This is a genomic window from Bradyrhizobium canariense (genome assembly GCF_019402665.1).
Lineage (GTDB): Bacteria > Pseudomonadota > Alphaproteobacteria > Rhizobiales > Xanthobacteraceae > Bradyrhizobium > Bradyrhizobium canariense.
Genome location: NZ_VSST01000044.1, coordinates 1 through 55,418 on the forward strand (window position 1 = coordinate 1; position 55,418 = coordinate 55,418).

At 65.2% G+C, this 55,418-nt stretch carries 54 protein-coding genes, 1 other RNA gene and 1 pseudogene (1 of these 56 running past the window's edge); 32 read left to right on the forward strand and 24 right to left on the reverse strand.

Translation table 11 applies throughout. The annotated features are described in order from the left end of the window. From FXB41_RS23530 to FXB41_RS23540, 3 genes are all read left to right on the forward strand, one after another. A partial coding sequence (locus FXB41_RS23530; RefSeq protein ID WP_219683393.1) for a glucosamine kinase nucleotide-binding domain-containing protein occupies positions 1-864 on the forward strand: 864 nt, incomplete at its 5' end. 19 nt (positions 865-883) lie between these two features. Continuing rightward, complete coding sequence (locus tag FXB41_RS23535; protein WP_219683394.1) at positions 884-1,837, forward strand: N-acetylmuramic acid 6-phosphate etherase; 954 nt, start codon at positions 884-886, stop codon at positions 1,835-1,837. After that, a complete protein-coding gene (locus FXB41_RS23540) occupies positions 1,834-2,847 on the forward strand; it encodes an SIS domain-containing protein (RefSeq protein WP_246649099.1) in 1,014 nt (337 codons plus the stop codon). The genes FXB41_RS23535 and FXB41_RS23540 overlap by 4 nt, the downstream gene beginning before the upstream one ends. A gap of 95 nt (positions 2,848-2,942) precedes the next feature. Here FXB41_RS23540 and FXB41_RS23545 read toward each other — a convergent pair. Continuing rightward, positions 2,943-3,481 (reverse strand): annotated as a pseudogene (locus FXB41_RS23545) (DJ-1/PfpI family protein); the annotation flags it as partial. Between the two features lie 194 nt (positions 3,482-3,675). Between FXB41_RS23545 and FXB41_RS23550 the strand changes: the two are divergent. Continuing rightward, positions 3,676-3,969 carry a flagellin family protein gene (locus tag FXB41_RS23550; RefSeq protein ID WP_219683396.1) on the forward strand — a complete coding sequence of 98 codons (294 nt, stop codon included), beginning with the start codon at positions 3,676-3,678 and terminating at the stop codon, positions 3,967-3,969. A gap of 11 nt (positions 3,970-3,980) precedes the next feature. On the opposite strand, the gene FXB41_RS23555 is transcribed toward FXB41_RS23550, so the two are convergent. Together FXB41_RS23555 and FXB41_RS23560 are read right to left on the reverse strand one after the other, a co-directional pair. Beyond that, positions 3,981-5,318 carry an ATP-binding protein gene (locus FXB41_RS23555; protein WP_219683397.1) on the reverse strand — a complete coding sequence of 446 codons (1,338 nt, stop codon included), beginning with the start codon at positions 5,316-5,318 and terminating at the stop codon, positions 3,981-3,983. A gap of 13 nt (positions 5,319-5,331) precedes the next feature. Next, positions 5,332-6,102 (reverse strand): response regulator, encoded by a 771-nt coding sequence (locus FXB41_RS23560; protein ID WP_219683398.1) that lies wholly within the window; start codon positions 6,100-6,102, stop codon positions 5,332-5,334. A gap of 180 nt (positions 6,103-6,282) precedes the next feature. Between FXB41_RS23560 and FXB41_RS23565 the strand changes: the two genes are divergently transcribed. Together FXB41_RS23565 and FXB41_RS23570 are read left to right on the forward strand one after the other, a co-directional pair. Continuing rightward, entirely contained in the window at positions 6,283-6,861 is a 579-nt protein-coding gene (locus tag FXB41_RS23565) for a hypothetical protein (protein WP_219683399.1), read from the forward strand. 229 nt (positions 6,862-7,090) lie between these two features. Further along, complete coding sequence (locus FXB41_RS23570; protein ID WP_219683400.1) at positions 7,091-7,630, forward strand: PRC-barrel domain-containing protein; 540 nt, start codon at positions 7,091-7,093, stop codon at positions 7,628-7,630. 170 nt (positions 7,631-7,800) lie between these two features. Here the strand turns inward: FXB41_RS23570 and FXB41_RS23575 are convergent, their stop codons facing one another. The 8 genes from FXB41_RS23575 to FXB41_RS23610 all read right to left on the reverse strand — a co-directional run bounded on the left by FXB41_RS23575 (position 7,801) and on the right by FXB41_RS23610 (position 17,699). Further along, entirely contained in the window at positions 7,801-9,015 is a 1,215-nt protein-coding gene (locus FXB41_RS23575; protein ID WP_007600785.1) for an ABC transporter substrate-binding protein, read from the reverse strand. Between the two features lie 293 nt (positions 9,016-9,308). Continuing rightward, positions 9,309-10,136: an ABC transporter permease gene (locus FXB41_RS23580; protein WP_007600787.1), complete on the reverse strand. Its 828-nt coding sequence runs from the start codon at positions 10,134-10,136 to the stop codon at positions 9,309-9,311. Then, a complete protein-coding gene (locus FXB41_RS23585) occupies positions 10,133-11,395 on the reverse strand; it encodes an ABC transporter permease (protein WP_035995528.1) in 1,263 nt (420 codons plus the stop codon). The genes FXB41_RS23580 and FXB41_RS23585 overlap by 4 nt, the downstream gene beginning before the upstream one ends. Positions 11,396-11,681: 286 nt before the next feature. Beyond that, positions 11,682-12,731, reverse strand: coding sequence for an ABC transporter substrate-binding protein (locus tag FXB41_RS23590; protein ID WP_007600792.1), 1,050 nt, complete (start codon positions 12,729-12,731; stop codon positions 11,682-11,684). Between the two features lie 87 nt (positions 12,732-12,818). Further along, complete coding sequence (locus FXB41_RS23595) at positions 12,819-13,958, reverse strand: ABC transporter ATP-binding protein (protein WP_007600793.1); 1,140 nt, start codon at positions 13,956-13,958, stop codon at positions 12,819-12,821. Between the two features lie 132 nt (positions 13,959-14,090). Beyond that, positions 14,091-15,659 carry a DUF4403 family protein gene (locus FXB41_RS23600; RefSeq protein ID WP_007600794.1) on the reverse strand — a complete coding sequence of 523 codons (1,569 nt, stop codon included), beginning with the start codon at positions 15,657-15,659 and terminating at the stop codon, positions 14,091-14,093. A gap of 138 nt (positions 15,660-15,797) precedes the next feature. After that, positions 15,798-16,436, reverse strand: coding sequence for a Vgb family protein (locus FXB41_RS23605; protein WP_007600795.1), 639 nt, complete (start codon positions 16,434-16,436; stop codon positions 15,798-15,800). A gap of 30 nt (positions 16,437-16,466) precedes the next feature. After that, a complete protein-coding gene (locus tag FXB41_RS23610) occupies positions 16,467-17,699 on the reverse strand; it encodes a hypothetical protein (RefSeq protein ID WP_007600796.1) in 1,233 nt (410 codons plus the stop codon). A gap of 147 nt (positions 17,700-17,846) precedes the next feature. On the opposite strand from FXB41_RS23610, the gene FXB41_RS23615 reads away from it, so the two are divergent. After that, positions 17,847-18,641, forward strand: coding sequence for a DUF899 domain-containing protein (locus FXB41_RS23615; RefSeq protein WP_219683401.1), 795 nt, complete (start codon positions 17,847-17,849; stop codon positions 18,639-18,641). Further along, positions 18,634-18,909, forward strand: coding sequence for a hypothetical protein (locus tag FXB41_RS23620; RefSeq protein WP_007600798.1), 276 nt, complete (start codon positions 18,634-18,636; stop codon positions 18,907-18,909). The genes FXB41_RS23615 and FXB41_RS23620 overlap by 8 nt, the downstream gene beginning before the upstream one ends. Here the strand turns inward: FXB41_RS23620 and FXB41_RS23625 are convergent. Both FXB41_RS23625 and FXB41_RS23630 read right to left on the reverse strand, forming a co-directional pair. After that, on the reverse strand, positions 18,906-19,427 hold the full coding sequence (locus tag FXB41_RS23625; RefSeq protein ID WP_219683402.1) for a GNAT family N-acetyltransferase: 522 nt from the start codon (positions 19,425-19,427) through the stop codon (positions 18,906-18,908). The genes FXB41_RS23620 and FXB41_RS23625 overlap by 4 nt on opposite strands. A gap of 2 nt (positions 19,428-19,429) precedes the next feature. Further along, positions 19,430-19,909 (reverse strand): Lrp/AsnC family transcriptional regulator, encoded by a 480-nt coding sequence (locus tag FXB41_RS23630; protein WP_007600800.1) that lies wholly within the window; start codon positions 19,907-19,909, stop codon positions 19,430-19,432. Positions 19,910-20,041: 132 nt separating this feature from the next. Between FXB41_RS23630 and FXB41_RS23635 the strand changes: the two genes are divergently transcribed. Then, positions 20,042-20,437 (forward strand): nuclear transport factor 2 family protein, encoded by a 396-nt coding sequence (locus tag FXB41_RS23635; protein ID WP_007600801.1) that lies wholly within the window; start codon positions 20,042-20,044, stop codon positions 20,435-20,437. A gap of 13 nt (positions 20,438-20,450) precedes the next feature. On the opposite strand, the gene FXB41_RS23640 is transcribed toward FXB41_RS23635, so the two are convergent. Both FXB41_RS23640 and FXB41_RS23645 read right to left on the reverse strand, forming a co-directional pair. Then, on the reverse strand, positions 20,451-20,870 hold the full coding sequence (locus tag FXB41_RS23640) for a c-type cytochrome (RefSeq protein ID WP_246649102.1): 420 nt from the start codon (positions 20,868-20,870) through the stop codon (positions 20,451-20,453). Between the two features lie 113 nt (positions 20,871-20,983). Next, complete coding sequence (locus FXB41_RS23645; RefSeq protein WP_219683404.1) at positions 20,984-21,685, reverse strand: L,D-transpeptidase; 702 nt, start codon at positions 21,683-21,685, stop codon at positions 20,984-20,986. Between the two features lie 273 nt (positions 21,686-21,958). Between FXB41_RS23645 and FXB41_RS23650 the strand changes: the two genes are divergently transcribed. The 3 genes from FXB41_RS23650 to FXB41_RS23660 all read left to right on the forward strand — a co-directional run bounded on the left by FXB41_RS23650 (position 21,959) and on the right by FXB41_RS23660 (position 24,521). Further along, positions 21,959-23,011: a glycosyltransferase family 4 protein gene (locus tag FXB41_RS23650; protein ID WP_007600810.1), complete on the forward strand. Its 1,053-nt coding sequence runs from the start codon at positions 21,959-21,961 to the stop codon at positions 23,009-23,011. Positions 23,012-23,047: 36 nt separating this feature from the next. Next, the gene (locus FXB41_RS23655; RefSeq protein ID WP_007600811.1) at positions 23,048-23,737 is read left to right on the forward strand and encodes a class I SAM-dependent methyltransferase; all 690 of its coding nucleotides are present in this window, start codon (positions 23,048-23,050) and stop codon (positions 23,735-23,737) included. A gap of 124 nt (positions 23,738-23,861) precedes the next feature. Continuing rightward, complete coding sequence (locus FXB41_RS23660; protein ID WP_219683405.1) at positions 23,862-24,521, forward strand: hypothetical protein; 660 nt, start codon at positions 23,862-23,864, stop codon at positions 24,519-24,521. Positions 24,522-24,796: 275 nt separating this feature from the next. On the opposite strand, the gene FXB41_RS23665 is transcribed toward FXB41_RS23660, so the two are convergent. After that, complete coding sequence (locus FXB41_RS23665; RefSeq protein ID WP_219683406.1) at positions 24,797-26,461, reverse strand: aminotransferase class III-fold pyridoxal phosphate-dependent enzyme; 1,665 nt, start codon at positions 26,459-26,461, stop codon at positions 24,797-24,799. A 35-nt stretch (positions 26,462-26,496) separates the two neighbouring features. On the opposite strand from FXB41_RS23665, the gene asd reads away from it, so the two are divergent. Both asd and FXB41_RS23675 read left to right on the forward strand, forming a co-directional pair. Further along, entirely contained in the window at positions 26,497-27,360 is an 864-nt protein-coding gene (gene asd / locus FXB41_RS23670; RefSeq protein ID WP_007600814.1) for an archaetidylserine decarboxylase, read from the forward strand. Positions 27,361-27,425: 65 nt separating this feature from the next. Continuing rightward, entirely contained in the window at positions 27,426-27,989 is a 564-nt protein-coding gene (locus FXB41_RS23675) for an NUDIX hydrolase (RefSeq protein ID WP_219683407.1), read from the forward strand. Between the two features lie 181 nt (positions 27,990-28,170). On the opposite strand, the gene FXB41_RS23680 is transcribed toward FXB41_RS23675, so the two are convergent. Both FXB41_RS23680 and FXB41_RS23685 read right to left on the reverse strand, forming a co-directional pair. Then, the gene (locus FXB41_RS23680) at positions 28,171-29,643 is read right to left on the reverse strand and encodes a FecR domain-containing protein (protein WP_219683510.1); all 1,473 of its coding nucleotides are present in this window, start codon (positions 29,641-29,643) and stop codon (positions 28,171-28,173) included. Between the two features lie 320 nt (positions 29,644-29,963). Then, on the reverse strand, positions 29,964-30,737 hold the full coding sequence (locus tag FXB41_RS23685; RefSeq protein ID WP_219683408.1) for a DUF2147 domain-containing protein: 774 nt from the start codon (positions 30,735-30,737) through the stop codon (positions 29,964-29,966). Between the two features lie 576 nt (positions 30,738-31,313). Between FXB41_RS23685 and FXB41_RS40950 the strand changes: the two genes are divergently transcribed. From FXB41_RS40950 to FXB41_RS40955, 3 genes are all read left to right on the forward strand, one after another. Further along, complete coding sequence (locus FXB41_RS40950; protein WP_246649104.1) at positions 31,314-31,781, forward strand: DUF2147 domain-containing protein; 468 nt, start codon at positions 31,314-31,316, stop codon at positions 31,779-31,781. A 307-nt stretch (positions 31,782-32,088) separates the two neighbouring features. After that, positions 32,089-33,294 (forward strand): extensin-like domain-containing protein, encoded by a 1,206-nt coding sequence (locus tag FXB41_RS23695; RefSeq protein ID WP_219683410.1) that lies wholly within the window; start codon positions 32,089-32,091, stop codon positions 33,292-33,294. Between the two features lie 79 nt (positions 33,295-33,373). After that, entirely contained in the window at positions 33,374-33,484 is a 111-nt protein-coding gene (locus tag FXB41_RS40955) for a hypothetical protein (protein ID WP_245285996.1), read from the forward strand. 41 nt (positions 33,485-33,525) lie between these two features. Here FXB41_RS40955 and FXB41_RS23705 read toward each other — a convergent pair whose 3' ends face one another. Then, positions 33,526-33,861 carry a DUF6665 family protein gene (locus tag FXB41_RS23705; protein ID WP_007600823.1) on the reverse strand — a complete coding sequence of 112 codons (336 nt, stop codon included), beginning with the start codon at positions 33,859-33,861 and terminating at the stop codon, positions 33,526-33,528. A 44-nt stretch (positions 33,862-33,905) separates the two neighbouring features. Next, positions 33,906-34,541: a TetR/AcrR family transcriptional regulator gene (locus tag FXB41_RS23710; RefSeq protein WP_219683411.1), complete on the reverse strand. Its 636-nt coding sequence runs from the start codon at positions 34,539-34,541 to the stop codon at positions 33,906-33,908. A gap of 197 nt (positions 34,542-34,738) precedes the next feature. Between FXB41_RS23710 and FXB41_RS23715 the strand changes: the two genes are divergently transcribed. The 4 genes from FXB41_RS23715 to FXB41_RS23730 all read left to right on the forward strand — a co-directional run bounded on the left by FXB41_RS23715 (position 34,739) and on the right by FXB41_RS23730 (position 41,259). Continuing rightward, complete coding sequence (locus tag FXB41_RS23715) at positions 34,739-36,055, forward strand: HlyD family secretion protein (protein WP_219683412.1); 1,317 nt, start codon at positions 34,739-34,741, stop codon at positions 36,053-36,055. Positions 36,056-36,080: 25 nt separating this feature from the next. After that, positions 36,081-37,667 (forward strand): DHA2 family efflux MFS transporter permease subunit, encoded by a 1,587-nt coding sequence (locus FXB41_RS23720; RefSeq protein ID WP_219683413.1) that lies wholly within the window; start codon positions 36,081-36,083, stop codon positions 37,665-37,667. A gap of 327 nt (positions 37,668-37,994) precedes the next feature. After that, positions 37,995-39,794 (forward strand): ABC transporter ATP-binding protein, encoded by a 1,800-nt coding sequence (locus FXB41_RS23725; RefSeq protein WP_219683414.1) that lies wholly within the window; start codon positions 37,995-37,997, stop codon positions 39,792-39,794. A gap of 58 nt (positions 39,795-39,852) precedes the next feature. Further along, positions 39,853-41,259 (forward strand): MATE family efflux transporter, encoded by a 1,407-nt coding sequence (locus FXB41_RS23730; RefSeq protein ID WP_219683415.1) that lies wholly within the window; start codon positions 39,853-39,855, stop codon positions 41,257-41,259. Between the two features lie 71 nt (positions 41,260-41,330). Here the strand turns inward: FXB41_RS23730 and FXB41_RS23735 are convergent, their stop codons facing one another. Further along, positions 41,331-42,074, reverse strand: a complete 744-nt coding sequence (locus FXB41_RS23735) for a sulfite exporter TauE/SafE family protein (RefSeq protein ID WP_219683416.1) — start codon at positions 42,072-42,074, stop codon at positions 41,331-41,333. A gap of 231 nt (positions 42,075-42,305) precedes the next feature. On the opposite strand from FXB41_RS23735, the gene FXB41_RS23740 reads away from it, so the two are divergent. Continuing rightward, entirely contained in the window at positions 42,306-42,566 is a 261-nt protein-coding gene (locus tag FXB41_RS23740) for a hypothetical protein (RefSeq protein WP_007600831.1), read from the forward strand. 6 nt (positions 42,567-42,572) lie between these two features. On the opposite strand, the gene FXB41_RS23745 is transcribed toward FXB41_RS23740, so the two are convergent. Beyond that, entirely contained in the window at positions 42,573-43,943 is a 1,371-nt protein-coding gene (locus tag FXB41_RS23745; protein ID WP_007600832.1) for an aminotransferase-like domain-containing protein, read from the reverse strand. A gap of 79 nt (positions 43,944-44,022) precedes the next feature. On the opposite strand from FXB41_RS23745, the gene FXB41_RS23750 reads away from it, so the two are divergent. Beyond that, positions 44,023-44,460, forward strand: a complete 438-nt coding sequence (locus tag FXB41_RS23750; protein WP_219683417.1) for a DUF983 domain-containing protein — start codon at positions 44,023-44,025, stop codon at positions 44,458-44,460. 72 nt (positions 44,461-44,532) lie between these two features. Next, positions 44,533-45,246, forward strand: coding sequence for an alpha/beta fold hydrolase (locus FXB41_RS23755; protein ID WP_219683418.1), 714 nt, complete (start codon positions 44,533-44,535; stop codon positions 45,244-45,246). A 56-nt stretch (positions 45,247-45,302) separates the two neighbouring features. On the opposite strand, the gene rnpB is transcribed toward FXB41_RS23755, so the two are convergent. Continuing rightward, positions 45,303-45,733: RNase P RNA component class A (gene rnpB / locus FXB41_RS23760), an RNA gene on the reverse strand. A 149-nt stretch (positions 45,734-45,882) separates the two neighbouring features. Here rnpB and FXB41_RS23765 point away from each other — a divergent pair. Both FXB41_RS23765 and FXB41_RS23770 read left to right on the forward strand, forming a co-directional pair. Beyond that, the gene (locus tag FXB41_RS23765) at positions 45,883-46,236 is read left to right on the forward strand and encodes a YciI family protein (RefSeq protein WP_219683419.1); all 354 of its coding nucleotides are present in this window, start codon (positions 45,883-45,885) and stop codon (positions 46,234-46,236) included. Beyond that, the gene (locus FXB41_RS23770; protein WP_219683511.1) at positions 46,236-47,468 is read left to right on the forward strand and encodes an RNA polymerase sigma factor; all 1,233 of its coding nucleotides are present in this window, start codon (positions 46,236-46,238) and stop codon (positions 47,466-47,468) included. The genes FXB41_RS23765 and FXB41_RS23770 overlap by 1 nt, the downstream gene beginning before the upstream one ends. Positions 47,469-47,587: 119 nt before the next feature. On the opposite strand, the gene FXB41_RS23775 is transcribed toward FXB41_RS23770, so the two are convergent. Further along, positions 47,588-48,370 (reverse strand): N-acetylmuramoyl-L-alanine amidase, encoded by a 783-nt coding sequence (locus FXB41_RS23775; protein WP_007600840.1) that lies wholly within the window; start codon positions 48,368-48,370, stop codon positions 47,588-47,590. A gap of 523 nt (positions 48,371-48,893) precedes the next feature. On the opposite strand from FXB41_RS23775, the gene rsmH reads away from it, so the two are divergent. The 6 genes from rsmH to mraY form a co-directional block, all read left to right on the forward strand. Next, entirely contained in the window at positions 48,894-49,883 is a 990-nt protein-coding gene (gene rsmH / locus FXB41_RS23780; protein WP_219683420.1) for a 16S rRNA (cytosine(1402)-N(4))-methyltransferase RsmH, read from the forward strand. Between the two features lie 3 nt (positions 49,884-49,886). Continuing rightward, a complete protein-coding gene (gene ftsL, locus FXB41_RS23785; RefSeq protein ID WP_007600843.1) occupies positions 49,887-50,279 on the forward strand; it encodes a cell division protein FtsL in 393 nt (130 codons plus the stop codon). Beyond that, positions 50,276-52,030 carry a peptidoglycan D,D-transpeptidase FtsI family protein gene (locus FXB41_RS23790; protein ID WP_219683421.1) on the forward strand — a complete coding sequence of 585 codons (1,755 nt, stop codon included), beginning with the start codon at positions 50,276-50,278 and terminating at the stop codon, positions 52,028-52,030. The genes ftsL and FXB41_RS23790 overlap by 4 nt, the downstream gene beginning before the upstream one ends. Before the next feature lie 84 nt (positions 52,031-52,114). Then, positions 52,115-53,572 (forward strand): UDP-N-acetylmuramoyl-L-alanyl-D-glutamate--2,6-diaminopimelate ligase, encoded by a 1,458-nt coding sequence (locus FXB41_RS23795; RefSeq protein ID WP_219683422.1) that lies wholly within the window; start codon positions 52,115-52,117, stop codon positions 53,570-53,572. Next, a complete protein-coding gene (locus tag FXB41_RS23800; protein WP_219683423.1) occupies positions 53,569-54,948 on the forward strand; it encodes a UDP-N-acetylmuramoyl-tripeptide--D-alanyl-D-alanine ligase in 1,380 nt (459 codons plus the stop codon). Before FXB41_RS23795 ends, FXB41_RS23800 begins: the two co-directional genes overlap by 4 nt. Before the next feature lie 165 nt (positions 54,949-55,113). Beyond that, on the forward strand, positions 55,114-55,418 hold the start of the coding sequence (mraY, locus tag FXB41_RS23805; RefSeq protein ID WP_007600847.1) for a phospho-N-acetylmuramoyl-pentapeptide-transferase. The gene runs 799 nt beyond the window's last position; 305 of the gene's 1,104 nt are visible here — the first part of the coding sequence; it begins with the start codon at positions 55,114-55,116; its stop codon lies beyond the right edge, outside the window.

The following is a 55,418-nucleotide window of genomic DNA, read 5'->3' on the forward strand; positions in this document are numbered from 1 at the left end:
AATGGCACGCTGCTCGGTGCAGCGAGCTCGGGGCCAGCCACGACGCGGATTGGCTTTGACAATGCTTGGCGGTCCATCATGGAAGCCACTGAAGCGGCCGCCGCACAGGCCGGACTGACGCGCGAGGATTTCGCGCGGATGCACGCCGGAATCGCCCTTGCCGGTCTTGGCCGCCGGGGCGCGGAAGCAGCGTTCAACAAGATCGCGCATCCCTTTGCGTCCGTGATCTTCGTCAGCGACGGCCTGGCGGCCTGCCTTGGGGCCCACAGCGGCGCGGACGGGGCCATCGTGGTAGCCGGCACAGGCTCGGTGGGTGTCGGCCTGATCGACGGCCGCGAAGTCCGTCTCGCCGGTTACGGCTTCCCCGTGTCGGATGAAGGCAGCGGTGCCGACATCGGCCTGCAGGTTGTCCGACTGGCGCTGCGGGCCGCGGATCGCCGCAGCGAGCTGACCCCGTTGCTTTCAGAGGTGCTGGGCGCATTCGATTACGATCCTTATCAGGCTGTGGCCTGGTCTGAAGACGCCAGGAGTGCAGACTACGCGGCGTTCGCGCCGATTGTGATGCGGCATGCCAATCTGGGCGATCCGGTCGGCCGCCGCATTGTCGAACGCGCGGCCGATGCCATTGGCGATCTCCTTGATCTTTTCCTGGCGAGAGGAATTGAACGGCTCTCGCTGGTAGGCGGGCTCGCGGATGCCATTACGCCGTGGCTGACGCCGGACCTGCGCGCGCGCCTGAGGTGTCCTGATGCCGACGCGGCGGCCGGCGCATTACTGGTGGCGCGAGGACGGCTTGAGTTGCCCAATAAAGACCTGCCCAAGAGAGAAGCTGACCATGAGCAGGCTTCAAAGTTCCGCGTTTGATGGAGCATGGATCAATTATATGGCCACCGAAGAAGTCGATCCCCGCTTTGCCGATCTCGATGCATGGCAGCTCGCGTCAGCGATGGCAGCGATGTGGGAGGGCCAGCTTGCGGCAGTCGCGGCAATCGGCCATGCCCTTCCCGCGATTACTGCGGCGACCGAGGCGGCCAAAGTGGCGCTGGGTGATCATGGACGCATTGTGTATGTCGGCGCCGGCACCTCGGCCCGCGTGGCGGTCCAGGACGGCGCCGAGTTGATGCCGACCTTCGCCTGGCCCAGCGAGCGCGTCCACTTCATCGTTGCCGGCGGAGACAGCGCGTTCGTCACCAGCATCGAGGGTGCTGAGGATGATATCGAAGACGCGGTCACACAGATTAATGCCGCGCGGCTCACAGCGCATGACGTGGTGATCGCCGTTGCTGCCAGCGGGACAACGCCATTCACGGTCGCGGCGCTGCAGCAGGCAGGGTCTTTTGGTGCAGTGACGATCGGTGTTGCCAACAATCCCGGCACCGTACTGCTGGCGTCGGCAAAGTTTCCGGTGCTGATCGAGACCGGCCGCGAGCTGATCGCCGGCTCCACGCGGATGAAGGCGGGCACCGCGCAAAAGGTCGTGCTGAACCTGATCTCCTCAGGGATCATGCTGCGCCTTGGCCGGGTGTACCGCGGCATGATGGTGAACATGCAGCCGACCAACGCCAAGCTCAAGCGGCGCGCCCAGGCCATGGTGGCGCAAATCGCGCACTGTGATCCGTCGCACGCGGCACACTGGCTTGAGCAGGCCGAGGGAGACATCAAGACGGCTGGCCTGCTGGCGTTGGGTATCGACAGGGTCGATGCCGAGACCATCCTGAAAAAATGCGACGGCAATCTTCGGCGCGTGTTCGCCGAGCTTGCCAAGGACACTGACTCGCAATCTGACCGGCATCCCAAGGAAGCGGCGCGCAAGCAAGGCGGAGCGGTCGAGCCATGACGACATCCGCGATGGCGAGCGAACTCGGGGAAAGCGCGGATGTTGTTGCCAATATAGTCCGTAACCGCCCCGCCACACGCCACATCGCACAGCGAATTGGGATTGGCTCTGCCCCGCTGTGCGTCGTGTGCGGCCGGGGAAGCTCCGGGCATGCGGGCGTCTACTTGAGATATCTTGTCGAGACGCGGCTCCGCCTTCCCGTTTCAGCCAGCGCTCCTTCGGTGATCACGGCTTTTCGCACGCCGTTGATGCTGCGCCATGCGCTGTTCATCGTGATCTCGCAATCCGGGCGCAGCCCGGATCTTGTCGCGGCGACCAGGTCGGCGCGCGCCGCGGGCGCCCGCACCATCGCCATCCTCAATGCGACGTCGTCGCCGGTGGCTGACGAAGCGGAATTCGTCGTTCCAATCGAGGCCGGCCAGGAGCACTCCGTAGCGGCGACCAAGACCGTGATCGGCTCGATGGCCGCCGGCGCCGGACTTGTTGCTGAGCTGGCGGGAGATCAAGCGCTGCGGTCAAGCCTCGACAGACTGCCCGAGCGTCTGCACCGCGCGCTGGCACTCGACTGGTCCGGGATTGCCGATGGTCTCGCCAAGGCGTCAGCTGTGTTTGTGGCGGCTCGGGGCCTGGGCCTCGGCTCGGCGCGAGAGATCGCTCTCAAATTGTCGGAAATCCTGCGCCTGCCTTCCATTGGTCTGAGCGCCGCCGAGCTGCAGCATGGGCCGCGCGCCGCGTTATCCTCGCGCACGCCGGTCATCATGATGCGCCTGATGGATGAAACGGCGGCCATGGTGGACGCGCTGGCAGAAGAATTGCGCGGGCAAAAAATCGCGCTTCATCTGTGCGGCGGACCGCGTGGCTCGCTGCCCTGGTTGGCCGCGGATGATCCCGCCACCGACCCGATCACCATGCTGATTCCGGCTTATCGGATCATCGAGCAGACAGCGCGGGCCTGCGGATTTGACCCGGATCGTCCACCTCGCCTGAGCAAGATTACAGAGACGTTCTGACAGCTCACCGCTGAGATGCCGCAGATGTCTCAGCAGGGCAACGCGTCCTTCTGGTAAGTCCCATAGAGATGCCAGCCGTACTTGGCGGACAGCGCCTAGTGTCGCCGATATTCGAGTTGCATGGCTACCATGTTGGTCGTGCGCTCGCCGTAGCGGGCTGCGATCGCATCTAAGGTATGATCGAGCGCTTCGGCCGGAGGGAGACCGGGAAAGATTGAGACGCGCCGCACCCCGGGCCGGCTCGCATTAGTCCGGTCCGGAATGATCCGAATCTTGTCGCGGGTCTCCCCTGCCCCAGGGGTCGAAGCGGTTGTTTTCGCGGACGACCGGTACGTTCGCGACCAGGCGTCCGCCACCAGGGCCAGCGACACTTCATCCATGCCCGACTCCAGTTCGATGCTGTACTCGTCGCGCCTCCAGAAGGCGAGCACGTTGGCGAGCGCCGTCATCGCGAACGACCGGGTGAACCTGAATGCGGCGCTTGAATGCCGAGCGTCCCAGCGCGACAGGCCGAGCTCGCGAGCGACCGACTCCGCTTTAGCCTGAGCATTTCGCGCACGTAGTACCAGTGAGTCGTGGCGCGCTTGCCGTCGAGCAGTCCGGCGGCAGCCACCACCTTCGCCCCGGCACAGATTTATTGGTTGCGGGGAGGCGCAAGCACCGATACGACATTCGGTTCAAGTTGCGATCTGATCGAGCCCGCCTCCTGCGTCCCGAACGCAGTGAGCATCTTCTAAGTTATTGGTATTTCTCGATATGCCAGTCGCTTCCGTCCCGTTTTGTTCACGGTCGTTTCACCCAATTCGTTGCGATTTCGTTGCGGCGTTCTTGGTCGCTAACAAGTCGCCCTCGTCCTCGGCCATCTCGAATGCGCTCGATCTCGCCGGCACGGCCCTCGACGACACCGCGGCCGTGCAGGCGAGGCTCTCGAAACGCTGCGTCCTCGATCGAGACGGCGCGCACGTCGGACCGATTACAGAAGCTCCCCAGACGCTGTCGAACGACTTCACCGGCGTCGACGCCGCCGATTACGGCGCAGCTCTCGACCTATCAGGCGCAGCTTACCTCGTCCTAATCGGCGTTGGCCAAGATCTTGAGCGTCAAATCTCGCGAGCTATCTGAAATAGGCCAGCCTATGCTGCGGTGACGTGCTCTGTCGGCAAGCAGCACCTCGGACGATGATAGATCGGCAGCCGCATCCGCACGATCAGCCCGTGCGGCTCGCGGTCATGCAGGGACAGGTCGCCGCCATGGGCGATCGCGATGGCACGGGCGATCGACAGGCCGAGGCCGAAGCCGGTGGACTCGTCCATCGTGCGCGCATCGTCGCCGCGCACGAACGGCTCGAGCATTTCCTGCTTGCGCGCGTCCGAAATGCCGGGGCCGTCGTCCTCGACGTCGACGATGAGGATGGTGCCGGAGACGTCGAGGCGGATCGTCACTTCGGCGCCGAAACGCACCGCATTCTCTACGAGATTGGTGACGCCGCGATGCAGATCGTCGGGGCGCGCGGCGGCGGTGGCCGAGACCGGGCCCTCGTAATGCACGATGTGGCCCATGTCGCCGAACTGGTCGGCGATGAGCTGGAGCGTGCTCGCGATATCGACCAGCGTCACCGCCTCGATCTTGCGGTCGTTGCGTAAGAGCGACAGCACGCTTTCCAGCATTGAGCGCATCTGGTCGAGATCGACGAGCATGCGCTTGCGGTTGCCCTCATCCTCGATGAACTCGGCGCGCAGGCGCAGCCGCGTGATCGGCGTGCGCAGATCGTGGCTGATCGCCGCCAGCATCTTGGTGCGGTCCGACATCAGCCGCGCGATCCGCTCATGCATGCGGTTGAGCGCGCGCGCCACCGCGCGGATCTCCACCGGGCCGCGCTCGGGCAGCGGTTCCGCCTCGCCGTCTAGGCTGAAATTCTCGGCGGCCTTGGCGAAGGACGAGAGCGGCGCCGCCAGCGCACGCGCCGCCCACACGCCGAGCACTGAGATGGAGATGAAGGCGGTCATCAGCGTCACCAGCCACGGCGCGCGCCAGAACCACGGCCGCTGGCCGCTCTCGACAGGGCCGGCGACCACGGTGCCGTCAGGCAATTGCACGCCGACGCGGCGCGCGGTGCCGTCGGGCGCGAGCTGCACAACCTTATAGCCCTGCCTGAAATGACGGCGCATCCCGCGCAGTTGTCGATCGTCGACCTCCTCGATGGTGGCTATGCCCGGCGCGAGCATTTCGATGCCGAGCTGGGGGAAGGCGCGTGCGAGGTCGGTCATCAGGCGCGGCCGCTCGTCCGCGTCAGCCGAGCCGAGCAGCAGTGCCGCGTCGGTCAGTTGGTGCGCGCCGTCCGGCGGACTGTCCGGACGACTGATCAGGAAGGCGATGGTGACGACCAGATGGAGCGCGATGGTCGACCCCAGCACCAGTGCGGCGATCTGCCCGCCGATGCCCCTGATATGGAAGAAGCCGAACGGCTTCATCGTCGGCGTCCCCTCAATTGCTCAGGGGCGCCGCAACCGCTTCAGTGCTTGCCGCTTCCGCTCTCACCACTTCGGTTCTTGGCGTGAACAGATAGCCGCCGGAGCGCACCGTCTTGATCATGGTCGGATCGGCCGGATTGGGCTCGATCTTGCGGCGGATGCGGCTGACCAGCACGTCGATCGAGCGCTCGAACGAGCCTGTGCTGCGCCCCTGCGTGAGGTCGAGCAGGCTGTCGCGCGAGAGCACGCGGCCGGGACGCTCGCAGAACGTCCGCAGCAGGTCGAACTCGGCGCTGGTCACCGCGACGCGCGCGCCGTCGGGATTGCGCAGCTCGCGCAGGCGCAGATCGATGCGCCAGCCTCCGAAGGCGAGCGTGCTCGCGCCTTCGATCGAGCTTTTCGCCTGCGCGGCCGCCTGGCGGCGCAGCACCGCGTTGATGCGGGCGAGCAGCTCGCGCGGGTTGAACGGTTTCGGCAGATAGTCGTCCGCGCCCATCTCCAGGCCGACGATGCGGTCGACGTCCTCGCCGCGTGCGGTCAGCATGATGATCGGCGTCTGTCCTTCCGCGCGCAGCTTGCGGCACAGGCTGAGGCCGTCCTCGCCGGGCAGCATGACGTCGAGGATGATGAGGTCGACGCGATGATCGGCCATCGCGCGCGACATCTCGCGGCCGTCGCTCACGGCGGTGACGTTGCAGGCGTTGTTGCGGAGGTATTTCGCAATCAACGTCCGGGTTTCACGGTCGTCTTCGACGACAAGGATGTTGGGATTGGGAAGGGCCATGCGCTTTGTTTGTCCAAGATTCGGGCCAAATGGCGAAGAGATTTGTTTCAGATTGTTTCCATGGCCCATGCCGCAACAGCAGGACATCACCGGGCAGGGAAGCGGCAAGGTCTCGTTAAGCGCGCTAACCATACCGTGGCTTGGTCGGCCACGAAACCCTGCAGAACTCACGGAGCCATCATGACCTCGATTTCGGCGGCCTCCGCCGGTCACCACCAGTCGCCGTTGCAGAGGCTGCAGCAGCAATTGCAATCGGACGTGTCCGCCGGCACGCTCTCGTCGTCGGACCAGTCGGCGCTTTCGACGGCGCTGACCGACATCGACACGGCGCTTCAGCAGGGCCGGTCGAGCGATCAGTCGAGCGGCGCGCGTCCCTCCAAGGATGACATCGACTCGAAGATCGACGACCTCATCTCCAACGAGGTGTCGAACGGGACGCTGACGTCAGACCAAGCCGACGAGCTGAAGAACGTATTCCAATCCGCCTTCGCCAATGGCGCCGGCGGTCCCGGTGGTGCGGGCGGTCCCGGGGGTGCGGGCGGCCCCCCGCCAGGTCCGCCGCCGGACGACAGCTCGTCGGATTCGTCGTCAACGGACGCGACCAGCAGCACGTCAACCGCCTCCACCACGGCCGAGATCCTTCAGCAGTTTCTCCAGGCGCTGCAGCAGTCGCAATCGTCGTCGTCGTCTTACGGCGCCAACGGCAGCTCATCAGGCGGCTCGGACTTCGCCGCGCTTCTGATCGACTACAGGAGCTGATCTGCGTGACGCAGATCGGCGCGTTCCTCGCTGCGGTCTTGCTTCACCCAGGGCGCGCACGATCGTCCGCCAGGAACAGTGCGCTGCAAAATGTTCCTGAGTGACTTAGGAACAATCGCACGCGGCTCCAATCCTCGCGCAGCACGCGACGAAATTGCAGCACGCGCGGAACTGGGACTGATCCGAGCTGTTTTCTCCGCACGAGTTTTCTGCTGAAGGAGAGGACAATATGTTGATGAAATCGATCGCGGCCGGTCTCGCCGGTACCGCACTGCTCGCAACCGTTGCGTTCGCGCAAAATCCGACCGCCACCACCGACAAGGCGCCGGCTGCCGCCGCCTCGACGACGACCACGACCGCGTCGGGACAGTGGCGTACGTCCAAGATGAACGGCATCAAGGTCTATAACGACGCCAACGAGAACATCGGCTCGATCAACGATCTGCTGATGGACAAGAGCGGCAACATCAAGATCGCCGTGATCGGCGTCGGCGGCTTCCTCGGCCTGGGCGAGCATCTGGTCGCGGTGCCCTATGAGAAGCTGAAATTCGTCAACGAGGCCGTTGCCTACACCGGCGCTGCCGGGAACAACCCGAACAGCGCGGCCAACCGGCCCGCGGCGACCACCACGACGGGTGCCGCGACCGGCACCGACAACAAGCCCGCGACGACGGCCACGTCCTCGTCGAAATGGTATCCGGACCACGCCGTGTTCAATGCGAGCAAGGAGGAGCTGAAGAACATGCCCGAGTTCAAATACTCGGAGTAACGCGGTTCTGAACGGCTAAACGAAGCGCGCCCGGTTTTCGCCGGGCGCGCTGTCGTGAGTTTTTTCGTCTGCCGTCGTTGCGAGGAGCTCTTGCGACGAAGCAATCCAGGCTGTCACCGCGGATGCATTTCTGGATTGCTTCGCTTCGCGCGCAATGACGGAGAATATCCCTAATTTCCCTTCACCAGGGGGCAGCCGCCCTTGTCGAGCGGGCGGAAGGCCTCGTCGCCGGGCACGGTGGCGATCAGCTTGTAGAGGTCCCACTCGCCCTTGGATTCCTCGGGCTTCTTGACCTCGAACAGATACATGTCGTGGACCATGCGGCCGTCGATGCGGATCTTGCCGTTCTTGGCGAAGAAGTCGTTGACCGGCGTTTTGCGCATCTGCTCCATCACCTTCGGTGCCTCGTCCGACTTGATGGCGTCGATCGCCTTCAAATAATGCATGGTCGCCGAATAGAGCCCCGCCTGGATCATGGTCGGCATGTGGCCGACCTTCTCGTTGAAGCGCTTGGAGAAGGCGCGCGTCTCCTCGTTGGTGTCCCAGTAGAACGCGTCGGTGATGATCAGGCCTTGCGTCGACTTGATGCCGAGCGAATGAACGTCGGTGATCTCCATGAGCAACGCGATCATCTTCTGGCCGCCCTGCGTCAGGCCGAATTCGGCCGCCTGTTTCAGGGCGTTAGTGGTGTCGCCGCCGGCATTGGCCAACGCGACCACCTTGGCCTTGGAGGCCTGGGCCTGGAGCAGGAACGAGGAGAAGTCCGACGAGTTGAGCGGATGGCGGACTTCGCCGAGCACCTTGCCGCCGCTCTCCTTGACGACGTTGGCGGCGTCGCGTTGCAGCGCCATGCCGAAGGCGTAGTCGGCGGTGACGAAGAACCAGGTGTCCTCGCCGCGCTTGACCATCGCCTTGCCGGCGACGTTCGACAGCGCATAGGTGTCGTAGGTCCAGTGCACCGTGTTGGGCGAGCAGGCGACGCCCGTGATATCGGATGAGCCGCCGCCCGAGTTGATGTGGATCTTGTTCTTCTCGCGCGTCAGCGCCGAGATCGGCAGCGCCACCGACGACGTCGGCACGTCGAAGATCGCGTCGACCTTGTCGTTGTCGTACCAGTTGCGGGCGATGTTGACGCCGACGTCGGGCTTGTTCTGGTGATCGGCGGAGACCACTGCGACAGGCTTGCCCGCGACCTTGGCGCCGTAATCGGCGACCGCCATCTCCACGGCGGCGAGCGAGCCCTTGCCGGTCGCGTCCGCATAGAGGCTCGACATGTCCGTGAGCACGCCGATCTTGACGACGTCGTCGGAAATCTGCGCCTGCGCGGCGCCCGACGTGGCGGCGAGAGCAAGACCGGCCGCGATCGCGACGATGAGTTTTTGCATTTGTTTTTCTCCCTTGCGTTGTTGTTTGGGCGTTGTTGCGGGCACGTTCTAGCGACAAACGGACGCGGGAGCAAAGCCCGGGATGCGAGATGAGGGTTGAGAAATAAGCAGGGCGCGGCGGTGTTTTTGCCCTCTCCCCTTGTGGGAGAGGGTGGCTCGCCGCGCTAGCGGCGAGACGGGTGAGGGGTTCTCTCCGCGAGTCTCACTGTAATCGAAGGTGCGGAGAGAGACCCCTCATCCGGCGCTTCGCGCCACCTTCTCCCACAAGGGGAGAAGGAGAAGACACCGCGCGCTCACGCGCCGCCCCTCAGCCGTTCGTTGCGTCGGCGCAAGCCTTCCAGCGTGGCGAGTAGGATCACCGAGACCGTTGTCAGAATCACCGCCGCTGCCGTGATGGTCGGGCTGATGTTCTCGCGGATGCCGCTGAACATCTCGCGCGGCAGGGTGCGCTGTTCCGGACCTGCCATGAACAGCACGATCACCACCTCGTCGAAGCTGGTCGCGAAGGCGAACAGGGCTCCCGATGCCACGCCGGGCAGGATCAGAGGCAGGATCACGCGGCGGAACGCGTCAAGCGGTGAGGCACCGAGCGAGGCAGCGGCGCGGGCCAGATTGGTGTCGAAACTTTGCAGCGTCGCACCGACCGTGATCACCACAAAGGGCGTCGCCAGCGCGGTGTGGGCCAGGATCAAGCCGAGATAACTGCCGGTCAGTCCGATCGGCGCGAAGAAGAAATACAGGCCGACCGCGGTGATAACGCCGGGCACGACGACCGGCGACAGCGCGAAGGCCAGCACGAGCGGCTTGAACCGGCTCTTCCACTGCGCCAGCCCCAGCGCCGCCAGCGTGCCGAGCACCATCGACAGCAAGGTCGAGGCCACACCGATGATCATGCTGTTCTTCAGCGAATTCATCCAGCGCGGCGAATTGATGAAGTCGTCGTACCAGCGCAGGGAGAGGCCCGGCAGCGGATAGGTGAGGTACGAGCCCGAGCTGAAGGACAGCGGCATGATCGCAAGGATAGGCGCGATCAGGAAGATGAACACCAGCGTGGAGATAACGATGGTCGCGGTCCACGCGATACGCTGGCTCGGCGTGCGGATGGAGGAATTGTCGCTCAATTCTTCATCCCTCCCGTCACCTGCTGTCCCTGCACCAGCTTTCCGTAGACGAGCGCGAGCAGAATAGTGGCGAGCAGCAGCACCGCACCCAGTGCCGAAGCAAGACCCCAATTGGCCGTCTCGGTCGTGTAGAGCGCGATGAAGTAGCTGATCATTTGATCGGCGGCGCCCCCGACGAGGGCCGGGGTGATGTAATAGCCGAGCGCCAGGATGAAGACGAGCAGGCTTCCCGCGCCGATGCCGGGCAGCGTCTGAGGCAGGTAGATCCGCAGAAAGGCGGTGAGCGGCGGCGCGCCGAGCGAGGCGGCGGCACGCATGTAAGCAGGCGAGATCGCCTTCATGCTGCTGTACAGCGGCAGGATCATGAACGGCAGCAGGACGTGGGTCATGGCCACGCAGACGCCGAAGCGGTTGTAGATCAGGCGCAACGGCGCGTCGATGATGCCAAGCCAGAGCAGGCTGTCGTTCACGACGCCTTTGCTCTGCAGCAGCACGATCCAGGCGCAGGTGCGGACCAGCAGAGACGTCCAGAACGGCAGCAGGACGAAGATCATCAGCAGGTTCGACCGGCCGGGCGGCAGCGCCGCCAGCAAGTAAGCGACCGGGAAGCCGAGGATCAGGCACAGCACCGTGACACTGAGGCTGATGAGAAAGGTGCGGACGAAAACGTCGCGGTAGATGGCCTGATCCGGCGGGGCTGCGACGATCGTGCCGTCCGCGTTCCGCGTCAGATCGAGCGCCGACAAAAGATAGAAGCCGGTCATGGGACCACTGGCGTCCTTGATCGTGGTCCAGGTGGCGCGTTCGCGCCAGGCCGGGTTGATCTTGCCCAGTGTCTCCCTCGCCGTGCCGGGGTCGGGCACGGTCTTCAGATTGCGTGCGGTGCTGGTCAGGATCGTACGGAACCCGTTCAGCGCGTAATTGAGCCGCTTGGCCGCAATCGCAATGGTGCCGGAAGCGCGCGCCGCCATGATGTCGCCTGCCAGCGCCGCGTAGGCCTTTTCGTCCGGCAGATCCCTGCCGTCCCAACTAGCGAGAGCCGCGATGGTCTGAGGCAGAACCAGACGCACCTCCCGGTCATCGACGGCACGCCACAGCATGCCGGCGATGGGCCCAGCGAAGGTGAAGAGCAGGAAGATGAGAAGCGGCAGAATGAGTGCCAGCGCCTTGGTCTGGCGCGCGCGCTCCGCCTGCTTCAGCCGGCGCTTGAGCGGCACCTTGGCCAACGCGTCGGCGCCGATTGAGGAGGCTGCCGTCATCGGGAGCCCCATTGTGACTGGACATCTCTCGTCATTTTGGCTGTGGCAATCGCGTGCGGCCTTTCGGAGCGATCTGAGCAAGCGCCTCGTCCCTCGAGACGACCGCGGAGCCTGTCATCGGGCCGCGCTTTGCGCGGACCCGGTGGCGGTCTCCTCAGGATGAGGCTCTCCGAAGTCGCTGCCGCGCACGTCCTCATCCTGAGGAGCTCGCCTAAGGTGGGCGTCTCGAAGGATGGCCGCGACGAAACTGCTGTCAATGCGCGCCGCACGCCGGTTCGGCCGCGCGCTATTTCGCTGCCCATTTGTTGAAGCGCTCGGTCAGGCGGTCGATGTTCTCGAGCCAGAAGGCAACGTTGATTTCGACCGCGTTCTTGATGTTGTCAGGTGCTGTCGGCAAATCCTTCAGAACGGCAGGCGCGAGCAGAGCGGCTGCGTCCTTGTTCGAGGTGCCATAAGCAATGTTCTCCGACAGTTTCGACTGGTTCTCCGCCTTGCCGACGAAGTCCAGGAACTTGTAGGCCGCGTCCTTGTTCGGGCTGCCTTTCAGGATCACCCAGGTGTCGATGGTGAAGAGGGCTCCGTCCCACACCATGCCGAAATTCTTCTTCTCGTTCTTGTTCGCGGTGTCGATGCGGCCGTTGTAGACCGAGGTCATCGCCACCTCGCCGGAGGCGAGCAATTGCGGCGGCTGGGCGCCGGCCTTCCACCAGACGATGTCGCCCTTGATGGTGTCCAGCTTCTTGAACGCGCGCTCGACGCCTTCGTCGGTCGCCAGCACCTTGTAGACGTCCTTTGGCGCGACGCCGTCGGCCATGAGGGCGATCTCGAGCGTGGTCTTCGGGCCCTGACGCAAGGCGCGCTTGCCCGGAATCTTTTTGGTGTCGAAGAAGTCGGTCCAGCCTTTGGGAGCCTCCTTCAGCTTGTCCTTGTCGTAGCCGAGAACGAAATCGTAGAGGATGGCGCCGACGCCGCAAGCGTTGACTGACGGTGGGATATAGGCGGCCTCGCCGCCGATCTTCGAATAGTCGAGCTTTTCGAACAGGCCTTCCTCGCAGCCAACCGCCAGTTCGTCGCTCTCGACCTGCACGACGTCCCAGGTGGCGGCACCACCCTGCACCTTGGCGCGCAACACGCCGACCCCGCCGTCCCAGGACTCGTCGTTCATCGCAACACCGGTCGCTTTCTTGAACGGCTCGAAATAGACCTTCTTCTGGGCATCCTGATACGCGCCGCCCCACGACACGACGGTGAGGTCACGCGCCTGCGCGACCGTGGCCAGCGCCGCGCTGGCGGCGAATGCCGCGGCGAACCCCAGTACAATCTTGCGCTTCAGCATGGTCTTTGTTCCTTCTTCTTCACGTGACTTGCGTTGAGCTTGGTCGATGTAGGTCCGCCCGCGTTGGAGCGTTGCTGCATGGTTGGATCAGACGGGATCGAGGGCGAGGCAGTCCTCCGGGCGGAAGGTGATGAACACGTCATCGCCAGGTCTCAGGCTGCCAGCTGTAAGGCTGCCAGCTCTCAGGCTGTCATGCGTCCCCGGCTGAAGCTTGACCATAAACTCCCTGTTGTCGGCGACGTCGAGCACGGCCAGCGCGTGGTCGCCGAGATAGATGGTGTTCTGCACCTTGGCCGGCAGTCGGTTCGGTTCGTCGCTGGAGGTGCCATTCGGGATAATAGCGATCCGCTCCGGCCGCACCGACAGCGAGGTCGATGCGCCCGCGCCTGATACGTTGACCGCTCGTGCGGTCACGGCGCCGCCGCCAGCCAGCGCAACGCGGCAATAATCTTTCTCGACCGTCTCGACGGTGCCGGCCAGCACATTGTTCTCGCCGATGAAATGGGCGACGAAGCTGTTCACCGGATGCTCATACAGCCTGTCGGGCTTGTCGATCTGCTGCACGATGCCGTCGTTGAATACGGCGATGCGGTCCGACATGGTGAGCGCTTCACTTTGATCGTGGGTGACGTAGACGACGGTGATGCCCATCGTCTCGTGCAGTTGCTTGATCTCCAGTTGCATCTGCTCCCGCAGGCGCTTGTCCAGGGCGCCCAGGGGTTCGTCCATCAGCACGAGTTGCGGATTGAAAACCAGGGCGCGGGCCAGCGCCACGCGCTGCTGCTGACCGCCGGACAGCTGCCCGGGCCGGCGCTGTGCCAGGTTTTCCATCTTGATCATGCGCAATGCCGCTTTGACACGATCCTGCGCTTCGGCCTTGTTCGTGCTGCGGACGGATAGCGGGAAGGCGATATTCTCCGCAATCGTCAGGTGCGGAAACAAGGCGTAGTTCTGGAACACCATGCCGATGTCGCGCTTGTGCGGCGGCACATTCTTGATCGGCCGGTCCGCGAGGTAGATCTCGCCATGGGTCGGAACCTCGAAACCCGCCAGCATCATCAGGGTGGTCGTCTTGCCCGAGCCCGACGGACCGAGCAGGGTGACGAACTCGCCCTTCCTGATGTCGAGATCGAGGTTCTTCACCACGAGGTGCTCGCCATCGTAGGTCTTCTGAATGCCGGAAAAGCGCACCAGTGCCGGCGCAGGCGTGACCATGCCGGCTTCCATGTCGTCCTCGCGTTATCAGCCACAGTGCTGTCGGCACCTCGTCCGAGTGTGCGAGGAACAGCTTAGCATCCTCCGACCAGAATGCCAGCGGCGCAAGTAACGACGCGCACGGACCCGTCGAGGAAAGGCGCGCTACATTCCCGACAGTTTCGTCACAGACACATTCAGCGATCCGCCAGCTTCCGCGATCACGCGCAGCGTCTTGGAGTCAAAGGCGATGTCGGCCAGCGTCAGGCTGTCGATCTTCGCCTCGACCTTGACGCCGTCCTCGCTCTTCTGGAAATCGGCGATCGCGGCTGCGATCTTCTCGCGTGCATTGGCGGCAATCGGCTTCAGATCGATTGTCGCTTTCTGCACCAGCGCCTGCTGCATCTGCGGCACCACCGCGCGCGCCGCGGCACCCAGCAGGCCGAAGGCCGCCTCGGACTCCACCGCGAGCTGGATGTCGGCGAGCCGCAGCGTCTGCTGCGCCTGGTCGAGCATCGGCCGGCCCCAGATGTGCACGGTCGCTTCGGCGCCGAGACCAAGCCAGCTCTTCTTCTCCTTGGCGCGCACCAGCAGCGAGATCAGGAGGCGCTCGCCCGACGGGATCACGTTGACGCTTTTCACAGTGACGTCCACGGGACCGGAGCCATCCTCGGGATAGGTATGGCCGACCATCTGCGCCGCGATCAGCTTGTTGATCTCGGTGAAGGGCACGTCGATGGGTACGCCGATGTTCACGCCGGTGCCGGTCGGCGGCACGATCGAGATCTTGTCGGGGAACGGGCAGTCGGGCTTGGTCGGCGTGGAGGTGACGCGCGTCTCCGCTTCCAGGCCCATCAGCAACGTCACGGCCTGCGCGTCGACGCGCGGCTGCGCGGCGATGGCGCGGATCGGCTTCATCTCCAACCAGAGCGGCGGCAGTGCGGCCGAGGAGTCCGAGCCTTGCAGCGGGATCGAGCGGCAGGCCTTGGCCCATTGCAGCTTCGCGTTCTCCCGCAAGGTCGGATCGTTGCGCATCCGTTCGGAGACGGCGTTGATTTGTTCGCTGACGGTCTTGTCGATCAGCGGCTTTACCTGCGCCGGCACGTTGACCTTGGCACCGGAGATGTTGAGGTTGGTGTCGCCAAGGTTGACCTGGGCGCCGAGATTGGGCTCGAGATGCCAGTTGGCCGCGAGCTTCGGCCGCGAGGTGACGACGACGTTGCCCTTGATCTCGGCGCTGGCGTTCAGATTCTTGATGTTGACCGCGCCGATCTGTTTCGCGGCATTGCCGCCGAGCACGCTGCCGAGCGCCTCGCCGAGCGCGCCGGTGGCTTTCGACGACAGCGAGCCCGTCACGTTCAGCTTGCCCGTGAGCGGCGTCGAGATCGTCAGCACGTCCTTGTCGCCGACAGCCGACATCGGCCCGCGCACGGCGGACCAGCCGATGTCGCCGTTCTCCAGGATTTGCGAGATCGGGTTCTCGGCCTTGCCGGCGAAATTGCGCGGAGCGGCCTTCTCGGCCTGCTCGCGGATCGCCGACAGCGCGATGGCGACCGGCGCCACCACGATCGAGCTCTTCGAGACCGGCGGCAGCGGCGGCAATTGCGCGACCGGCGGCGCGGAATTCGTCGCCCGCGGCGACAGCCAGTCCATCGCCTTGAGGCTGATGAAAAACGACGCCGCGAGCACCGCGACGGCGATCAGGACAGTTTTCAAGTTCAGCGTCAGTCGCATCAATCCCCCAGGCCGCCCCAGGGCAGAAGTCTACAGGGCAGGCGAGGAGGGCGCTAGAGCCCACCGATGGGGTGGAATTGGGGCAAACATATTAACGGCTGCGAACGCGCAATTGTCGCGCATTCGTCATGGCGCACCCTAGCTGCGCTTCGGACGGCGCACCGCTCTCACATTGCCGCGATCTCCGCCACCGCAGAAGAAGCGGTCGCCGCCATCGGACTCCAATCCTGACACCATCGTCCCGGCGGGCAGGTCGAGCTGCTCCAGCACCTTGCCCGTATCAGGGTCGATCCGCCTGATGTCGCTGTCCTCGCCTTCCCAGGTGCCGTGCCAGAGCTCGCCCTCGACCCAGGTCACGCCGGTGACGAAGCGCTTGCTTTCGATGGTGCGGAGAATTTTTCCCGTCTGGGGATCGACCTGATGGATCTTGCGTTCCCGATACTGCCCGACCCAGAGCGAGCCCTCGGCCCAGGCCAGTCCGGAATCGCCGCCGCCGCCAGGTGCAGGGATGGTGGCGAGCACCTTGCCGGTCGCAGCGTCAATCTTCTGGATGCGGTCCTCGGCGATCTGGAACAGGTGGCGGCCGTCGAACGCCGTTCCCGCATGCGCAGCGACATCGATGGAGCGGGTGATCTTGCCATCGGCCGGGTCGACTGCGTTCAATTTGTCGCCGGATGCGAACCACATATGGCTGCCGTCATAGGTGACGCCGTGCACGGCTTCGACGCCAGCATAGGGCCCGTATTCCCTGACGATCTCGGCGGCTGAACGTTTCATCTGCTCGGTCCCTGTAGTGTGAATCCCACTTTACGTCTTCAGGAGCGGTCCGGGGAGTAACAAGCCTGTCGGGAAACCCGGCACGGGCGGCGTCATCCAGCGCCGCGCCCGTCCGTGTCCGAAGGACTGTACCTTGTTCGATCGCGCCAGCTCTTCGAGGGCCCGCTGCACGGTGCGCGCGCTCGTTCCCAGCGCCAACGCGAGCGCCGAGCTCGACCAGGGCTCGCCGTCGGAGAGGAAGGCGAGCACATTGGCGTGCTTCTCCTCGACGGGTCGTGCCAGCACGAGAACCTCCCGCGTCTTGCGCGGTGTCTTGCGCGGCGCCAGCACAAAACCCTGCTTCGTCGCGCTGACGTCGGCGAGAGGCTCGAGCTTGGTGCGGAGCCGTCCGATTTCGACGCGCAGCCGGGCGCGATGCGATTCGTCGACGTGCCTTGCCTGAAACGCGCCCGTGATCAACGTTTCCCGCGAGACGTCCGCGGGCCAGGCCTGCGCCAGGATGCGGGCCAGCGCGAACAGCACCGGCCGCGTTCCGAGCGGCACGAGGATGCCCTGCCTGCGAACCGCGTGATGGAACGTGTCCACCACGAGCGCCTCCGATGTCGCGAGGTCCTCGACCTCCTCGAGCAGTAACGGCCGTTCGTGCCCGCGCGTGATCAGGCGCGCTGCGGGCGTGTCGAGCACGCGGCTCGTGCTTTCGACCTCGGCTGCAAGCGCTGCAATGCCGGCCTGCCGTGCTGCGCTCGCCGCGCGGCCGAGCGCCGCGCGCGCGTCCTTCGTTCGGAGCCGCCGGATGGCGATGCCGGCAATCACGAGCTCGCGGGCGACCTGCGCGGCCGGGGGCAGCGGCGTGGTGTTGATCTCGGCCAGCGTGCGCTCGGCCTCTTCGAGGCGCCCGAGAAGGAGAAGTCGGCGCGCCTCGATGTGACCCGCATGGGCGGCGTTGGCGAGGTCACCGTGGCTTGCGAGCGTCGCTCGCGCCGCCGCGAGCGTCTTAGCCGGCCAATTCAGGTCGCGCGAGACGAGCGCGATCTCGGCTTCCGCGACCACGCACCTGGCGCGCGCGACCGCCTCTCTCGGGCCGAAGGCGCGTGCGGCGCTGCGCAGCAACGTCTTCGCCTTGGCGAGATCGCCGAGCTGCGCCATCGCGATGCCGCGCAGCGCCAGCGAAGGTGCATCATTGCGCAGCGCAACGCGGTTCAGCGCGCCGAGCGGATCGCCGGCTTGGAGCGCGCGCGCCGCGGCCGTGATCAGCGACTCCATTCAAATCCCGCCACACTTGTTACTCCCACCACGCAACCGTCCGGTGCGAGAGATCGTTGACGGCCGACAATGTGCGGCGAGGGGCGAGCGGTTCCGCATCTTGCACAGCGAGATACGGAACGGCCGCCCGGGAAAAGTTGGAGAGCCATGATGACATCAGCTGACAACGCAGGAAATAACGGACAGGCCGCCATGCAAACACCGCCGGTGGTGTCGCCGCAGGACTGGGAGGCTGCCCGTCAACAACTGCTCGTGAAGGAAAAGGCGCATACCCGTGCCCGCGACGCCCTGGCGGCCGAGCGCCGGCGCATGCCGTGGATGGAAGTGACCAAAACCTATGCGTTCGAGGGGCCCGGCGGCAAGGTCAGTCTGGTTGATCTGTTCCAGGGCCGGCGGCAGCTGATCGTCTACCTCGCCTTCTTCGAGCCGGGCGTGTTCGGCTGGCCGGATCATGCCTGCCGCGGCTGCTCCATGGTCGCCGACCAGGTCGCCCATGTCGCGCATCTCAATGCCCGCGACACCACGCTGGTGTTCGCCTCGCGCGCGCCGCAGGGCGATATCATCAGGCTGAAGCAGCGGATGGGCTGGACCATGCCATGGGTCACCGTCACCGACAGTTTCGATGCGGATTTCGGCGTCGACGAATGGCACGGGACCAACGTGTTCTTCCGCGACGGGACGCGCATCTTCCGCACCTATTTCGTCAAGAGCCGGGGCGACGAGCAGATGGGCGGCACCTGGAATTACCTCGACATCACGCCGCTGGGACGGCAGGAGGTCTGGGAGGATTCGCCGAAAGGCTATCCGCAAACGCCGACCTACAAATGGTGGAACTGGCACGACAGCTACACCGAAGGCGCGGCGCCCGACAAGAAATGGGTCGAGATCTCGACCGCCGGCGAGAAGGCGTTTCGCGAGGAGGCGGCTGAAGGACGTGACTAGCCCCGTCAGCGCAACGGCCGGCGCGAGCCGCAATGGTGTGGTGGCCGCGCGTCACCTCGCCAGATGGCTGGCGCTGGCGGCGACGCCGACCTTCGCGATCATGGCCGTGCTGACGGCCATGGTCGATGGCCCGGCGGACATGCTGTGCGGCTCCGGACATGGGGCGATGCTCGGCGGGATGGTGCCGATGTATCTGCTGATGAGCGCGTTTCATTCGGCGGCGTGGCTGAGGCTGATTGCGGAGCGGTGGAGGGCGGTTGGTCGTTAAGACGGCCGCCGCGTCACCGCGGCCGCGTCGCTTCCGTCGAAGAACATGGCCATCAGGGTCTCGTCGTAATATCGGCCATTGTATTTCAGCGCCTTCATCCCGCGGCCGTATTCGACAAATCCTGCGGCCACGTAGAGCCGCAACGCGGCCTCGTTGTCGCTGACGACGACGAGATGAAGCTGCTCGACGCGCTTTGCGGCATGCGCCGCGACCGCGTTGACGAGGAGCCTCCCTGTGCCGGACTTCCGTGCCCGCGACCGCACATACATGCCCCAGAGCACCCCCTTGTGTGCGGTCTTCGCGCCGTCCTCCCGGGGGAAGCCGGCGGTCCCCACGAGCTCGCCCGCGATGAACGCGCCGAACACGTCCGATATCGCGAGGCGCTCCTCGAACCATGCGAGTGGCTTGTCTTGTTCGCGTTCAAGCGTGCTGGTGAAAGCCTCGGGATTGCTCGCGAGCGCCTCCAGCCGGACGGGGCGGTAGAGCGCGGCGTCGGCTGGTGTCAGCAGTCTGATCATGGTTATGCGAGATGTGCCAGCGGCAGGGGTGCGCCGGCCTTGAGCGTCTGGAGTGCGATGCTGCTGCGAACCTCTCGCACGATGGACAGGTTGAGCAGCTTGTCGACGAGAAAGCGCTGGTAGTCCTCGAGCTCGGGCACGACGATTTCGAGGAGGTAGTCAGCTTCACCGGAGACGAGGTGACAGGCAACGACCTCGGGCATGGCAACGACTGTCCTTTCGAAGCTCAGCGCCTGGTCGTTGGCATGGCCGTTGATCTTGACGCCGAGGAAGGCCGAGAAGCCGAGCCCGAGGCGGCCGCGCCGGAGGGCGGCGCGGTAACCGTCGATATAGCCGTCGCGCTCCAGCCGTCGCACCCGTCGCAGGCAGGGTGACGGGGACAATCCGACCTTATCTGCCAGTTCGATGTTGCTCAGTCGCGCGTTGGTCTGGAGTTCGGTGACGATGCGCCGGTCGATCGCATCCAGCTCGCATTTTGGCATGAACCGCATCCCGTTTGATCAAGAAGGGCGCAATGTTGCGCCGGAGGCTTCGAGATTAGCCTAGTTCGCAAGGACACGCCTCGGTTTTCCGTGGGATGGATTGCTCCGACTTTGCTGCTGATGGAGCGAGCCATGACCGAGAGCCCGAACCTTGCGCCTCTGCTGGAGGCCGTCGAACGCTACTTTGTGCTGATGTACGACAATGACGTTTCGCAGTTCGACCGCGTCTTTGCGCCGACTGCGCAACTCCATGGATTTCGCGACGCCGAATTGCGGATCCTGCCCGTTCGCGACTACAGGACGATGCTGGCGTCGACTGCGTCGCCCAAATCGAAGAATGCCCCGCGCCTTCAGGAGATATTGCTGGTCGATATGGCGTCGTCAGCGCAAGCCATGGTGAAAGTTCGCATTCGGATCGATGTGCTCCAATACGTTGACTATCTGGCGTACCACTGCATCAATGGGACCTGGCTGATTACCGCGAAATCGTTCCACGTGGAGCGACGGTATGAGCCGGCGGATACGTAGCGCCACCGCGATCCTACTGGCTGCCCATCGCCTCCAGATAGGCAATCACCTTCGCCGCTTCCTCCGCCGAGACGCCGCCATAGGGCTGCATCTTGTTGCCGGATACGATTTCGTCCGGCTTGACCATGAAGCGGGTGAGTTTGTCCTTGTCCCAGACGAAGCCGGCTTCTTTCATCGACGCGGAATAGTTGTAGTTCGGCAGCGAGCCGGCCTTGCGTCCGACGATTTTATTGAGGTTGGGGCCTAGACGATTGTCGCCCTCTTTCACCGAGTGGCAGGTTCGGCAGGAATTGTTGAAGGCCTGCTGGGCTGCGTCGTCGCTCGCCGGCTGCTGTGCGCGCGAGGCGGGTGCGGTCAGCAGCAGCGTCAGTGCGCCGGCGCTGACGATCGCGTGCAGCCATGTGCCTTGCGGCGTTTGCGGACGTGGTTGCATTCGCGCCTCCATCGGGGATCGCGCCGCAGCACGCGCGCGCTTGGGGATGCCGAGGGCAAACGAAAACGGCCCCGGTGGGTTCCGGGGCCGTTTGCGTCACAATGTCCTGTCGCTTACCGCGTCGCGGCTCCGAGATCCGCGCGGCGTTCCGTCATCGGCAGCACGATGACCTTGGTGCCGACGTTGACGCGGGAGTAGAGGTCCGCGACATCGTCATTGGTCAGGCGGATGCAGCCGGAGGAGACGTGCTTGCCGATGGTGTCGGGCGCGTTGGTGCCGTGGATGCGGTAGATGGTGCCGCCAAGATACATGGCGCGGGCGCCGAGCGGATTGCCGGGGCCGCCGGCCATGTGGCGCGGCAGATAGGGCTGGCGGGCGATCATCTCCGGCGGCGGGGTCCAATCCGGCCACTCGGCCTTCTTGGTCACCGACTGGGTGCCGGACCAGGTGAAGCCGTCGCGGCCGACGCCGATGCCGTAGCGCATCGCCTGGCCGTTGCCGAGCACCAGATAGAGGTAGGTGTTGGGTGTATCGATGATGATGGTGCCGGGCGCCTCACGCGTTGCGTAGGAGACGGTCTGGCGACGGAAGCGGGCCGGCGTTTCGACGGCGTCCTGATCTTCGGACGGCGCGGCCTGATAGGGTGTGGCTTGATAAGGCTGGTATGGCGCCGCGATCGGCGGCAGCGGCTGGAAGAAGGGGAAGAGCTGCACAGGCGCGGCCTTGGCCGGGCCGGCGAACGCGATCGCGGTGACAGCCACTGCGCCAAACGCAACGGCGCGCGAATAAGTCTTCAACGTCTCCGGATTGATCATTGGTCGCCCCTGTTTGCGCGGTGTTTTTTGGTCACCCGGCACCGTTTCGGTGCTCTGTTGCGGAAATCACTAACGGAAAGAAGTTTCGGGACGTTTGCGCGGAAAACCGAAAACGGCTTCATGGCGGCAAGGATTGTTTCATGACGGTTTCGTGGCTGCGCGGACCCGTTAACGAACAAAACAGCGGGCCGACACTTCCATGACGTCACACGCCTGAAATATCCGTGGTTGATGGTCCAAAGCCGAGAATCATAAAAATCTCGGGATTTCCCCATGCGGGTATTAATCGCGACTGACGCCTGGCATCCGCAGGTCAACGGTGTGGTCCGGACGCTGACCTCGCTGGCTGGCGCGGCCAAGGCATTGGATGTCGAGATCGACTTCCTAACCCCGGACGGTTTTCGGTCGTGGCCGCTACCGACATATCCGGGGCTACGCATTGCGCTGCCGAGCGGCAAGGAGATTGCGCGGCGGATCGAGAGGGCGGCGCCGGAGGCGCTGCACATCGCGACCGAAGGGCCGATCGGCTGGGCGGCGCGGGCTTATTGCCGTCGCAACCGGCTCGCCTTCACCACCTCCTACACCACGCGCTTTCCCGAGTACGTCTCGGTGCGGACCGGCATCCCCGCGAGCGTCGGCTACGCCGTGCTGCGCCACTTCCACGATGCCGCCGCCATGACCATGGTGGCGACGCCCTCGTTGCGGCAGGAGCTCTCCGAGCGCGGCTTCAAGCGGCTCGGCTTCTGGACCCGCGGGGTCAACACCGAGCTGTTTCATCCCGACTCTCCGGCGAAGCTCGATCTGCCCGGGCCGATCTTCATGACGATGGGCCGCGTGGCGGTGGAGAAGAACCTGGAAGCGTTCCTCTCGCTCGACCTGCCCGGCACCAAGGTCGTCGTCGGCGACGGCCCGCAGAAGGTTGCGCTCGAAAAGAAATATCCGGACGTTGTGTTTCTCGGCGAGAAGAAGGGTGCTGACCTTACCGCGCATCTCGCCGCCGCCGACGTGTTCGTGTTTCCGAGCCTGACCGACACGTTCGGCGTGGTGCAGCTCGAAGCGCTCGCCTGCGGCACGCCGGTTGCGGCGTTTCCGGTGACGGGTCCGAAGGACGTCATCGCGGATCACCCGATCGGCGCGATCGACCACGATTTGCGCGCCGCGTGCCTGCGCGCGCTCACCATGTCGCGCGAGACCTGCCGCAATTTCGCGCTGGAGCGCTCCTGGGAAAACAGCGCGCGCCAGTTCGTCGGCAACCTCACTTCACTTCAGCCCAGCCGTGCCTTGCGCGCCTCGCCGATCATGGCGCGTCGGCCGGTGCGCGGTTGACCCAAAACGTTTCGAACCACAGCGAGAACCTCATCGATGGCTAAGATCATGAACCTTGACGGCACCCAGCAGCTCGACCTCACCCGCGGCACGGTTGAGCAGGCCTATGACCGCTGGGCGCCGGTCTACGACCTGGTGTTCGGAGGCGTGTTCGCCAAGGGCCGGCAGGCTGCGATCGCGGCCACCAACAAGATCGGCGGCCGGGTGCTCGAAGTCGGCGTCGGCACCGGCATCTCGTTGCCGCTCTACGCGCCGCATCTGCGCATCTTCGGCACCGACATCTCGGAGGCGATGCTCGACAAGGCGCGCCAGCGCGTCGCCGAGGGCAAGCTGAACAACGTCGAAGGCCTCGCGGTGATGGATGCCGAGAAGCTCGAATTCCCCGACAATTCCTTCGACGTCGTGATGGCGCAATACGTCGTCACGGCCGTGCCGAATCCGGAAGTCGCGCTGGACGAATTCGCCCGCGTGCTGCGCCCCGGCGGCGAGCTGATCATCCTCACCCGCGTCAGCGCCGATACCGGCATGCGCCGCTTCATCGAGCAGAAGCTGCAGCCGGTGGTGCGTCCGCTCGGCTTCCGCACCGCCGAGTTCGCCTGGTCGCGTTACGCCAAATGGCTCGCCGGCGCCAACGGCATCGAGCTTGCCGAGCGCCGCCTGATCCCGCCGCTCGGTCATTTCTCGCTGGTGCGCTTCCGCAAGGTCGACGTCGCCAAGGCGGCGTAACCCAAGCTCACGCGTCGCATGCGTCACCGCGTCGCTGCGCATCGTCACATGACAAAATGATGATGTCACACGGCCTACATCGAATCTCTGTAAATCCTGAACCCGAAAGCATTTGGGGGAGAGCATGATCAAGAACTATCTCGAGCAGCTGCGGATCCAGCGCTGGGACGACCACCGCTACTATCACCACAGCCGCATCAATCAGAGCCTGCACTTCGTCAGCGCGCTGAGCTTCTTGTTCGCCTATGTCTGGCTGTTCGTCGACCCCATGATCTCGGCGCTGGTCGGCTGGCTGGTCTCGATGACCTCGCGCCAGGCGGGTCACTTCTTCTTCGAGCCGCACGGCTACGACCAGATCAACCAGGCGACGCACGAGCACAAGGAAGAGATCAAGGTCGGCTACAACCTTCAGCGCAAGGTGGTGCTGATGTCGATCTGGGCGCTGTCGCCACTGGTGCTGTTGGTTGATCCCACGCTGTTCGGACTGTTCACGCCCTGGGCGGGCGCGACCGACTTCATGCGGCAGGTCGCCAAGATCTGGCTCGTGGTCGGCGGCGGCGGTCTGATGTTCCGCACGGTGCACCTGTTCTTCATCCGCGACGTCGAGACCGGCCTCGTCTGGATGACGAAGATCCTGACCGACCCCTTCCACGATCTGATGCTCTACCGCAACGCGCCGCTGGCGCTGATGCGCGGCGAGCTGATGGACCCCGGCCTGCACCTCAAGCCCGAGCACACGCTGGGCCTGATCGGCGAGCCCACACTCGAAGAGCAGCACGCCTGAGCGCGCCGTTCTCACCAAGGCCTCCGATGTCTGATGGTTGCGTCATGCCCGGGCTCGTCCCGGGCATCCACGTGTTGGGCCCGGCCGCTGCGTTTTCTTCGCCTCGCCCAGCGTGCGGGGAAGTGGAATTGAGCGCCGCCACAGACGCCGTCATTCCGGGATGGTCCGAAGGACCAGACCGCAGGTGCGCATTGCGCACCGGGGAATCTCGAGGTTCCGGGTTCGGCTCTTCGAGCCGCCCCGGAACGACTGTGTGTTGGAGCGGAGAATCGACCTTAGCGTCCGAAGCGCTTGGCCAGCATCTCTTTCAGGATCTGCCGCTTGATGGTCTTGTTGGTGAGGACGCCATCGTGCCACCAGAAGCCGTCGGCCTTCATCTTCTCGGCGGCGCGAACGAAACGTTCGGCGACCTCGGTGAAATCGGCATCGGTGTAGTTCAGGCTGAAGATCAGCCGGCCGGTGCCGACCCAGCTCAAGGACAGGCCTTCGGCGCGCAGATAATATTGCAGCATCCAGTTGTAGCGGGACGGCGTGGTGTATTTCACCGTCCAGATCGACGAGAAGTTCGCGAACCGCACCGGCAGGTCGGCATCGCCCATCATTTGGTTGAGCTTTTGCGCGCGGCCGTTCCAGGTCTCGTCCAATCCGTCATAGATGGCGCGGAAGTTCGGGCTGGCGAGCCGGCTCAGAAACTCGTCCATCGCCGTCATGACGTAGGGGTGCGAGTTGAAGGTGCCGCGGGCGAAGCAGACGTCGGCGGGGCGGTCGTCGCGGAACCGGCGCATCAACTCCTTCTTGCCGCAGACTACGCCGACCGGCAGGCCACCGGCGAGGCTCTTGCCGTAGGTCACCATGTCGGCCTTGACGCCGAAATACTCCTGGGCGCCGCCTGCCGCGAGACGGAAGCCGACGAAGACCTCGTCGAAGATCAGCACGATGCCGCGCTGGTCGCAGACCTCGCGCAGCGTCTTGAGCCACTCGGTGTAGGCGGTGCGGTCAAAATTGCCGCCGCGAGAGGAATCAACCAGCGAGGAGTCGCCGGGCGCGTTGCCATTCGGATGCAGCCCCTGCAGCGGGTTGACCAGCACGCAGGCGATGTCCTTGCGCGTCCGCAGCACGTGCAGCGTCTTCTCCGACATCTCGGCGAGGGTGTAGGTCTCGTGCGCGGGAATCGGATTGCCGACTCCAGGCTGCACGTCGCCCCACCAGCCATGATAGGCGCCGGCGAAACGAACGAGATGGGTGCGCCTGGTGTGATAGCGCGCGAGCCGCACCGCCTGCATCACGGCCTCGGTGCCGGACATGTGGAAGGAGACTTCGTCGAGGCCCGAGATCTGGCACAGCCGCGCCACGTTCTCGAGGATGACGGGATGGTAGGGGCCGAGCACCGGTCCGAGCGCGTGCGCGCGCTTCTCGGAGCCCTCGATGCATTCCTTGTAGAAGTCGTTGCCGAAGATGTTGACGCCGTAGGACCCCGTGAGGTCGTAGGAGGTGTTGCCGTCGACATCCGTGACGGTGACGCCGCGCGACGACTCCAAGAAGGTCGAGGTGCCCAAATGCTCGCGGACGAGGCGCGAGAACTGGAACGGCACGCGGTAGGTTTCGGTGAAGTGCAGGTCGGAGATCTTTTCCGCCGCGTCCTTCGTCATCGCGCGGCCCTTGGGGTAGCGCTCGGCGTAGAGACGCGCGAGACGGAAGAAGCCGTCCTTGCGCTGGGCTGCGACGTTCGCCGGCGCGCCGTCGCAAGCGAAGTACGCATCGCCTTCGAATTCGTAGAACGGGAGCAGCTTTGCCACCCGCCGGGACATCTTGGAGTGCCCGGCGAGCGAGCGGTGCTTGGCGCGGGACAATTCGATCCGTGCCTTGATTTTCGGGAAGGCGGCGGCAGCGGACGCTGCGGCGGCCACGGACAAAGAAAGAATCGGGAGTGTCGTTTCCATGACAACAAGCGCTAATACTGCGAGCTGACAGATTCATGACAGTCAAAGCCCTGATCGCCTCTTTCACCCAGCAGGAAGACCTCAACTTCCTGCTGACCAACCGCATCCCTCGCGCGGCGCTAACCCGCTTCATGGGCTGGTTCTCGAAGATCGAGAACCCGCTGGTGCGGGACGGCTCCATCGCGCTGTGGAAGCTGTTCTCCGACCTCGATCTGTCGGAGGCGCGGAAAACGCATTTCAAGAGCCTGCACGACTGCTTCACCCGGGAGCTCAAGCCCGGCTTGCGCCCCTTTGATCCGGACCCCTCCATTGTCGCCAGCCCGTCCGACGGCATCGTCGGCGCCCATGGCCGGATCGCGGACACCGAGCTGTTCCAGGTCAAAGGCGCGCCGTACTCGCTGCTCGATCTGCTCGGCGATTCCGCCCTTGTCGATCAGCACCGCAACGGCTCCTTCGTCACCCTGCGGCTGACCTCGAGCATGTATCACCGCTTCCACGCGCCCTTTGACGCGCATATCGAGCGTGTCACGTTGATCCATGGCGACGTCTGGAACGTCAACCCGATCGCGCTGAAACGGGTCGAGCGTCTGTTTTGCAAGAACGAGCGCGCAGTGATCCGCACGCATTTGCCGACGGGCGAAGCCGTGACGCTGGTACCGGTCGCCGCGATCCTGGTCGCGAGCATCCGTCTGCATTTCCTCGACATGGTGCTGAATGCCCAGACGAGAGGGCCGGTCAATTTTCCCTGCGACGTCAACGTGAGCAAGGGCGAGGAGCTCGGCTGGTTCGAGCATGGCTCGACCATCATCATCCTCGCGCCCGGCGATTTCACCTTCTGCGACGACATTGCCGAGGGCACGCGCATTCGCGCAGGTCAAGCGCTGCTGAGAAAAAACTAGCCTTCAATCAGCAGCGTCGGCCGCCTATATCGTCCCTGGACGTTTCTGCGACGACGGATTTGGTGATGGCACGGGCGCCGGTGATGGCGGCGGGTGGTATTGTGCTGCGGCGAGGTGCGCCGCCGCTGATCGCCGTCGTGCGCCAGCGCAAGCGCAACGAATGGGTTTTGCCCAAGGGCAAGCTCGACGACGGCGAGACGCCGAAGCAAGCCGCGCATCGCGAAGTGCTGGAAGAGACCGGTCACGAGGTCGCCATCCACGAGTTTCTGGGCACGCTCGTCTATCAGTCCGGCGGGCGCTCCAAGGTCGTGCATTTCTGGCGCATGGAGGCCGGGGACGGTCCCGTCCGCAAGCTGATGAACGACATCAAGGCGGTCGACTGGTTGACGCTGGAAGACGCGCTCGCGCGCCTGTCGCGCGAGTACGAGCGCGTGTTTCTGACCCAGGTCGGCCCGATCGCGCTCGCGGCGGCAGGGCTTGCGCCGGTGGATACCGACGTCACACCGCCGCTCGCGACCGAGGATGTCGATGCAGCCTTGCAGACGCTGACGCCAGCCGAAGCGGCTTCGGACGAGTTGCGGCATGGTCTGTTGCAGAAGGTGAAGGCTTGGCTGCGCGGCGAGGCGTGAGTTCTTCTCGGGCGCAGTGCGACGCTGCACCCTCGCCCCTTGCGGGAGAGGGTGGCTTTGCGAAGCAAAGCCGGGTGAGGGGTCTCTCTCCACGCGTCAAGCTGTCGATGAGTTTTCGCCGATAGAACCCCTCATCCGGCGCTTCGCGCCGCCTTCTCCCGCAAGGCGAGAAGGAAGAAAGTCACCGCCGCTCCTTCTCCTTCGGAACTGGTGCTGGCCTTCGCGGCGCTGCGGGGCGTTGCGCGGCGGGGAGGCGCTGCTGGAATCCGCCCGGGCGTTGCATGCCCGGCTGTCGAGCAGCGGGCGGCTGGCCGGGCTGCATGCCGGTGCGCGGAAGCTGCGGCTGCAGGCCCGGCTGCTGGTGCGTTCCGCCCGGCTGCGGCGGCGCGACTCCGCCGGGCTGCGTCGGAATCTGCCCACCGCGTTGCGGCCGGGTTTGCGGCGTGCCGTCAGGCTGCGTGCCTTGACCGGTGCGCGGTGGGCCTGCCGGACGTCCCGCGCCTTGCTTCTGGCCTTGCTGTTGCTGACCCTGACCCGCGCTCGGCGTACCGGGCTGGACGGCGCCGCCTTGGCCCGGCGCTTGACCCTGTCCTTGGCCCTGCCGCTGGGGCTGGGCGCCTTGGCGGCCTGGCGTGCCGGGCTGCTGCTGGCCTGGACGGTTGTTCTGACCGGGCTGACCGTTCGGCCGCTGCGGCTGTTGCGGCTGTTGTCCTGGCGCCGTATTCGGCCGCAATTGTTGCTGTTGCGGCGGCTGGAACGGCCGCGGAATGCGCGGGCTCGCGGTCGGATTGGCACGGCGGAAGTCGCGCTGCTCGGTGACGATCTGCCGGCCCGTGGTCTGCGCCAGATGCACCTGGCTGACGAAGCCGCGGTCGCGTGCGATCTGCTGTGGTGCGATCGTGATCGGCACCGCGGCAAAGCGCATGACGCCTGCCGCGGCCGCGCCCGGCCGGATCGCAAAACCGCTCGCGCCTTGCGTCAGCGCGCCGAGCCGCGTCCCGCTCGTGCGGTCGTCGACGTCGATGTGTCCGACCCGGCCGTCGGCGTCGGGATAGAGCTTGATGTTGACGTTGTTGGCGTTGTTCGCGGCCGGGCCTTCCGGCACCTCGACGACGCCGGTGGTGCCGCGGATGCCGAGCGTCGCCGTCGGCGTCGTGATCTTCATGTCGCCGGTCTTTGCCACCGCCGCCGCGACGAAGGCGACCGTGCCCTTGCCGATGTCGAAGATTCCTGCGTTCTGTTTGCCGCCGTCCTCATAGACGTAAGTGTCGATGGTGATCTTGGCGCTGGCCGAGAGGTTGAACGTGGTCGCGTCGTTGAAGGTGATGCCGAGCGAGGAGTTCGACGAAGTCTGCACGACGTCGTTGAGATAGATGTCGTCGCGTACCCGCAGCGGATAGGAATTTTTGTCGCGGATCACGGTCGCGATGCCCGTCACCGTCGCGACGTTGCCGATCGGCTCGATGGCGGCGGGCTGCGCCTCGGTCGCGGGAACGGGTGAAGCCGATGGCGTCGGCGAGGGGGCGGGCGACGGCTGCGCTTGTGGCTGCGCCTGCGCAAGCTCGATCCCATCGGATGCGAACGCAACGCTCGCGCCGGCCGGCGGCAACGCCAGCAGCACAAGCGCGAACATGAAGCGGCGCCAGGCCACGATAAATGTCACGAAGAGTCCCGGTGAGAAACGCGAGGCGAGATCGACCGATATCAGCCGGGTACAGCTGAACGGCGGATGAATGTCTATCGCACGGCGGCGGTGAACGTTCAAATCCAACTCTTTCCCCTCATGGTGAGGAGCGCGCCCTTGCGCGCGTCTCGAACCATGCAGGCCCGCTCGCGATCCGGGCCTTTGCCCTTCGAGACGCCTGCTTCGCAGGCTCCTCAGGGTGAGGGGATAAACTGAGACTGTCGCGCATGATCCCGGGTCGATGCTTCGCATCGCCCGGGATGACTATAGAATGGGACGATGGTGGTGCGTCAGCTCACGCGCTTCCAGGTCTGGCCGCCGCAGAACATGCCGCCGAAGGCGCAGCCCTGCACGCGCATTGCATTCGGGCCCTTCATCGCGATCGTCGAGTCGTAGTTGCGGCCGGAGTCGGGATCGTGGATGCGGCCGCTCCACTTCGCACCGTCGGGCTTCATGTTGATCAGGATACGCTCGTTGCTCTTCGCGGCGTAGCCGCAGAGATTGACGCCACACTGTTCGACGCGGACATTGCCCTTGTTCTCTTCGGTCGCCCAGACGCCGATCGGCGTGTTGGCAACCGCGACAGGCGCGGCGGGCACCGGCGCCGGAGCGGGGGCCGGAGCAACCGCGACGGGCGCGGGAGCCGCAGCGGGCGCGGTCTGCGTCGTGGCGTCGTAGCCAGCGGACGGAGCAGCGGCAACCGTCGTGCTCGGTGCCGCGATAGCGGGCGCTGCCAGCGCGGTCGCGTGCACGGGGGCCTGCTGCACGGGCTGCTGCTGCTGCACCGGAGCCGGCGCCGGCTGCGCGGTCGTGGCCGGAGCCGGCGTGGTGTCGACGTCATCATCCTTCGAGCCAAGGCCCTTGAGGTTGATGTTGTTCAGCTTGATCGGCTTGTCGGACAAGCCCGGCGCGACGATGGTCACGCAATTGAGCGAGGCGCAGTTGCGCGGCGTCTCGATGCGGATGTTCTGGCCTTCGATCTGGAACGAGATCGCATTGCCGGCATGCGCGGCGGCGGTGGACGCGAGGAAGAGAGCGGTGGCGGCGATGGTGAGCTTGTTCATGACAACCTCCGAAGAATGTGTGGGTCCCGATGGGACTGAAGTCGCGGGTGGATGAAGCGTGGTTCGACCCTACGCCGGGCCGGTCGCACCTTCTGTGATGGGCGTCACAACGGCTCCCCGGTGCTGGGTGACGCCGCGCACATTCAGCCGCGATTGCATCTGTGTAATGTCGTCGCCACAGAGAGGGAGGCGCCGATGATGCGGCTTGTGACTTCGCTTGGCACATTGATCGCGCTGATGGCGATTGCGCCCGCAGCCGAGGCCGGGTCCTTCGCGTTCTCGATCGGCGGTCATCGATTCCAGGTCGACTCGCCCAGCCATTGCCGATCGGCTTCCTGTGTTTCGGTTTCCTCCCATCGCAGCTTTCGGCCGGACGATGACACGACGCCGGCCCCTGCGCCGGTGCTTCCGCCGCCGCAGCCGCTCTATCCCGCGGCTCCGGTCAGGCCAGCGCAAGCGATTGCGGTAGCGCCTGCGACGGCGCCGGCGGCTCCTGTCCTTGCCTCGACGACGTCGCAGCCAATTGTCCTGCCGCAGGCGCCAAGCTCCAATCCCCCACGGGTGGAGCTACCGCGGATGGATCCGCCGAAGACCGTCGCGCTCGATCCGCCGCGCATGGAGGTACCTGTCGTCGCGCCAAGGCCGGAGATCAAGCAGGCCATGACGAGCCCAGAGCGCGGCGACGACGAGCCGGCCTATTTGCCGCTCGGCGAATGGGAGAGCGCAGGCGCCAAGGGCATGGTCCGCATCGAACGCTGTGGACCGGCACTGTGCGGCTTCGCGCTCACTGAAGCGTCGACCAGGGGCGAGAGCGTGCTCGTCAACATGAAGCCGAAAACACACGACGTCTGGACCGGCAACATCTATAGCCGCTCCAGCGGCAGCACCTATTATGCGACGATGACGCTGAAGAGCTCCGGCAAGCTCCACGTCGAAGCCTGCGTACTGGGCCACTTCTGGTGTTCCGGAAACGACTGGACGCGAGCCGAAGAGCGGCCGGAGAAGCTGATCACGACGTCGCGGCAGTGGAGCGCGCGGTCGTAAGGGAAGCGTTCGATACCTCCGGCTGAAGCCGCCTAGATCATGCCGAGCACGATGGCGCCGACGAAGGCCATGGCGAGGTACGCGGTGATAACGCTCAGTCTCCCGGCGAACGTCATGATGTCGCTCCCGCTGTCGCGCCGCTTTGCGCGAGAGCGTCATGGTTAACAGAAAGTCTCTTTCCGAAAAAGTCAGCTTTGCTGTCGCTCGTCACCTGCGGACAGTCCTGCTGGCGCCGGCTGACATGGTTAAAGAACACTGAAATCAACACGTTGAAGAGTCTTTAAGTAAATTCACCGAACGTGCGTGCATGACGCGCGGAGTTCGTTTGTATCTCGTCGGCTCCATCGTCCTTGTTTCGTTAGCAGGTTGCGGACGCGGCGTCTTCCAGGCCGAACGTGAACCGTGGCGGGCCGAGGCCGAAGCCGCATGCCTGAAATCAGGCGCGGTGAAAGAGGGGCCGGATCTCGTCCGCATCGACTCGATCTCCGGGCCGGGCATGTGCGGCGCAGAGTTTCCGCTCAAGGTCGCCGCCCTCGGCGAAGGCTCGAGCAGCTACGGCTTTGCCGATGAGGAACTGCGTCCGCCCGGGAGCGTGGGCAGCCAGCCGCGCTGGCCGGTGACGCAGCCGCGATCGAATTACCCGCAGAGCCAGAACACTCCGGCATCGTCCTATCCGCAACGCTCGAACTATCCCGAGAGCGCGGTGCGTCAGCCGTCCGGCTATGGCGCTTCCCCTGGTCCAATGCCTCTGAATGCGCCCGGCGTGGCGCAGCAGGAAGACGAGATCGATTTGCCGCCCGAGGGCACCGATGCCGCGGGCGCGTCGCGCTACATGAATGCGCCGAGCTATCCGGCACGGCCGGCGCCCTACTCGCAGGCGCCCGCGCAGCAACCGCTGCCGCGCCTTGGTCCGGCACAGGGCAATCCCGTCACCGCCGTTGGCCCCGTTGCGATCAAGCCGGTTGCGACGCTGGCCTGTCCGATCGTGTCCGAGCTCGATCGTTGGCTCGCCGACACCGTGCAGCCCTCGGCGATGCGGTGGTTCGGCACCCGCGTCGCGGAGATCAAGCAGATCTCCGCTTATTCCTGCCGCGGCATGAACGGCAATTCGCACGCCCATATCTCCGAGCACGCCTTCGGCAACGCGCTCGACATCGCCGCCTTCGTGCTCGCCGATGGCCGCCGCGTCACCGTGAAGGATGGCTGGCGCGGCATGCCGGAAGAGCAGGGGTTCTTGCGCGACGTGCAGTCGGGCGCGTGTGTGCATTTCACCACGGTGCTGGCGCCGGGCTCGAACGTCTATCATTACGATCACATCCACGTCGATCTGATGCGCCGCGCCAGCCGCCGCCTGATCTGCCAGCCCGCTGCCGTCTCCGGCGAAGAGGTCGCCGCGCGGGCGGGCGGGCGCAATCCCTATGCGAATGCGCGTGATCCCTCCGTGACCGGCTCGCTGGGTACGCGCAAGAGCATGGCGCGAAAACACGAAGAGGACGAGTACGCCGACGATTGAGGCTTGCGCGTGATGCGTAGCCCAGGAGGAAAGGGGCCCGATCTCGCTCGGCCGTATCACGCCAGGCCAACTCGCGCGCATGATCGGCGCGACGCGCCTGTCCATCAGCCTGATCCTCAGCCGCCTCCAGGACGACGGCATCGTCTGGACTGGCCGACCAAGACGGCCGTCAACGATCTCGCCGCGTTGAGGAAGCAGGTGACCGACTAGAGCCCGCGCCGTAGAAAAATTTCAGGTCGACTTCGACGGTGCTGGGACCAGTCCCATGCACAGCTGTACCTCGGCGGGGACATTGTAGGTCCGCATGATGTGGCGGCTGTCGCGCAGGCCGGTTGCCTCACGCTGCACCACGAACATCCAGAGCGCGTGGCCGGCTTCCATCACCAGCTTTCGCCTGGCCGGCTGCATCGCGGCCGGCACTTCCGAGCTTGCGTGAGCGGCGTCGAACTCGCGCAAGCGCGCCAGCGCCCGTTCGAGCGTGCGGCCCATCCGTCCGAGCGCGGAGGCCTGTTCCTGGACAATCTCGTAATGGAGGATATCGACCGGCGGGCGAAGATCACGGGACATGAGCCCCAATATAGGACCGACGGAACGGCCTGCAACGCGTGGCGCTACTTCGCCCGGTACGCCGCCAGGAACATCCGCGTCGCGCTGTCGACGACTTCGCTCATGCGCTCTTCCGACGGCGCGGGCGCGGCCTGGAAGACGAAGGGCAGGAACAGCGAGGCCTTGCACAGTTCCATGAATTGCGACGCCGCCAGATCACAATCGTCGATCGCGAGATCGCCGCAGGCGACATGGGTGTTGAGATAGTCGGAGAGGCGGTTGATGGACTTGTCCAGCACCCGCGCATAATAGCGGCGGCCGAGATCGGGCATGCGCTCGGCGATCGCCATCACGGTGCGGATCGCCGATCCGCCGCCGGGCCGGCACAGCAGACGGTTGTAGGCCCGGCCGAAATCCTTCAGCGTGGTTTCAACATCGCGGGCCGGATCGAAGTTGAACGCGACCTGACCGTGCTGGAGCGCCTCCTGCTCGAGGATGGCTTCGAACAGCGCGCATTTGTCCGCGAAGTAGACGTAAAGCGTGCCCTTCGAGACCTGCGCCGCGCGAGCGATCTCGCCCATGCTGGCACCGTCAAACCCGAGATCCATGAACACCTTGCGGGCCCCGTCCAGGATCTGGCGGCGTTTGGAGCTGTCCTCCTCCTGGATGACGTGCAGATGTTCGCGGTCGGCTACAACCATTGGTTCAGGGTCTCGGAAGGTTTTTGCATCGGTCCAGGATCATGAAACCGAAATAAAGGGTTCGGGCCAGTAGGCTCTGCCCGGGAATATTATCTATATTGACCGAACCGTTCGGTCAATGATATTTGGGATAAGCGAGAGGGAGCGGGCCGCACGCGGCTGTCCCTCATCGCGCTTTTTTGTTGGGGGAGGCCTCCATGGCCGTAGTGAGAGACCAGGCTGCGCGCGTCCTTCGCCCGGACGCCGTGGAGACGCCGACGCCCGCGGGTGGTGAGGCTGCCACCGAGACGTCTGTGGCTCTCGCCGAGCAGTTGCGCTCTCATGTGGCCGAGGAAACCAAGCGCCGCCCCAGCGAGGCGCCGGAGCAGCCCGTGACCGACAAGCCGGCCGCAGCCCCAGACGCGCCCGCCGCCGGCGCGCCGAAGTCCGGCAAGCGTAAATTCGTGATGATGGGAGTAGGGTTGGTGCTGGCGCTCGCTGCCGCGAGCTATGCCGGCTATTACACGCTGGTCGGCCGCTTCTACGTCGCGACCGACGATGCCTATGTCCGCGCCAACAACACCATGCTGGGCGCGCGCGTTGCCGGCCACGTCTCCTCGATCCTCGCCGGCGACAACACGACGGTGCGCGCCGGCGACATCGTCTTCCGCATCGACGACGGCGACTACAAGATCGCGGTCGACGCCGCCGCGACCAGGATCGCGACCCAGCAGGCCACCATCGATCGCATCGGCCGCCAGGTCGCGGCGCTCGACAGCCAGGTCGCGCAGGCCAAGGCGCAACTCGTCTCCGCCGAAGCCGGCCTCAAGCGCGCCGACCTCGATTATGAGCGCCAGCAGGCGTTGAGCAACAAGGGGTTTGCCTCGCGCGCCACCTTCGAGAGCTCCGAAGCCGGGCGCGACCAGGGCGCCGCCGCCGTCAAGGCTGCGCAGGCCGCCTACGACGTCGCGCTCAGCAATGTCGACGTCGCCAAGGCGCAGCAGGCCGAAGCGCAGGCGCAACTCGCCGAGCTCAAGACCACGCTGGCCAAGGCCGAGCGCGATCTCGCCTTCACCGCGGTGCGCGCGCCGGTCGACGGCACGTTCTCGAACCGCCTCGTCAGTGCCGGCGATTTCGTCGCGGTTGGCCAGCGGCTCGGCAACGTCGTGCCGCTCGACAACGTCTATATCGACGCCAATTTCAAGGAGACCCAGCTCAAGCGCATCCGCCCCGGCCAGCCGGTGACGATCAAGGTCGATGCCTACGGCATGCGCAAATTCTCCGGCGTCGTCGACAGCATCGCGGCGGGCGCGGGCTCGGTGTTCACGCTGCTGCCGCCCGACAACGCCACCGGCAACTTCACCAAGATCGTGCAGCGCGTGCCGGTCCGCATCCGCGTGCCGAAGTCGGTCGCGAAGCAAAACCTGCTCCGCGCCGGCATGTCGGTCACTGCGACCGTCGATACCAACAAGGGCGCGGCCGACGCCGACAGCGAGGTCGATCTCGACGACGCCACCATGATCCATCCGCAGTAGCGCGCCTGCGCCGCGAGGTCAGACGATGGCGAACGCCACGACCGTTTCACCTGCCATGATGGCGGACCCCGCTTCGGAGCGCATCGCGCCGAAGCGGCTGTTCGCCTTCATCATCATGGTGTTCGGGATGTTCATGTCGATCCTGGACATCCAGATCGTCTCGGCGTCCCTGAGTGAAATCCAGGCCGGCCTGTCGGCAAGCTCCAGTGAAGTCTCCTGGGTCCAGACCGCCTATCTGATCGCCGAAGTGATCGCGATTCCGCTGTCGGGGTTTCTGTCGCGCGCGTTCGGCACGCGGCTGTTGTTCGCGATCTCGGCGGCCGGCTTTACCGTATCGAGCCTGCTCTGCGGCTTCGCCACCACCATCGAGGAGATGATCGTCTGGCGCGCGCTGCAAGGTTTTCTCGGCGCCGGCATGATCCCGACGGTGTTCGCTTCCGCCTACACCGTTTTCCCGCGCACCAAATTCCACATCGTCGGTCCCATCATCGGGCTCGTCGCAACGCTGGCTCCGACCATCGGGCCGACCGTCGGCGGCTACATCACCGACCTGATGTCCTGGAACTGGCTGTTCTTCATCAACATCGTGCCCGGCATCGGTATCACAATCGGCGTGCTGGCGCTGGTCGATTTCGACGAGCCGCATTTCGAATTGCTCGATCGTTTCGACTGGTGGGGGTTGCTGTTCATGGCCAGCTTCCTGGGCACGCTGGAATACGTGCTGGAGGAAGGCCCGCAATATGAATGGATGCAGGACCCCTCGGTCGCGATCTGCGCCTGGATCTGCGGCATCTCGGCGATCGCCTTCTTCTGGCGCGTCTTCACGGCGGCCGAGCCGATCGTCAATTTGCGCACCTTTTCCAATCGCAATTTCGCGATCGGCTCCGTCCTTCAGTTCTGCATCGGCATCGGCCTCTACGGCCTGACCTACATCTACCCACGTTATCTCGCCGAAGTGCGCGGCTATAGCGCGCTGATGATCGGCGATACCCTGTTCGTCTCGGGCATCACCATGTTCCTGGTTGCGCCGGTGGTCGGCCGCCTCATGGCGAAGTACGACATGCGCTACATGATCGCGTTCGGGCTCGTCGTATTCGCGCTCGGCTCCTACCAGATGACCTGGATCACGCGCGACTACGATTTCTACGAGCTGTTGATTCCGCAGATCCTGCGCGGCGTCGGCATGATGTTCGCTATGGTGCCGACCAACAACATCGCGCTCGGCACGCTCGCGCCCGACCGGGTGAAGAACGCCTCGGGGCTCTTCAACCTGATGCGCAATCTCGGCGGCGCCGTGGGCCTCGCCGTCATCAACACCGTGCTCAACGACCGCACCGACCTGCACATCTCGCGCCTGCAGGAGCGCGTGACCTGGGGCAACGCGACCGCGACCGAAACCCTGACCATGTTCATGCAGAAGTTCCAGGGGCTCGGCGATTCCACGCTGATGGCGATGAAGCAGCTGTCGCAGCTCGTGCATCGCCAGGCCGTGGTGATGGGCTTCGGCGATGCCTTCTTCATCCTGACGGTGTTCTATCTCGGCCTCACCCTGCTCGTCACGCTGTTGAAGAAGCCGGCCTCGCCGTTCGGCGCCAGCGGCGACGCGCACTAATTTGCAACACTCGTGCGTGATCTCGCGCGAGCCCCGTTGCAAATCACCAGTGACACATCTATAAAGCGCAACTCATTCCATCGAACCGGGAGGATTTGCATGATTTCGTCGCATTCGCAGATCGCACGCCCGCGCTCGATGATGTTCTGGCTCGGTATCTGCTCGGCCTCCTAGAGGCCTCTTCCGCCAGCTTCGATTGGGCTTCCAGTCCCGATCGCTCCGCTCCCCAAGTCCAAAGCCAACTTTAAGTGACGCCGTCTCGGCCCTCGCGGCCGGCCTGCGTCCATCAATGGAGCCGGCCCGCGCCAGAAGCGGCCGGATGACGCCATGACCGCTCTGTCAAAAAGGCCCGCGGCGATACGCGTGGTGCTGCCATTCGTGTTCCGGCACTGGCTGAAGCAGCCGGGGCGTACCCTCGTCGTGGCCGGCGGCTTGTTGGGCGCAACCGTCGCCGACCTGTTCATGCCGGTCTTCTCCGGACATCTGGTCGACGCCTTGACGCGCGGCCCATCCGATCCCGCCGCGCGTCACGCGGCGCTGATGGCATTGGGCGGTATCGTGGCGCTCGGCGCTGCCTCCATGGTGCTGCGGCTGACCGGCCTGCAGGCCATCGTGCCGTTCTCGCTGAAGATCATGTCCGAAGTCGCGCAGGAAGCCTTCATGTGCGTGCAACGGTTCTCGACCGACTGGCACGCCAACTCCTTCGCGGGTTCCACGGTGCGCAAGGTCACCCGCGGCATGTGGGCGCTCGACCTGTTGAACGACACCATTCTCATGGCGCTGGCGCCGTCGCTGCTGGTGCTGATCGGGTCGATGATCCTGCTCGGCATGCACTGGGCTTCTCTTGGCGCGGTGATCGCGCTCGGTGCGCTGGCCTATGTCACGATGACGGTGCTGTTCTCGACGCGCTACATCGCGCCAGCCGCGCGCATCTCCAATGCCTGGGATACCAAGGTCGGCGGCACGTTGGCGGACGCGCTGACCTGCAACGCGGTGGTGAAATCCTTCGGCGCGGAAGCGCGCGAGGATGTGCGGCTTGCCCGTGTCGTCAACCGCTGGCGCGTGCGCGTCCGGCGGACCTGGCTGCGCTACAACTACACCAATCTGGCGCAGCTCTCGGTGCTGCTGGCCCTGCGCGCCTCCGTGATCGGCGGCGCCGTGCTGCTGTGGATGTCGGGGCGGGCCTCGCCCGGCGACGTCACCTATGTGCTGACGAGCTACTACGTCATCCATGCCTATTTGCGCGACGTCGGAATGCACATCAATAACCTGCAGCGCTCGGTCAACGACATGGAGGAGCTGGTGGCGATCCACGACGAGCCGATCGGGATTGCGGATGCGCCGGACGCGCGGCCGATCGCGATCGAGCGCGGAGAGCTCCTCTTTGACGACGTCACGTTTCACTATAGCGGTCATCACGCGCCGCTCTATGACGGGTTGTCGGTCACGATCCGTGCCGGCGAGCGCGTCGGTCTCGTCGGCCGCTCCGGCTCCGGCAAGACAACTTTCGTCAAGCTGGTGCAGCGGCTCTACGACGTCACCGGCGGCCGCGTTCTGGTCGATGCGCAAGACATCGCCAAGGCCACCCAGCACTCGCTGCGCAGCCAGATCGCGATCGTGCAGCAGGACCCAATCCTGTTCCACCGCTCGCTCGCCGAGAACATCGCCTATGGCCGGCCCGGCGCCAGCCTGGAGGCGATCGAGCAGGCGGCACGGCTGGCCAACGCGCACGACTTCATCCTGCGCCTGCCAAAGGGCTACGGCACGCTGGTCGGCGAGCGCGGCGTCAAGCTCTCCGGCGGCGAGCGGCAGCGCGTGGCGCTGGCGCGCGCCTTCCTGGCCGATGCGTCGGTGCTGATTCTGGACGAAGCGACCTCGAGCCTCGATTCGGAATCCGAGGCGCTGATCCAGCAGGCGATGGAGCGGCTGATGCGAGGCCGTACCTCGATTGTGATCGCGCACCGGCTGTCGACGGTGAAGAGCCTCGATCGCATCCTGGTGTTCGACCGCGGCGAGATCGTCGAGCAAGGCACGCATGCCAGGCTCGCGGCCAAGCCCGGCGGCATCTATCGCGGCCTGTTCGAGCGCCAGGTGGTGGAGCTCGGACATATCGCAGCAGCGGAGTGAGTGGCGCGCGGCTGGCGGGACGAAAGTCCCGCCGTCGCGCCGCCAGAGGATGAATGACATGAAAGACCTGACACGCGGCTCCATCGTGGGCCACATCCTGAGCATGGCGCCACCGATCGTGGTCGGCATGATCACGATCATGATCTGCCAGCTCGTCGACCTGTATTTCGTGTCGGGACTGGGCGATGCGGCAATCGCGGGTGTCGCCGCGGCCGGCAATGCCGGCTTTCTCGTCAATGCGCTGATGCAGGTGCTTGGCGTCGGCACCGTGGCGCTGATGGCGCACGCGGTGGGGCGCAAGGATCGCGGCGACGCCAACCTCGTCTTCAACCAGTCGGTCCTCCTGTCGGTGCTGTTCGGGCTCCTGACCTTGGGCGCGGGCTTCGCATTGTCGCGTCCATATATGCGCGCGGTCGCGGCCGATGAGGCCACGGTCGAAGCCGGCGCGATTTATCTGCTCTGGTTCATGCCGGCTTTGGCGCTGCAGTTTGCGTCGCAGGTCATGGCGTCTGCGTTGCGGGCCACGGGAATCGTGCGGCCGAGCATGCTGGTTCAAGCGCTTGCAGTGGCCATCAACATCGCGCTGGCGCCGGTCCTGATCTCGGGTTGGGGCACCGGGCACGCGCTCGGTGTTGCCGGAGCGGGCCTCGCAAGCTCGATTGCCGTCTTCATCGGTGTGCTCATGCTGCTGGTGTATTTCCTGAAACTGGAACGCTATGTCGCCTTTAATCCCGCGCAATGGCGGCCGCAGCTTCGACAGTGGAAGAGGATCCTCAATGTCGGCCTGCCTGCAGGCGGCGAGTTCGCGATGGTCTTCATCATCATGGCCGTGGGCTATTACGTGCTGAGCGTTTTCGGCTCGGCGGCACAGGCCGGATTTGGCATCGGGACGCGTCTCCTCGGCCTGATGCAGATGCCGGCGCTCGCCATCGCTCTTGCGGCGGGGCCGATCGCCGGGCAGAATTTCGGTGCCGGCAATGGAGCGCGCGTGAGGGAGACCTTTGTCAAGGCGGCGCTTGTCGCCACCGCCGTGATGATTGTTTTCCTGATCCCGGCGCAGCTCGTGCCTGGTCTGTTGCTTACCGGCTTCTCGAAGGATCAGGAGACGATGGCGGTTGCTTCGCTTTTTCTGCGTATCGTCTCGCTCAACATGGTGGCGCAGGGGCTGATCTTCACTTGCTCAAGCCTGTTTCAGGGGCTCGGCAATACCAAGCCGGTATTGTTGACCTCGGCAACGCGGGTCCTCACCTATTCCCTGCCGTCGATCTGGCTTTCGACGTGGCCGGGCTTCCGGATGGAGCATGTCTGGTATCTGTCGATCGCGACGACCACGCTGCAGGCTGCCCTGAGCGTGTGGCTGTTGCGCCGCGAGTTCGGAAAGCGCCTTGTGGTGCTCCGGCACGAGGAGCCCCCCGAGCAGGCTGCACCCGAGCCTGTGGCGACTCCTGTACGCGCGCCCGCGTAGCGATCGCTTATCTGCGTGCTTGGCGTCGGGGTTGCCGGCGGCGTGGCGCTCACCGTGAAGAAAATACGGAGTTAGTGCGTGCCCAAACTGTTCCAGACGAGGCCGAGGCCTGACAGGAACAGGAGACCGAGCACGACATCGCCGAAATGCTTGTCGCTCAGCGCGTGATAGACGCGCGCGCCGGCCCATGCGCCGATCAGCGTGCCCGGAAAGGCGACCACCGCGAGCCAGACCACCTTGAACGCGACGAGGCCCGAGGCCGTCTGCAACACCAAAGCGGTGGCGAGCACGGTGAAATTGAAGAGTTGGAAGATGCCGCGCCGCTCGTGCTTGTTCCAGCCGCGGATGTTGGCCCACAGGATCGGCAGCGGCCCCGACAATCCGGCAAGGCCACCAAGAATGCCGCCGGCGAAGCCGATCGTACCGTCGGCGATGCGACCGCCGAAGGTGATGGCGAGCGGCTTCTTGTTGAGGTACAGCGCGGTCGAGAAGATCAGCAGCAGCACGCCGACGCTCAGCTTGAACACTTTTGGATCGGCGGAGGCGACCAGCATGGTGCCCAGCGGCACGCCGATCAGTCCTCCAATCAGGAACGGCCAGACCAGCGAGAGATCAAAACTCTTCCACATCGACGGCAGCGTCGAGCTCTGCGCGATCACCGAGCAGATCAGCACCAGGGGCACCGCGAGCGAGGGCGGCAGCACGTAGAGCCAGATGCCGAGTGCCATCAGCGCGGTGCCGAATCCGGCGAGGCCCGAGACGAAGCCCCCGGCCAGTGCGCCGAGCAGCAGCAGCGCGTAGGTGAGTATTTCCAACAGATTGTCCCTGTCGCCTGGGCGATCCCGAATTGTTGATCCCCATCGCTCGCATAGCACAGCTGCGGCCGTGCAGGTCAATTTCAAAACCGCACGCAAGCGTGATCCCCAGAGGCGGGCGTTCGCGAAAGACAGGTCTAGATGATGCTCGTACTTCCACCTGGGGGCCCGCTCGACGCCATCATGCGGTCCGATCGGCCAGCATCCCGGCTGAGCATATGGAGAAGGACGATGATCCGCACGAAGATTGCCGTCGCGGCCGCGCTGGTGTCGGCGGCGGCCTTGATGCCGACGATGGCGCAGGCGCAGTTTTCCGAGCCCGCGGCCTATCAGGCTGCCCATCCCGACCGCGACGTTCTGAATGGCGGCCAGCTCACACCCGCCGCGCGCGGGGCCCGCGGCGAGTCCGTCGCGCCGAGCGAAGCCTATGCGGCCTATCCGTCCCCCGTCGCACCAGTCGTTCGCTCGCGGCATCGCCGTCAGCATCGATAAGTATTGCTAGACGATCTGTCTGGTGTCGGCGGGGCTGTGCAGCGCGCTCACGAGGATGCGTAGCGCTTCCGTCAATTCCGCCCTGTTGCGCGCCGCGCCAAGCGAGACGCGTGCCGCGTGTGGCGGCGTTCCGTCGACGGTGAAGGCCTCGCCGGCGACGACGGCTAGTCCATTCCGCAGGAGATGCGCCGCGACGTCGGCGCGGCCCTCCGGCAGCCGTAGCCACAGATGGTGAGCGGCGGGTTTGGCCTGGAACTCGAATCCTTTGAGCGCCCGTTGCGCGAGCTGCTGGCGGCCGACCGCCTCGCTCCTGATGGCGGTGATGATGCGGTCGGCGATCCCGGTCTCGATCCAATGCGTCACCAGCGCGACCATCAGCGGTGCCGGCATCTGCACCGTCGCCTGCAAAGAGTTGCGCATCTCCCGCTGCGAGCTGCTGTCGGGCGTCACCAGATAGGCGACCCGTAGCGCGGGCGCGATGCATTTCGACAGCGTGGTCGCGAGATATGTCCGTTCCGGAATGAGATTGGCGATCGGCGATGCCGAGCGATCGAGCAGCCCGTAGGCGTCATCCTCGATCAGAATCGTATCGGCATCGTTGATGATTTTTGCGATGGCGCCGCGGCGCTCGGGAAGAAGCGTCGCGGTGGTCGGATTGTGCAGCGTCGGAATGAGATAGACCGCTTTCGGTCTATGCGTGCGGCAAGCTTCCGCCAGCGCGTCGGGCAGGATGCCGCCGTCATCCATGGCGACGCCGACGAGCTTGACTCCGAGCCGCGCCGCGGCGGCCTTGATGCCGGGGAAGGTGAGGGCCTCCGTCAGCACCACGTCGCCGGGCCGGGCGAGATGGGCGAGTAGGTTGAACAGAATGGTCTGCGCGCCGGGAAAGATCACGAGCCTGTCGGCATGCGCATGCGGCACGCGTGCCCGCATCCACCGCGCCGCGACCTCGCGCTCATGTGCGCTGCCGCCGGGCGGCTGGTAGTTGAGATGCGCCGTCAGACCCGATTGCGCGCGGATGGCGTCCATCCCGGCGATGATGCGCTCGTCGAGCTGCGCTTCGAGAGGCTGCGGCGGCACGTTCATCGAGAGGTCAATCGCGACGGGATGCGGCAGGTCGACCGCGCGGCGCGCGCTGGTCTCCGACACGAACGAGCCCTGGCCGACCCGGGCCTCCATGATGCCGCGGCGCCGCGCCTCGGTGTAGGCGCGCGTCACCGTGGTGAGGTCGACGCCGAGCGCCTTTGCCAGCGCCCGCTGCGTCGGCAATTGTTGGCCGCGCACCAGCCGGCCGGCGGCGATGTCGGCCTCCATGGCCTCGACGATGCGCTGATAGCGCGGCCCGCTCAGCTCCGAGATTGTAGGGGTCCAATCCATGCAATTAAGGCCTATATCCTTTGAATGTATGGATACATGATATTATTGTATGGGTCGTAGAAAAGGAAGAGGTGGGGTCATGGCGACCGGTTCAGTCTCTCTGGCAAAAGCGATGTGGCGCGGATTTCGCGGCAAGTGCCCGAACTGCGGCGAAGGCCATGCGTTCGGCCGTTTCCTGAAGGTGGCGGATACCTGTGACCATTGCGGCGAGGAGCTGTTCCACCAGCGCGCCGACGATTTTCCGGCTTATCTCGTGATGGTCGTCGTCGGCCATCTCGTGGTCCCGGCAATCCTCGCGGTGGAGACCGCCTATGCCCCAGCAGTTTGGCTGCAACTGGCGGTGTGGCTGCCGGTGACCCTGTTCGCTTCGCTCGCGCTGCTGCAGCCGACCAAGGGTGCCATCGTCGGGCTGCAATGGCAGATCGGCATGCACGGTTTTGAGGCGGGCAAGCTGCGGCGTGAAGCCGGTCGGCCTGCACCCGTGCTCGTGAAGGTGAACGCGCCGCGCGCAGCTTAAGGGACCGCAGCGTTTACATCGCGCGCTCGCCCGCTACACTCCATCGTACAAACAAGAACGATGGAAACGCCGATGGCCGCAAGCTCAAAAACCTTCCTGCTTTGTCACGGCGCGTGGTCTGGCGGGTGGGCCTGGAAGAAGATGCATCCGCTGATGGCGCAGGCCGGCCACCGCCTGATTGCGCCGACCTATACCGGGCTCGGCGAGCGCGCGCATCTGGCCAGTGCCGCGATCGATCTCGACACGCATATCCAGGACATTCTCAACGTCATCAGGTTCGAGGATCTCAGCGACATCGTGCTGCTCGGCCACAGCTATGGCGGCATGGTCGCCACCGGCGTCGCCGATCGCGCGCGCGAGCGGGTGACGCAATTGATCTACCTCGACGCCTTCGTGCCGCGTGACGGCCAGTCGCTGTTCGATCTCCATGAGGGCGGGCGCGAGCCGATGCGCAAGGCGGCAAGCTCAGGCGACGGCTACCGCATCCCGCCGAACCCGCCGCCGCCGGACACGCCGCAGGCCGATCTCGACTGGCTCAACGCCCGCCGGATCAACATGCCGATCAAATGTTTCGAGACAAAGCTGAAGCTCGAAGGTAGCGAGCCGGCGATGCCGCGCAGCTACATCTATTGCACGCGCATTCCGCCGGGCGACGTGTTCGGGCAATTCGCGAGGCGCACGAGGAGCGAGGACGGCTGGCGTTTTGTCGAGCTCGACGCCAGCCACGCGCCGAACGTGACAGCGCCGGACGCGCTGATGGGCGTATTGCAAGAGATCGTCGGATAGTGAGCGCCCAAATGGTGAGGGGCTCGATGCGGTCAGCATCGAACCCCTCGTTGCAAGATATCAGCCGGCCTGTAAGCCGGGTTCTGTAAGGCACCGTCCGCTTGCGCGAACGATACGTGACGGCCATTCCTCTGGGACCATGTTTGCACATGGCCTCGAGCAACCTACCCGGACGGCGGGCCTGACATCGCCCCGCGGCGTTATCGCTTTCGCGAACAGCCCGCTACGCCGTCCCTATTCGGTTTTGCTCCCGGTGGGGTTTACCATGCCGGCTCCGTTGCCGCAGCCGCGGTGCGCTCTTACCGCACCTTTTCACCCTTACCTGCCTACGCAGCTTGCGCTGCGAAGGCGGGCGGTTCGTTCTCTGTGGCACTTTCCCTGGGGTCGCCCCCGCCGGACGTTATCCGGCACCGTATGTCAAGGGAGCCCGGACTTTCCTCCCCGGCGGCCTTTCGGCACCTGCCGGAGCGGCCGTCCGGCCGACTGACGGGGCAGGCATGGGGCATTTATGACGGTTCCGTCAAGCTGATATCGCCGCGTATGCGGCCTGCAAATAATTTATCCTGAAGATGTCGTTTGGTGTGTGTCCCGTTCGACTGGATGTCGGCGATCCCGCCGAACAACAGGAGTTAAGCAATGCAGTATCTGCTGCTGATCTACCGGAACGAAGCGAAATTGGTCAACATGTCCCCCGCGGACCGTCAGGCAGTGACGGCGGAATACGGCGCTTATACGCAGTCCATCGTCCAGAGCGGTCATTTCAAGGCTGGCGACGGACTTCAGCCGACCACGACGGCAACCACCGTGCGCGTGCGCGAGGGCAAGACCCTGACGACCGACGGCCCGTTCGCGGAAACCCGCGAGCAACTCGGCGGCTATTATCTGGTCGAGGCCAAGGATCTCGACACCGCCATTGCGCTAGCGGCGCGAATTCCCGAGGCCAGGGAAGGGTCGATCGAGGTCAGGCCCGTGATGATCTACAACAAGTGATCTCTCCTGCCGAGATCGACAGGATCTTCCGCGACGAGGCGGGGCGGGCGCTGGCCACGCTGATCCGCCTCGTCGGCGATTTCGATCTTGCCGAGGACGCGCTCCAGGACGCCTTTGCGGTGGCACTGGAGCGCTGGCCGGCGTGCGAGGTCCCCGACAATGCGCGTGCCTGGCTGGTCAATGTCGCCAGGCACAAGGCGATCGACCGTATCAGGCGCCAGGCCGTCTTCCGCGGCAAGGAGCAGGCGCTCGTCCACGAGCTCGAGCTGAACGCGCAAGCGCCCGCCGAGCCGCCGGCGACGCTCGACGACGATATGCTGCGGCTGATCTTCACCTGCTGCCATCCTGCATTTGCGCCCGAAGTCCAGGTCGCGCTGACGCTGCGCACCGTCTGCGGGCTCTCCACGGCGCAGGTCGCGCGCGCCTTCCTGGTCGGCGAAGAAGCCATGGCGCAGCGTCTGGTCCGCGCCAAACAGAAGATCCGACTCGCCGGCATTCCCTATGAGGTCCCCGAGCGCGACACGCTGGTGCCGCGGCTCGACGGTGTGCTTGCCGTGATCTATCTGGTCTTCACCGAAGGCTATGTGGCGACGTCGGGTGCGGATTTGATGCGGCCCGATCTTGCGGCCGAGGCGATCCGGCTTGGCCGCTTGCTCGACCGGCTGTTACCCGATCGCGCCGGGATCAAGGGCCTGCTGGCGCTAATGCTGCTGCACGATGCGCGCCGCGCAGGGCGCCAGACCGCCGCCGGCGACATCGTGCTGCTGGAAGAGCAGGATCGTTCGCGGTGGGACCATGCACAGATCGAGGAGGGTCTGCGCCTGGTCGACGACGCGCTGCGCGTGCCCGGCCGGCCGCAGCCCTACGCAGTACAAGCCGCGATCGCCGCGCTGCATGCGCGTGCGCCGAGCTATGAGCAGACAGACTGGCCGCAGATTGCCGGGCTCTACGAGGTCCTGCTGCGGATCAACCCATCTCCGGTGATCGAGCTTAACCACGCGGCGGCGGTGTCGATGGTCGATGGGCCCGCGCGCGCACTCGATCTCGTGGATGCGACCGCCGCACGCGGCGGGCTTCATGGCTACGAGCTGCTGCCAGCGGTGCGGGCGGATCTATTGCGGCGGCTCGGCCGCAATGAGGAGGCGCGCGAGGCCTATCGCGCGGCGACGGAAGCGACGCAGCTCGAGCCGCTGCGACGACTTTATGCGCGAAGGATGCGGGAGATGGAGTAGTCGCCACATACTCCGTCATTGCGAGGAGCGCTTGCGACGAAGCAATCCAGACTGCTTCCGCGGAGGCAGTCTGGATTGCTTCGCTTCGCTCGCAATGACGGGGTGCGTGGCAGTCGCCGTCACTTCGACGCGACCGTCGTTCCCTCCGCCGGCAAGCTTCCCAACAGTGCCTGCAAGGTCGACAGCGTCGAGTGATCCGCGACCCCATCCAGTCGCGCCGGGCGGAAATGGCGCTGGAACGCGGTGACGACTTCCATGGTCGCGCCGTCGTATTTGCCGGTGAGGGGAACGCCGTAGCCGTATCTGGCGAGCGCCTGCTGCAGGCTCAGCACCTCGTCGCTGATGGTGCCGAGCATCAGGCTCTCGCCGCGTACGACCGGCGCGGGCGTGACCCAGTGGCCGACCCCGGAATTGGCCAGCGAATGCCACGGAAATTTTTCGCCGGGATCTTTCTTGCGCGCAGGCGCCACGTCGGAATGGCCGAGAACCCGGTGCGCGGGCACCTTGCGGCGGAGCATGATGCCGCGGCACAGCGCGATCACGGCGGCGATCTGGCGCAGCGGAAACTCCGGATAGCCCCAATCGTGGCCGCGATTGACGATCTCGATCCCGATCGAGCAGGAATTGATGTCGTCCTCGCCGGACCAGGACGAGACGCCGGCATGCCAGGCACGCCTGGCCTCCGGCACGCATTGCACGATGCGGCCGTCCTCCAGCACGACATAATGTGCCGACACCTCGGTGCCAGCCGAGCAGAGCCGCGCCAGCGCACCTTCGACGTCGGGCATGCCGGTGTAATGCAGCACGATCATGTCGGGCTGCCGGCCCTTGTTGCGGTCGCCGTGGTTCGGTGAGGGGATGATGTCGGAGACGATCGAGGAATCCGGCTCGAACGTCCGCATGTTCGCGGCGGCCTTGGGAACCGGGAGAACGCGTTGACGCTTCGAATCAGATCCAGACGGCGTGGACGAACCGGACGACATAAACAGCTCGAGACAGACAGAGAGTGGGCCAAGCCCTTCTCTTTACTATTCCTTTACCCTCCACCGTGCGCAACCGCGCGACGAGGTTAACGGATGCATTTTGGCGCATGTGTGTGGATGAAGCATCACCGCCGCGTCAGCTTTTCGACTTGTCGCGAGCCGATCAACGCTTTCTTAACGCTAAGGGCCGTTACTGAGAGATGAAGAGCCGACCCGCGTCCGGAGGCGGCCAAAGCGTATTTTGGCTCGAAATCCCATGGCTGCCCGACAAATTCCAAAGGGAATACTGGGTTGGTGGCCCGGGACGATCGGGCACGGTAACCATGCTGGACGGGGATTGGGTCGTGGAACCGCCGCGACGCGGAATCATTCGAGGCGTTATGAGCTTGTTCGTCCCCGATCTCACTTGGGAGTCCGGCGGGGCGATCGGCAGGCTTGGCGCATGAGCTCGGCTCCGCACATCCCCGTTCTTGGCCGTGAGGCCATCGACCACCTCGCCCCACGCGAGGGCGGCCTTTACATCGACGCGACCTTTGGCGCGGGCGGCTACAGCCGCGCGATCCTCGACATGCCGGGAACCCGGGTGATTGCCATTGATCGCGACCGTACTGCGATCGCAGGCGGCGCCGAGCTGGTCGAACGCTCGGCGGGCCGGCTGACGCTGGTTGAAGATCGCTTCTCCAACCTCGCCGAAATCTGCGCGGCTCAAGGCGTCGATGGCATCGACGGCGTCGTGATGGACGTCGGGGTGTCCTCGATGCAGCTCGACCAGGCCGGCCGCGGCTTCTCGTTCCGCCTCGATGGTCCGCTCGACATGCGGATGGGGCAGGCGGGCCCGACTGCGGCCGATGTCGTCGCGCGCGCCTCGGAAGGCGATCTCGCCGACATCATCTATCTCCTCGGCGAAGAGCGGCAGTCGCGCCGGATCGCCCGCGCCGTCGTCGCCGACCGGCAGGAGACGCCGTTCACGACCACACGCGCGCTCGCCGATCTCGTCGGCAGGGTGGTTCGTTCCAAGCCTGGCGATATTCACCCGGCGACGCGGACGTTCCAGGCCCTGCGCATCTTCGTCAACGAAGAGCTCGAGGAACTCCAGAACGCACTCATCGCCGCCGAGCGTGTGCTCAAGCCGGGCGGTCGCCTCGTGGTCGTCTCGTTCCATTCGCTGGAAGACCGCATCGTCAAGAATTTCTTCGTCGAGCGCAGCAAGACAGGTGGCGGCTCACGCCATTTGCCGGAAGTGTCTCAGGCGGTGCCGAGCTTCCAGCTGCTGACGCGGCGGCCGGTGATCGCGGGCGAGGACGAAGTCGCGCATAACCCGCGCGCGCGCTCTGCAAAACTGCGCGCCGCCGAACGCACCTCGGCGCCCGCGCATGACGATCGCGAGCAATCGTCCTGGCCAAAACTCTCCGACGTCATGAGAGGTGGCTAGCGCATGCGCTTCATCCACCTGCTCGTCATTGGCGCGCTGATCTTCGCGGCGGCCTATGTCTATAGGATCAAGATGGACTCCACGGCGCGCACCGAAAAGGTGCTGCGGCTGCATGCGGAGATCCGCGAGCAGCGCGATGCGATCGCGGCGCTGCGCTCCGAATGGGCGAAGCTCGATGCGCCGCTGCGCCTGCAGGGCCTGTCCGACCGGCATCTGCAGCTCAAGCCGGTCAACGGCACGCAATATGATTCACTGAAGAACTTGCCCGAGCGTCCGCCGCGGATGTTCAGGCCGGGCGAGCCGGATCCGATCGGCGCCATGCTCAATACCATCGAAGCCGCCAGCGATCCCGATAACGTGACGGGCTCCGTGCCTCAGCCCGAGGACAAGCCATGAGTGCTGTGACCCCGGCCAAACCTGTAGGAAAGCCGACCGAGCCCTGGCGGCAACGGCTGATCCGCAGTCTGCTGTACGGGCGCAACGTCGATCGCGCCGCCAAGGCGCGGGCGCGCGTCGGCCTGGCGATGCTCGCCTTCGGCGCGGTCTACGCCCTGATCGGCGGCCGGCTCGTGATGTTCGCGATCGGCGCCGACGCCCACGGCGCGCGCCGCGCCGCGGCACAGGAGGTGGTCGCGACCGCGCGGCCCGACATCGTCGATCGCAACGGCGCGATCCTCGCGACCGACGTCAAGGCGTCGAGCCTGTTCGGCGAGCCGCGCCGCATCATCGACAAGGACGAGGCGATCGAGCTTCTGACCGCCACCGTGCCCGACCTCGATGAGGCCGAGGTGCGCGAGCGCCTGAAGACGCGCAAGGGCTTCGTCTGGCTCAAGCGCGAGATTACGGCGAAGCAGCAGCAGGATATCCACAAGCTCGGCATTCCCGGCATCGGCTTCCTGCGCGAGAACAAGCGCGTCTATCCTACCGGCAACGAGGTCGCCCACCTCATCGGTCTCGTCAACATCGACAACCAGGGCATCGCCGGCATGGAGAAGTGGCTCGACAATCAGGGGCTCGCCGATCTCCACCGCGCGGGCTTTGCCACCGACCGGCTGCAAAAGCCGATCGAGCTCTCGGTCGATCTGCGCGTCGAGCACGCACTGCGTGACGAGCTCCTGAAGGCCAAGGAGAAATACCACGCCAAGGCCGCCTCCGGCATCGTCTCCAACGTCAAGACCGGAGAGATCGTGGCGATGGTCTCCCTGCCGGACTTCGATCCCAACAATCCGAAGGAAGCGCACGACCCCGACCGCATCAATCGCCTGACCACCGGCGTCTACGAGATGGGCTCGACCTTCAAGGCGTTTACGCTGGCGATGGCGCTCGATTCCGGCAAGATTAATTTGAACTCGATGTGGGATGCACGGGGGAACCTGCACTACGGCAAGTTCACCATCCATGACAGCCATTCGCTCGGACGTTTCATCAACACCAAGGAAGTGTTCTATTACTCCTCCAACATCGGCGCCGCGCGGATCGCGCTCGGCCAGGGAGTCGAGGCGCACAAGGCGTTCCTGGCCAAGATGGGCCAGTTGACGCGGCTGCGCACCGAGCTGCCCGAGAGCGCGGCGCCGCTGGTGCCGCGCCGCTGGAGCGAGCTGAACACGGTCACCATCGCGTTCGGCCAAGGCCTGTCGGTGGCGCCGCTCCAGGCGGTGATGGGCATCAACGCGCTGATGAACGGTGGCTACTTGATTCCCCCGACATTCATGAAGCGAAGCGAAGCTGAAGCGGCGGCGATGGCCAAGCGCGTGATCAAGCAAGAGACCAGCGACAAGATGCGGTATCTGATGCGGCTCAATGCGGAGGTCGGGTCGGCGCGACAAGCGGACGTCAAGGGCTATTATGTTGGCGGCAAGACCGGCACGTCCGAGAAAGTCATCAATGGCCGCTACGCCAAGAAGCGGGTGCTCAACTCCTTCACGGCGATCATGCCCTCCGACAATCCAAAGTATCAGATCCTGGTGATGCTGGACGAGCCACAGGCCCTGCCCGAAACCCATGGTTTCATCACCTCGGGCTGGAACGCGGTGCCGACCGGCGGCAAGGTGATCGAGCGGATCGCGCCGCTTCTGGGTGTCGAGCCGCGGTTTGACCTGCCGCCGTCCGACCGCCTTATTCTTGCAGCATCCAGGACAACCCAGTAATCAACCGGGTGGGCCGTTGCCGCTGCTGAGTCGGGATTTCCCTGGAGATTCGGCGATCCGGTCCGACATGTCGACTGGAAGACCATGAAGCTGCGCGACCTCCTAGGCAATGACGCCGCAATCGAGCCCGCCGTCGCGGCCCTCGATGTGACCGGCGTTGCCCTCGACAGCCGCGCGGTCAGGCGGGGCGATCTCTTCTTCGCACTTGCGGGCAGCAAGACCGACGGTGCGCGCTTCGTCGATGCCGCGATTGCCGCAGGCGCGGTGGCGGTTGTCGGCGACCATGTGCCTGATGGCTGCAAGGTGCCGTTCATCACGGTGGCCAATCCGCGCCGCGCGCTGGCGCTGGCCGCGGCAAGATTTTTTCCCGCGCAGCCCGCGACAATTGCGGCGGTGACCGGTACCAGCGGCAAGACCTCGGTGGCCGCATTCACCCGGCAGATCTGGGAGCGGCTCGGGCACGCCTCCGCCAGCATCGGAACCATCGGCCTCGTTTCGCCGAAGCGCACCGTCTACGGCTCGCTGACGACGCCCGACCCGATCGCGCTGCACCGGCAGCTCGACGAGATCGCGCGCGAGGGCGTCACGCATCTCGCCTTCGAGGCCTCCTCGCACGGGCTCGACCAATATCGCCTCGACGGCGTGCGCGTGTCCGCCGGCGGCTTCACCAATCTCTCGCGCGACCACATGGATTACCACCCGACCGTCGCGCATTACCTCGGGGCCAAGCTCAGGCTGTTCCGCGAACTTGTCCCGCCGGGAGGCGCGGCCGTGATCTCCGCCGATCATGATTGCTCGGCGGAGGCGATCGATGCGGCAAGGTCGCGCGGCTTGCGCGTGATGGCGGTCGGTCGCAACGGCGACGGGGCAGGCTACGGCATTCGTCTCGCCGGTGCGGAGGTCGAAGGGTTTTCGCAAGTGCTGGCGCTCGAACATCGCGGCAAGCGGTACGCGATCCGGCTGCCGCTGGTCGGCGAATTCCAGATCGAGAACGCGCTGGTGTCGGCCGGCCTCGCCATCGGCACCGGCAGCGACCCGGCAGACGTGTTCGCGAGCCTCGAAGGTCTCGAAGGCGCCAAGGGGCGGCTCGAGCGCGTTGGCGAGCGCAACGGCGCGCCGATCTTCGTCGACTACGCGCACAAGCCTGATGCGCTGGCTAAGGCGCTGCAGGCGCTGCGTCCCTACGCCAGGCGCAGGCTGGTCGTCGTGTTCGGCGCCGGCGGCGACCGCGATGCCGGCAAGCGTCCGATCATGGGCGAGATCGCGGCCGGCAACGCCGACGGAATCATCATCACCGACGACAATCCGCGCAGCGAGAAGCCGGAATCGATCCGCGCCGAAATCCTCGCCGCCGCCAAGGGCGCTCGCGAAATCGGCGACCGGGCCGTTGCGATCCGCACCGCGATCGAGGAATTGCAAGATGGCGATGCGCTGCTCATCGCCGGCAAGGGCCACGAGACCGGGCAGATTGTCGGCGGAGAGGTTTTGCCCTTCAGTGATCACGAGGCGGTCGCCGCCGCACTAGCGTCGAGGATTGCATGAGCGCGCCCATATGGACGGTGGCCGAAGTGGCGCGCGCGCTGGGCGCTGCCGGATCGTTCCCGGACACGCCGATCGACTTCATCACCCAGGACAGCCGGCTGGTGAAACCGGGCAGCCTGTTCGTCGCGCTGAGCGGCACGCCGAGCGGCGGGTTCATCTCGGCCTTCGCCAGCGCGCGTGACGGCTGGGAGTTTGCGGACAAGGCGGAAGCTTCCGGCGCGGTCGCGATGATCGTGCCGCACGAGATCGCGGGCATCCGTATTCCCCAGATCGTCGTCAAGGACACGCTGATCGACGGTCTCTGGGGTCTAGCGCGCGCGGCACGCGCGCGCTTCAATGGGCCGGTGATCGGGCTCACCGGCAGCGCGGGCAAGACCAGCACCAAGGAATTCCTCGCGGCCTACCCCAATGCCTATGCCAGCCCGTCGAGCTTCAACAATTTCTGGGGCGTGCCGTTGACGCTGTGCAATGCGCGGCCGGATGCCAGTCTCTGGGTCGTCGAGATGGGCATGAACCAGGCCGGCGAGATCGCGCGGCTCAGCGAACTGACGCGGCCGACGGTCGCGCTCGTCGTGAACGTCCAGCCGGTGCATCTGGAGAAGCTCGGCTCGCTCGAAGCCATCCGCCGCGAGAAGGTGTCGATTGCACTCGGCCTGCCCGCGGAAGGCGTGCTGGTGCTGCCCGCCGGGATCAAGGCGCCGGACTGGAAGGGCAAGGTCATACGCTTCGGCGAGAAAGCCGAGGTGCACGAGGTCGCGCACGCGCCGCATGGCGACAGCTGGCAGGTCGTGGCCGCGCTGGGCAAGAAGGAGATCGCGTTCAGCCTGACGCCGGGCGCGCCGCACCGAGTCCAGAATGCGCTCGCCGCGCTCGCTTCGATCCGTGCGGCGAATCTCGATGCGGCGACGCTTGCGATCAAGCTCGACCGGGTCGGCATCATGACCGGCCGTGGCGTCGAGCAGGCGGTCGGCGGCATCACCGTGATCGACGACAGCTTCAACGGCAATCCGGCCAGCGTGGCTGCCGCGCTGCAAAGCCTGCAGGCGCGCAACACGACCGGCGGCCGCCGCATTGCGGTACTCGGCGACATGCTGGAGCTGGGCGACGGCGCGCCGGCCTATCACACCGATCTCGCCAGGCATCTCGACGGCATCGACGGCGTCTATTGCGTCGGGCCCCTGATGCGTCACCTGTTCGAGGTGCTTCCAGCAGGCAAGGGTCTCGGCTGGCACGACGACCCCGTCACGCTGAAGCCGGGCGAGGTCGCAAATCTGCTGAGGGCAGGCGATGTCGTGGTTGTCAAGGGCAGCAAGAAGATGTTCTGGGTCAACAAGTTTGTGCCGGGCCTAGTGGCCGCCTTGCAGGCAAGGGCGTAAACTGCTTGGAAGGCGCTGTTCCCGAATCCCACTCTTTCCGGCGCGAAGCCGTCCGGTTTTCTTTAGAGGTCGCCCGACCCCAGGATGAAGACCAGCGAATGCGCGTGAGGCAGGTTGATAAGGCCAAGATCAAGGCGCGTGCAAAGGCGCCATAGGACCGTCTGAATGTTTTACTGGCTGATCGAGCTCTCCAACACATTTCCGGGCTTCGGTGCCGTTCGCACCTTCCTGAACGTCTTCCGCTACATCACCTTCCGCACCGGCGGCGCCGTCGTCACCGGCGCGCTGTTCGTGTTCCTGTTCGGGCCCTGGATCATCGACCATCTGCGGATCCGGCAGGGCAAGGGGCAGCCGATCCGGGCCGATGGTCCGCAATCGCATCTCGCCAAGAAAGGCACGCCCACCATGGGCGGGCTGATGATCCTGTCCGGCCTCACGGTCGGCACGGTGCTGTGGGCCAATCCGCTCAA

Bases quoted from the DNA above. Each gene is read 5' to 3' on its own strand.
- FXB41_RS23535 (WP_219683394.1), top strand. From the start codon at position 884: ATGGCCACCGAAGAAGTCGATCCCCGCTTTGCCGATCTCGATGCATGG.
- FXB41_RS23540 (WP_246649099.1), top strand. From the start codon at position 1,834: ATGACGACATCCGCGATGGCGAGCGAACTCGGGGAAAGCGCGGATGTT.
- FXB41_RS23555 (WP_219683397.1), bottom strand. From the start codon at position 5,318: ATGAAGCCGTTCGGCTTCTTCCATATCAGGGGCATCGGCGGGCAGATC.
- FXB41_RS23560 (WP_219683398.1), bottom strand. From the start codon at position 6,102: ATGGCCCTTCCCAATCCCAACATCCTTGTCGTCGAAGACGACCGTGAA.
- FXB41_RS23565 (WP_219683399.1), top strand. From the start codon at position 6,283: ATGACCTCGATTTCGGCGGCCTCCGCCGGTCACCACCAGTCGCCGTTG.
- FXB41_RS23570 (WP_219683400.1), top strand. From the start codon at position 7,091: ATGTTGATGAAATCGATCGCGGCCGGTCTCGCCGGTACCGCACTGCTC.
- FXB41_RS23575 (WP_007600785.1), bottom strand. From the start codon at position 9,015: ATGCAAAAACTCATCGTCGCGATCGCGGCCGGTCTTGCTCTCGCCGCC.
- FXB41_RS23585 (WP_035995528.1), bottom strand. From the start codon at position 11,395: ATGACGGCAGCCTCCTCAATCGGCGCCGACGCGTTGGCCAAGGTGCCG.
- FXB41_RS23590 (WP_007600792.1), bottom strand. From the start codon at position 12,731: ATGCTGAAGCGCAAGATTGTACTGGGGTTCGCCGCGGCATTCGCCGCC.
- FXB41_RS23595 (WP_007600793.1), bottom strand. From the start codon at position 13,958: ATGGAAGCCGGCATGGTCACGCCTGCGCCGGCACTGGTGCGCTTTTCC.
- FXB41_RS23600 (WP_007600794.1), bottom strand. From the start codon at position 15,659: ATGCGACTGACGCTGAACTTGAAAACTGTCCTGATCGCCGTCGCGGTG.
- FXB41_RS23605 (WP_007600795.1), bottom strand. From the start codon at position 16,436: ATGAAACGTTCAGCCGCCGAGATCGTCAGGGAATACGGGCCCTATGCT.
- FXB41_RS23610 (WP_007600796.1), bottom strand. From the start codon at position 17,699: ATGGAGTCGCTGATCACGGCCGCGGCGCGCGCGCTCCAAGCCGGCGAT.
- FXB41_RS23615 (WP_219683401.1), top strand. From the start codon at position 17,847: ATGATGACATCAGCTGACAACGCAGGAAATAACGGACAGGCCGCCATG.
- FXB41_RS23625 (WP_219683402.1), bottom strand. From the start codon at position 19,427: ATGATCAGACTGCTGACACCAGCCGACGCCGCGCTCTACCGCCCCGTC.
- FXB41_RS23630 (WP_007600800.1), bottom strand. From the start codon at position 19,909: ATGCCAAAATGCGAGCTGGATGCGATCGACCGGCGCATCGTCACCGAA.
- FXB41_RS23635 (WP_007600801.1), top strand. From the start codon at position 20,042: ATGACCGAGAGCCCGAACCTTGCGCCTCTGCTGGAGGCCGTCGAACGC.
- FXB41_RS23640 (WP_246649102.1), bottom strand. From the start codon at position 20,870: ATGCAACCACGTCCGCAAACGCCGCAAGGCACATGGCTGCACGCGATC.
- FXB41_RS23645 (WP_219683404.1), bottom strand. From the start codon at position 21,685: ATGATCAATCCGGAGACGTTGAAGACTTATTCGCGCGCCGTTGCGTTT.
- FXB41_RS23650 (WP_007600810.1), top strand. From the start codon at position 21,959: ATGCGGGTATTAATCGCGACTGACGCCTGGCATCCGCAGGTCAACGGT.
- FXB41_RS23655 (WP_007600811.1), top strand. From the start codon at position 23,048: ATGGCTAAGATCATGAACCTTGACGGCACCCAGCAGCTCGACCTCACC.
- FXB41_RS23660 (WP_219683405.1), top strand. From the start codon at position 23,862: ATGATCAAGAACTATCTCGAGCAGCTGCGGATCCAGCGCTGGGACGAC.
- FXB41_RS23665 (WP_219683406.1), bottom strand. From the start codon at position 26,461: ATGGAAACGACACTCCCGATTCTTTCTTTGTCCGTGGCCGCCGCAGCG.
- asd (WP_007600814.1), top strand. From the start codon at position 26,497: ATGACAGTCAAAGCCCTGATCGCCTCTTTCACCCAGCAGGAAGACCTC.
- FXB41_RS23675 (WP_219683407.1), top strand. From the start codon at position 27,426: ATGGCACGGGCGCCGGTGATGGCGGCGGGTGGTATTGTGCTGCGGCGA.
- FXB41_RS23685 (WP_219683408.1), bottom strand. From the start codon at position 30,737: ATGAACAAGCTCACCATCGCCGCCACCGCTCTCTTCCTCGCGTCCACC.
- FXB41_RS40950 (WP_246649104.1), top strand. From the start codon at position 31,314: ATGGATCCGCCGAAGACCGTCGCGCTCGATCCGCCGCGCATGGAGGTA.
- FXB41_RS23695 (WP_219683410.1), top strand. From the start codon at position 32,089: ATGACGCGCGGAGTTCGTTTGTATCTCGTCGGCTCCATCGTCCTTGTT.
- FXB41_RS40955 (WP_245285996.1), top strand. From the start codon at position 33,374: ATGATCGGCGCGACGCGCCTGTCCATCAGCCTGATCCTCAGCCGCCTC.
- FXB41_RS23705 (WP_007600823.1), bottom strand. From the start codon at position 33,861: ATGTCCCGTGATCTTCGCCCGCCGGTCGATATCCTCCATTACGAGATT.
- FXB41_RS23710 (WP_219683411.1), bottom strand. From the start codon at position 34,541: ATGGTTGTAGCCGACCGCGAACATCTGCACGTCATCCAGGAGGAGGAC.
- FXB41_RS23715 (WP_219683412.1), top strand. From the start codon at position 34,739: ATGGCCGTAGTGAGAGACCAGGCTGCGCGCGTCCTTCGCCCGGACGCC.
- FXB41_RS23720 (WP_219683413.1), top strand. From the start codon at position 36,081: ATGGCGAACGCCACGACCGTTTCACCTGCCATGATGGCGGACCCCGCT.
- FXB41_RS23725 (WP_219683414.1), top strand. From the start codon at position 37,995: ATGACCGCTCTGTCAAAAAGGCCCGCGGCGATACGCGTGGTGCTGCCA.
- FXB41_RS23730 (WP_219683415.1), top strand. From the start codon at position 39,853: ATGAAAGACCTGACACGCGGCTCCATCGTGGGCCACATCCTGAGCATG.
- FXB41_RS23740 (WP_007600831.1), top strand. From the start codon at position 42,306: ATGATCCGCACGAAGATTGCCGTCGCGGCCGCGCTGGTGTCGGCGGCG.
- FXB41_RS23745 (WP_007600832.1), bottom strand. From the start codon at position 43,943: ATGGATTGGACCCCTACAATCTCGGAGCTGAGCGGGCCGCGCTATCAG.
- FXB41_RS23750 (WP_219683417.1), top strand. From the start codon at position 44,023: ATGGCGACCGGTTCAGTCTCTCTGGCAAAAGCGATGTGGCGCGGATTT.
- FXB41_RS23755 (WP_219683418.1), top strand. From the start codon at position 44,533: ATGGCCGCAAGCTCAAAAACCTTCCTGCTTTGTCACGGCGCGTGGTCT.
- FXB41_RS23765 (WP_219683419.1), top strand. From the start codon at position 45,883: ATGCAGTATCTGCTGCTGATCTACCGGAACGAAGCGAAATTGGTCAAC.
- FXB41_RS23775 (WP_007600840.1), bottom strand. From the start codon at position 48,370: ATGCGGACGTTCGAGCCGGATTCCTCGATCGTCTCCGACATCATCCCC.
- rsmH (WP_219683420.1), top strand. From the start codon at position 48,894: ATGAGCTCGGCTCCGCACATCCCCGTTCTTGGCCGTGAGGCCATCGAC.
- ftsL (WP_007600843.1), top strand. From the start codon at position 49,887: ATGCGCTTCATCCACCTGCTCGTCATTGGCGCGCTGATCTTCGCGGCG.
- FXB41_RS23790 (WP_219683421.1), top strand. From the start codon at position 50,276: ATGAGTGCTGTGACCCCGGCCAAACCTGTAGGAAAGCCGACCGAGCCC.
- FXB41_RS23795 (WP_219683422.1), top strand. From the start codon at position 52,115: ATGAAGCTGCGCGACCTCCTAGGCAATGACGCCGCAATCGAGCCCGCC.
- FXB41_RS23800 (WP_219683423.1), top strand. From the start codon at position 53,569: ATGAGCGCGCCCATATGGACGGTGGCCGAAGTGGCGCGCGCGCTGGGC.